General features: G+C 67.0%; 53 protein-coding genes and 1 CRISPR repeat array (1 of these 54 cut by a window edge). Of the genes, 26 read left to right on the plus strand and 27 right to left on the minus strand.

All coding sequences use genetic code 11. The features are described from left to right. Positions 1–142: 142 nt before the first annotated feature. Positions 143–903: a CRISPR direct-repeat array (repeat unit 29 nt; unit sequence CGGTTCATCCCCGCGCCTGCGGGGAACAC). A gap of 68 nt (positions 904–971) precedes the next feature. Both D7325_RS03490 and D7325_RS03495 read right to left on the minus strand, forming a co-directional pair. Beyond that, positions 972–2,621 (minus strand): acyl-CoA dehydrogenase family protein, encoded by a 1,650-nt coding sequence (locus D7325_RS03490; protein ID WP_120994145.1) that lies wholly within the window; start codon positions 2,619–2,621, stop codon positions 972–974. An 89-nt stretch (positions 2,622–2,710) separates the two neighbouring features. Further along, positions 2,711–4,726, minus strand: coding sequence for a sensor histidine kinase (locus D7325_RS03495; protein ID WP_281273486.1), 2,016 nt, complete (start codon positions 4,724–4,726; stop codon positions 2,711–2,713). Between the two features lie 91 nt (positions 4,727–4,817). Between D7325_RS03495 and D7325_RS03500 the strand changes: the two genes are divergently transcribed. The 10 genes from D7325_RS03500 (at position 4,818) to lnt (ending at position 14,409) form a co-directional block, all read left to right on the plus strand. Beyond that, on the plus strand, positions 4,818–5,612 hold the full coding sequence (locus tag D7325_RS03500) for a hydroxymethylpyrimidine/phosphomethylpyrimidine kinase (protein WP_120994621.1): 795 nt from the start codon (positions 4,818–4,820) through the stop codon (positions 5,610–5,612). A 12-nt stretch (positions 5,613–5,624) separates the two neighbouring features. After that, positions 5,625–6,260 carry a thiamine phosphate synthase gene (thiE, locus tag D7325_RS03505; protein WP_120994147.1) on the plus strand — a complete coding sequence of 212 codons (636 nt, stop codon included), beginning with the start codon at positions 5,625–5,627 and terminating at the stop codon, positions 6,258–6,260. A 49-nt stretch (positions 6,261–6,309) separates the two neighbouring features. Next, on the plus strand, positions 6,310–7,593 hold the full coding sequence (hemL, locus tag D7325_RS03510) for a glutamate-1-semialdehyde 2,1-aminomutase (RefSeq protein ID WP_120994149.1): 1,284 nt from the start codon (positions 6,310–6,312) through the stop codon (positions 7,591–7,593). Further along, positions 7,590–8,219, plus strand: coding sequence for a hypothetical protein (locus D7325_RS03515; protein ID WP_120994151.1), 630 nt, complete (start codon positions 7,590–7,592; stop codon positions 8,217–8,219). Before hemL ends, D7325_RS03515 begins: the two co-directional genes overlap by 4 nt. 98 nt (positions 8,220–8,317) lie before the next feature. Beyond that, positions 8,318–8,863, plus strand: coding sequence for a tetratricopeptide repeat protein (locus tag D7325_RS03520; RefSeq protein WP_120994153.1), 546 nt, complete (start codon positions 8,318–8,320; stop codon positions 8,861–8,863). Between the two features lie 106 nt (positions 8,864–8,969). Continuing rightward, positions 8,970–10,298, plus strand: a complete 1,329-nt coding sequence (gene miaB / locus D7325_RS03525; protein ID WP_120994155.1) for a tRNA (N6-isopentenyl adenosine(37)-C2)-methylthiotransferase MiaB — start codon at positions 8,970–8,972, stop codon at positions 10,296–10,298. Between the two features lie 122 nt (positions 10,299–10,420). Further along, positions 10,421–11,425, plus strand: a complete 1,005-nt coding sequence (locus D7325_RS03530; protein WP_120994157.1) for a PhoH family protein — start codon at positions 10,421–10,423, stop codon at positions 11,423–11,425. Continuing rightward, entirely contained in the window at positions 11,418–11,870 is a 453-nt protein-coding gene (gene ybeY, locus D7325_RS03535) for an rRNA maturation RNase YbeY (RefSeq protein ID WP_120994159.1), read from the plus strand. The genes D7325_RS03530 and ybeY overlap by 8 nt, the downstream gene beginning before the upstream one ends. Positions 11,871–11,913: 43 nt before the next feature. After that, positions 11,914–12,768 carry a CorC family transporter gene (locus D7325_RS03540; protein WP_120994161.1) on the plus strand — a complete coding sequence of 285 codons (855 nt, stop codon included), beginning with the start codon at positions 11,914–11,916 and terminating at the stop codon, positions 12,766–12,768. A 126-nt stretch (positions 12,769–12,894) separates the two neighbouring features. Next, positions 12,895–14,409 (plus strand): apolipoprotein N-acyltransferase, encoded by a 1,515-nt coding sequence (lnt, locus tag D7325_RS03545; RefSeq protein WP_120994163.1) that lies wholly within the window; start codon positions 12,895–12,897, stop codon positions 14,407–14,409. Here lnt and D7325_RS03550 read toward each other — a convergent pair. Continuing rightward, the gene (locus D7325_RS03550) at positions 14,338–15,186 is read right to left on the minus strand and encodes a YdcF family protein (RefSeq protein WP_120994164.1); all 849 of its coding nucleotides are present in this window, start codon (positions 15,184–15,186) and stop codon (positions 14,338–14,340) included. The genes lnt and D7325_RS03550 overlap by 72 nt on opposite strands. Positions 15,187–15,240: 54 nt before the next feature. Continuing rightward, the gene (locus D7325_RS03555) at positions 15,241–15,666 is read right to left on the minus strand and encodes a hypothetical protein (protein ID WP_120994165.1); all 426 of its coding nucleotides are present in this window, start codon (positions 15,664–15,666) and stop codon (positions 15,241–15,243) included. A 254-nt stretch (positions 15,667–15,920) separates the two neighbouring features. Between D7325_RS03555 and leuS the strand changes: the two genes are divergently transcribed. The 5 genes from leuS (at position 15,921) to D7325_RS03580 (ending at position 21,857) form a co-directional block, all read left to right on the plus strand. After that, complete coding sequence (gene leuS, locus D7325_RS03560; RefSeq protein WP_120994622.1) at positions 15,921–18,527, plus strand: leucine--tRNA ligase; 2,607 nt, start codon at positions 15,921–15,923, stop codon at positions 18,525–18,527. Positions 18,528–18,560: 33 nt separating this feature from the next. After that, the gene (locus D7325_RS03565) at positions 18,561–19,166 is read left to right on the plus strand and encodes an LPS-assembly lipoprotein LptE (RefSeq protein ID WP_120994166.1); all 606 of its coding nucleotides are present in this window, start codon (positions 18,561–18,563) and stop codon (positions 19,164–19,166) included. A 35-nt stretch (positions 19,167–19,201) separates the two neighbouring features. Further along, positions 19,202–20,230, plus strand: coding sequence for a DNA polymerase III subunit delta (holA, locus tag D7325_RS03570; protein ID WP_120994167.1), 1,029 nt, complete (start codon positions 19,202–19,204; stop codon positions 20,228–20,230). Between the two features lie 102 nt (positions 20,231–20,332). Then, a complete protein-coding gene (gene arfA, locus D7325_RS03575) occupies positions 20,333–20,494 on the plus strand; it encodes an alternative ribosome rescue factor ArfA (RefSeq protein ID WP_120994168.1) in 162 nt (53 codons plus the stop codon). 64 nt (positions 20,495–20,558) lie between these two features. Further along, positions 20,559–21,857, plus strand: a complete 1,299-nt coding sequence (locus D7325_RS03580; protein ID WP_120994169.1) for a lytic murein transglycosylase — start codon at positions 20,559–20,561, stop codon at positions 21,855–21,857. A 59-nt stretch (positions 21,858–21,916) separates the two neighbouring features. Here the strand turns inward: D7325_RS03580 and lipA are convergent, their stop codons facing one another. The 12 genes from lipA to D7325_RS03640 are packed head-to-tail and all read right to left on the minus strand — an operon-like array spanning position 21,917 to position 32,856. Beyond that, the gene (gene lipA / locus D7325_RS03585; RefSeq protein WP_120994170.1) at positions 21,917–22,891 is read right to left on the minus strand and encodes a lipoyl synthase; all 975 of its coding nucleotides are present in this window, start codon (positions 22,889–22,891) and stop codon (positions 21,917–21,919) included. Beyond that, positions 22,888–23,532, minus strand: a complete 645-nt coding sequence (lipB, locus tag D7325_RS03590) for a lipoyl(octanoyl) transferase LipB (protein WP_120994171.1) — start codon at positions 23,530–23,532, stop codon at positions 22,888–22,890. The genes lipA and lipB overlap by 4 nt, the downstream gene beginning before the upstream one ends. Then, a complete protein-coding gene (locus D7325_RS03595; protein WP_120994172.1) occupies positions 23,533–23,814 on the minus strand; it encodes a DUF493 domain-containing protein in 282 nt (93 codons plus the stop codon). It abuts the gene before it with no gap. A 10-nt stretch (positions 23,815–23,824) separates the two neighbouring features. Then, positions 23,825–24,985: a D-alanyl-D-alanine carboxypeptidase family protein gene (locus tag D7325_RS03600; RefSeq protein WP_120994173.1), complete on the minus strand. Its 1,161-nt coding sequence runs from the start codon at positions 24,983–24,985 to the stop codon at positions 23,825–23,827. Between the two features lie 54 nt (positions 24,986–25,039). Beyond that, positions 25,040–26,029 (minus strand): septal ring lytic transglycosylase RlpA family protein, encoded by a 990-nt coding sequence (locus tag D7325_RS03605; protein WP_120994174.1) that lies wholly within the window; start codon positions 26,027–26,029, stop codon positions 25,040–25,042. Beyond that, a complete protein-coding gene (gene mltB, locus D7325_RS03610; RefSeq protein WP_425452261.1) occupies positions 26,026–27,009 on the minus strand; it encodes a lytic murein transglycosylase B in 984 nt (327 codons plus the stop codon). Before mltB ends, D7325_RS03605 begins: the two co-directional genes overlap by 4 nt. Positions 27,010–27,047: 38 nt before the next feature. Then, positions 27,048–28,193 (minus strand): rod shape-determining protein RodA, encoded by a 1,146-nt coding sequence (rodA, locus tag D7325_RS03615; protein WP_120994175.1) that lies wholly within the window; start codon positions 28,191–28,193, stop codon positions 27,048–27,050. Continuing rightward, positions 28,190–30,082 carry a penicillin-binding protein 2 gene (mrdA, locus tag D7325_RS03620; protein ID WP_120994176.1) on the minus strand — a complete coding sequence of 631 codons (1,893 nt, stop codon included), beginning with the start codon at positions 30,080–30,082 and terminating at the stop codon, positions 28,190–28,192. Before mrdA ends, rodA begins: the two co-directional genes overlap by 4 nt. Before the next feature lie 18 nt (positions 30,083–30,100). Next, the gene (gene rlmH, locus D7325_RS03625) at positions 30,101–30,568 is read right to left on the minus strand and encodes a 23S rRNA (pseudouridine(1915)-N(3))-methyltransferase RlmH (protein ID WP_120994177.1); all 468 of its coding nucleotides are present in this window, start codon (positions 30,566–30,568) and stop codon (positions 30,101–30,103) included. Positions 30,569–30,573: 5 nt separating this feature from the next. After that, entirely contained in the window at positions 30,574–30,933 is a 360-nt protein-coding gene (gene rsfS / locus D7325_RS03630; RefSeq protein ID WP_120994178.1) for a ribosome silencing factor, read from the minus strand. Between the two features lie 19 nt (positions 30,934–30,952). Continuing rightward, positions 30,953–31,591 carry a nicotinate-nucleotide adenylyltransferase gene (gene nadD, locus D7325_RS03635; protein ID WP_120994179.1) on the minus strand — a complete coding sequence of 213 codons (639 nt, stop codon included), beginning with the start codon at positions 31,589–31,591 and terminating at the stop codon, positions 30,953–30,955. Further along, positions 31,591–32,856, minus strand: a complete 1,266-nt coding sequence (locus D7325_RS03640; protein WP_120994180.1) for a glutamate-5-semialdehyde dehydrogenase — start codon at positions 32,854–32,856, stop codon at positions 31,591–31,593. The genes nadD and D7325_RS03640 overlap by 1 nt, the downstream gene beginning before the upstream one ends. Before the next feature lie 191 nt (positions 32,857–33,047). Here D7325_RS03640 and D7325_RS03645 point away from each other — a divergent pair, with 191 nt between their 5' ends. Then, positions 33,048–34,364 (plus strand): bifunctional DedA family/phosphatase PAP2 family protein, encoded by a 1,317-nt coding sequence (locus D7325_RS03645; protein WP_120994181.1) that lies wholly within the window; start codon positions 33,048–33,050, stop codon positions 34,362–34,364. Between the two features lie 4 nt (positions 34,365–34,368). Here D7325_RS03645 and D7325_RS03650 read toward each other — a convergent pair whose 3' ends face one another. From D7325_RS03650 to D7325_RS03660, 3 genes are read right to left on the minus strand one after another with little or no spacing between them, the layout of a single operon-like run. Continuing rightward, complete coding sequence (locus D7325_RS03650) at positions 34,369–34,956, minus strand: LON peptidase substrate-binding domain-containing protein (protein WP_120994182.1); 588 nt, start codon at positions 34,954–34,956, stop codon at positions 34,369–34,371. 10 nt (positions 34,957–34,966) lie between these two features. Then, positions 34,967–35,686: an LrgB family protein gene (locus tag D7325_RS03655; protein ID WP_120994183.1), complete on the minus strand. Its 720-nt coding sequence runs from the start codon at positions 35,684–35,686 to the stop codon at positions 34,967–34,969. After that, the gene (locus D7325_RS03660; RefSeq protein WP_120994184.1) at positions 35,683–36,045 is read right to left on the minus strand and encodes a CidA/LrgA family protein; all 363 of its coding nucleotides are present in this window, start codon (positions 36,043–36,045) and stop codon (positions 35,683–35,685) included. The genes D7325_RS03655 and D7325_RS03660 overlap by 4 nt, the downstream gene beginning before the upstream one ends. A 208-nt stretch (positions 36,046–36,253) precedes the next feature. Here D7325_RS03660 and D7325_RS03665 point away from each other — a divergent pair, with 208 nt between their 5' ends. Then, positions 36,254–36,709: a MaoC family dehydratase gene (locus D7325_RS03665; protein WP_120994185.1), complete on the plus strand. Its 456-nt coding sequence runs from the start codon at positions 36,254–36,256 to the stop codon at positions 36,707–36,709. Positions 36,710–36,768: 59 nt separating this feature from the next. Here the strand turns inward: D7325_RS03665 and gudD are convergent, their stop codons facing one another. Both gudD and D7325_RS03675 read right to left on the minus strand, forming a co-directional pair. Next, a complete protein-coding gene (gene gudD / locus D7325_RS03670) occupies positions 36,769–38,118 on the minus strand; it encodes a glucarate dehydratase (RefSeq protein WP_120994186.1) in 1,350 nt (449 codons plus the stop codon). Positions 38,119–38,175: 57 nt separating this feature from the next. Next, on the minus strand, positions 38,176–39,516 hold the full coding sequence (locus D7325_RS03675; protein ID WP_120994187.1) for an MFS transporter: 1,341 nt from the start codon (positions 39,514–39,516) through the stop codon (positions 38,176–38,178). Positions 39,517–40,047: 531 nt separating this feature from the next. On the opposite strand from D7325_RS03675, the gene D7325_RS03680 reads away from it, so the two are divergent. Continuing rightward, positions 40,048–40,764 carry a FadR/GntR family transcriptional regulator gene (locus tag D7325_RS03680; protein ID WP_120994188.1) on the plus strand — a complete coding sequence of 239 codons (717 nt, stop codon included), beginning with the start codon at positions 40,048–40,050 and terminating at the stop codon, positions 40,762–40,764. 192 nt (positions 40,765–40,956) lie between these two features. Then, positions 40,957–41,598: a Rossmann-fold NAD(P)-binding domain-containing protein gene (locus D7325_RS03685; protein WP_120994189.1), complete on the plus strand. Its 642-nt coding sequence runs from the start codon at positions 40,957–40,959 to the stop codon at positions 41,596–41,598. 20 nt (positions 41,599–41,618) lie between these two features. Here D7325_RS03685 and orn read toward each other — a convergent pair whose 3' ends face one another. After that, the gene (gene orn, locus D7325_RS03690) at positions 41,619–42,161 is read right to left on the minus strand and encodes an oligoribonuclease (protein ID WP_120994190.1); all 543 of its coding nucleotides are present in this window, start codon (positions 42,159–42,161) and stop codon (positions 41,619–41,621) included. A gap of 29 nt (positions 42,162–42,190) precedes the next feature. Next, on the minus strand, positions 42,191–43,006 hold the full coding sequence (locus tag D7325_RS03695; RefSeq protein WP_120994191.1) for a class I SAM-dependent methyltransferase: 816 nt from the start codon (positions 43,004–43,006) through the stop codon (positions 42,191–42,193). A gap of 102 nt (positions 43,007–43,108) precedes the next feature. Between D7325_RS03695 and rsgA the strand changes: the two genes are divergently transcribed. Continuing rightward, on the plus strand, positions 43,109–44,137 hold the full coding sequence (rsgA, locus tag D7325_RS03700; RefSeq protein WP_120994192.1) for a small ribosomal subunit biogenesis GTPase RsgA: 1,029 nt from the start codon (positions 43,109–43,111) through the stop codon (positions 44,135–44,137). Here the strand turns inward: rsgA and motB are convergent, their stop codons facing one another. Both motB and motA read right to left on the minus strand, forming a co-directional pair. Further along, positions 44,138–45,166, minus strand: a complete 1,029-nt coding sequence (gene motB / locus D7325_RS03705) for a flagellar motor protein MotB (protein ID WP_120994193.1) — start codon at positions 45,164–45,166, stop codon at positions 44,138–44,140. Between the two features lie 12 nt (positions 45,167–45,178). Further along, positions 45,179–46,030: a flagellar motor stator protein MotA gene (gene motA, locus D7325_RS03710; protein WP_120994194.1), complete on the minus strand. Its 852-nt coding sequence runs from the start codon at positions 46,028–46,030 to the stop codon at positions 45,179–45,181. 168 nt (positions 46,031–46,198) lie between these two features. Here motA and D7325_RS03715 point away from each other — a divergent pair, with 168 nt between their 5' ends. The 5 genes from D7325_RS03715 (at position 46,199) to D7325_RS03735 (ending at position 53,546) form a co-directional block, all read left to right on the plus strand. Further along, entirely contained in the window at positions 46,199–47,719 is a 1,521-nt protein-coding gene (locus D7325_RS03715; protein ID WP_120994195.1) for an HDOD domain-containing protein, read from the plus strand. A 77-nt stretch (positions 47,720–47,796) separates the two neighbouring features. Beyond that, positions 47,797–48,612, plus strand: coding sequence for a rhodanese-like domain-containing protein (locus D7325_RS03720; protein WP_120994196.1), 816 nt, complete (start codon positions 47,797–47,799; stop codon positions 48,610–48,612). An 11-nt stretch (positions 48,613–48,623) separates the two neighbouring features. Further along, complete coding sequence (gene asd / locus D7325_RS03725; protein ID WP_120994197.1) at positions 48,624–49,520, plus strand: archaetidylserine decarboxylase; 897 nt, start codon at positions 48,624–48,626, stop codon at positions 49,518–49,520. A 118-nt stretch (positions 49,521–49,638) separates the two neighbouring features. Further along, the gene (locus D7325_RS03730) at positions 49,639–51,420 is read left to right on the plus strand and encodes a molecular chaperone (protein ID WP_120994198.1); all 1,782 of its coding nucleotides are present in this window, start codon (positions 49,639–49,641) and stop codon (positions 51,418–51,420) included. Positions 51,421–51,479: 59 nt separating this feature from the next. Continuing rightward, positions 51,480–53,546, plus strand: a complete 2,067-nt coding sequence (locus D7325_RS03735) for an EAL domain-containing response regulator (RefSeq protein ID WP_120994199.1) — start codon at positions 51,480–51,482, stop codon at positions 53,544–53,546. 36 nt (positions 53,547–53,582) lie between these two features. Here the strand turns inward: D7325_RS03735 and serB are convergent, their stop codons facing one another. Further along, entirely contained in the window at positions 53,583–54,803 is a 1,221-nt protein-coding gene (gene serB, locus D7325_RS03740; protein ID WP_120994200.1) for a phosphoserine phosphatase SerB, read from the minus strand. 145 nt (positions 54,804–54,948) lie between these two features. Here serB and D7325_RS03745 point away from each other — a divergent pair, with 145 nt between their 5' ends. Next, positions 54,949–56,490, plus strand: a complete 1,542-nt coding sequence (locus D7325_RS03745; protein ID WP_120994201.1) for an AhpA/YtjB family protein — start codon at positions 54,949–54,951, stop codon at positions 56,488–56,490. 2 nt (positions 56,491–56,492) lie between these two features. On the opposite strand, the gene D7325_RS03750 is transcribed toward D7325_RS03745, so the two are convergent. Further along, positions 56,493–56,932, minus strand: partial view of a PqiC family protein gene (locus tag D7325_RS03750; RefSeq protein ID WP_120994202.1) — the 3' portion only. Its footprint extends 277 nt past the window's final position; only the last 440 of its 717 coding nucleotides appear in the window; its start codon lies off the right edge, out of view; its stop codon occupies positions 56,493–56,495.

A 56,932-nucleotide genomic window follows, 5' to 3' on the forward strand; every position in this document is an offset into this window, starting at 1 on the left:
ACCGAGTAACCCTGATCCAGCACCAGGCTGGCTGCTTCGAGTTTGAAATCTGTACTGAATGATCTTCTGGTCATGTAAACACCGTATGGCTGGGCGAAGCTTAGCGCCCTATCGGGGTGTCCAGAATCATTGAGCCACAACAAGGTTCATCCCCGCGCCTGCGGGGAACACGTGAAGAAGGGATAGTCGAAGTCGTCGGCGCGCGGTTCATCCCCGCGCCTGCGGGGAACACTCGGCTAAGCGGCGGAATGACGGGTTCATCACCGGTTCATCCCCGCGCCTGCGGGGAACACGTACTGCGGGTTGCTGTCGTGTACCTCGGCGCCGGTTCATCCCCGCGCCTGCGGGGAACACGGAGCTACTACAGCGGCCCGGTTGAAGGGGGCCGGTTCATCCCCGCGCCTGCGGGGAACACGCCAGGCTCGCTGTCGATCAGCAGTGCGTCGTCGGTTCATCCCCGCGCCTGCGGGGAACACCCGCCAGACCATCGGCTACAACATGCAGGAGTCGGTTCATCCCCGCGCCTGCGGGGAACACGCGTATCGGTGGCCGTAGGTAAACAGCATGGTCGGTTCATCCCCGCGCCTGCGGGGAACACTTCACGAATGACTGCAGGTCCTGCATGGCCAGCGGTTCATCCCCGCGCCTGCGGGGAACACGCAACTGCCAGCAGGAGTGGGCCGTTCCTGCTCGGTTCATCCCCGCGCCTGCGGGGAACACTGAGCCAGCTCGGCAAGCATCTGTTTGAACGCAGGTTCATCCCCGCGCCTGCGGGGAACACGATTTAGCCTCGCACGGTTCTTCTGGTGGTGACGGTTCATCCCCGCGCCTGCGGGGAACACGCAATCCTCACCAGCGACGGAAGATTCGGACTCGGTTCATCCCCGCGCCTGCGGGGAACACACCAATCGTAACGGCTTGATCGACAAGGACTAAAGCCGCTACCCCAAACCCTACCGAGCCCCCGCCCTTCAGGCGGGCAGCGAGCGTTCCAGGATTGCCGTCACCTCGAGCGCTCGCGGCAAGGTTCCGTACGTCCGCGCTTGTCCGTTCAGTCGACTGGCGATGAAGGCGTCGCTCACGGCCGCGTTGCCGGCTTCGAGCAGGAGCTTGGCCTGGAGGGCCAGGGCGATGTCTTCGGTGAGTTGCCGGGCGCGGTACTGGATGTCGGAGGTGTCGGCGAAGGCGGCCTTGAGGCGGGTGATGTGCCCGGCCAGGCGAGCCTCGCCCTGGCCATCGCCCAGTTCGGCAAACAGGACCTCGAGTGCGCCCGCTTCCTTGGACAGGGCGCGCAGGACATCCAGGCACTGAACGTTGCCCGAGCCTTCCCAGATGGAGTTGACCGGCGCCTCCCGGTACAACCGCGGCAGGATGGTCTCTTCGACGTAGCCGGCGCCGCCGAGGCATTCCTGCGCTTCGTTGACCATTGCCGGGGCCCGTTTGCAGATCCAGTACTTGCCGACCGCGGTGACCAGCCGGGCGAAGATCGCTTCGTGCTCGCTGGCCGCTTCGTCCAGCGCATGACCCATGCGCAAGGTCAGCGCCAGGGCGGCTTCGCTTTCCAGCGCCAGGTCGGCCAGGACGTTCCGCATCAGCGGCTGGTCGATCAGTGCGCGCCCGCCCACCTGCCGGTGCTGGCAATGATGCAGCGCCTGGGTCAGCGCCTGTCGCATCAGCGAACTGGAGCCGATCATGCAGTCGAAGCGCGTCATCGAGACCATCGAGAGAATGGTCGGCACGCCGCGCCCTTCTTCGCCGACCATCCAGGCCAGCGCGCCGCGGTATTCGACCTCGCTCGAGGCGTTGGCCCAGTTGCCGAGCTTGTTCTTCAGTCGCTGGATATAAAACGCGTTGCGCTCGCCGTCCGGCCGATGGCGCGGCAGCAGGAAGCACGACAGCCCCTTTTCGGTGTAGGCGAGCGTCAGGAAGGCGTCGCACATCGGGGCCGAGCAAAACCACTTGTGCCCGACCAGTTCATAGGCCTGACCAGGGCCGGGCTGGCCAACCGGATGGGCCTGGGTGGTGTTGGCGCGCACATCGGTACCGCCCTGTTTCTCGGTCATGGCCATGCCGATGGTGACGCCGGTCTTCTGCGCCAGCGGCAGGTTGCGCGGGTCGTAGGCGCCGTGCAGCAGCTTGGGCAGCCAGACGTCGGCGATTTCCGGTTGCTGGCGCAGGGCCGGCACGCTGGCGAAGGTCATGGTCAGCGGACAGCTGGTACCGGCTTCGGCCTGGTTGTGCAGGTACATCAGGCCGGCGCGGGCGACATGGGCCCCGGCGCGCGGTTCGGTCCAGGGGAGCGACGGGATGCCGTGCTCGACGGCCGTGGCCATCAACTGGTGGTACGCCGGATGGAAGTCGACCTGGTCGATGCGATGACCGTAGCGGTCATGGGTACGCAGGACCGGCTTGTGCTCATTGGCGAGGAAGCCGGCCTCCATCAGCGGGCCGCCGGCCAGCGCGCCGTAGGCCTCGAGGCGCAAGGTGGCCCAGTCGCCTCGATAACGGCGGATCCACGCTTGCAGCGGCCGGTCGACGAGGTACAAGTTGGTGCCTTCCAGCGGTGGCGCCTGGTTGAACACCGCGTGGGTTTCGGCGAGCGGGACGTGACGGGTGGCCATGACGGATCTCCTGCAATCGATTGCCGCAGATAACCATGGCGCCGATCCCGAAAAAAGCGGGGGATCGGCCAAACCCGCACCCGATGCCGTCAGCCGTTGGTGGTCTCGAACTCGCCCGGCACCCGTTCCGCGGCCAGCGCGACCGGCACGGTCAGGGTGAAGCAGCTGCCGCGACCGGAGCGGGCACGGTGGCTGATGTCGCCGCCTTGCAGGCGCGCCAGTTGCCGGGCGAGCGATAGACCGATGCCCAGCCCGCCGTGGCGCCGCGACATCGAGGCATCGGCCTGGCGGAAGGGGTCGTACAGGGCCTCGTTCATGGCGAGCCCGGTGCCGCTGTCGATCACGTCGAATTGCAAGCCAAGATCGGTGCCGGGCAGTCGGGCCTGGGCGACCCGTAGCGACACCTCGCCGCTGTCGGTGAAGCGGATGGCGTTGTCCAGCAGGTGGGTGAGCGCCTGGTTCAACTTGTCGGCATCGCCGCACAGGCCGTCGGGGATCGAGCCGTCGATCCGCAACTCCAGCCGCAGCCCCTTTTCACGCGCGGCCTCGCCATGCGCGACACGCAGCCGGTCGAGCAGCGCCCGCAACGAGAAGGGCACCGGCTCGAATGTCATGCGGCCGGCCCGCAGCTCGGTCAGCGCCAGCAGGTTGTCGACCATGCGCAGCATGCGGCGCGCCGAGCCATCGGCGAGCGCCAGGTATTCGGCCCGTTCGGCGGGCGGCGAGTCCGGGCCGAGCAGTTCGAGCCCGCCGAGCACGCCGTTCATGGGCGTGCGCAGCTCGTGGCTCAGCGTCGACAGGAATTCGTCCTTGAGCCGATTGGCCTGCACCAGCTCGGCGTTGAGCGCGGCCAGCTCGTCACTCGAGGCCCGCAAGAGCTGCTCGCGCTCGTGGCGCATGTGCTTGATGCGATCGGCCAGCGCCAGCGACAGCAGGCCGACCTCCAGCGCCGAGCCGATCTGGCTGGCGTACATGGTGAAGAAGGTGTTCGGCAGGAAGCCCAGCACCATCAGCGTATTGATGAAGCCACCCAGCAGGAACGCCGACCACGCGATGATGAAACAGCGGGCAGCCCGCATGCCGCGCGACCAGGCGACCCATCCCACCACCGGCATGACAAGCGTGAACAGCAGCGCCAGACCGGTCGCCAGGCGCAGCGCCAGCCCATAGCTGGTGGTCAGCGCCAGCACCGAGGTCGCCGCACCGAGGACCATCAGCCCTTTCACCAGCCAATCCCAGCGCCGGCCCAACTGGGGGGTTTCCAGGAAAAGCCGGGCGAACTGCCCGCCGAACAGGATTGCCGCACCAATCAGGAAGGGCGTCGCCGCGTTCGCCCACCAGGGGTTGTCGGGCCACAGGTAGCGCACGCCCGCGCCGTTGACCGAAACCTGGTACAGCCCGAACGAGGCGATATAGCCGACGTAATAGAGGTAGCTGCGCAAGCGCAGGGCGAGGTACAGCAGCAGGTTGTAGACCAGCATGACCAGCAGCACGCCGTAGATCATGCCCAGCGCGTAGATGCGTGCCGGCTGGTCCTCGATGTAGGCCTGCGGCGACCAGAGCGTGAGCGGCGCCTGGATCGACCCCTGGCTCTGCAACCGCAGGTACAGGCGAACGGGCCGGCCTGGCGACAATTCCAGCGGAAACAGGTAATTACCCTGACGCACCAGCCGAGACGCCAGCGGCAGGGTGTCGCCGGTCTGGGCGGCCAGGCGGTAGCCGCCGTCGGCAGCGGGCCGGTAGAGCTCGACCTCGTCCAGCGGGGGATAGGCCAGTTCGAGCAGCCAGGTGCGGGGTTGCCCGGCGACGCTCGCCGCGGGCCGGTAATCCAGCTCCAGGCGCAGCCAGAAGGCCGACCGCGTATAGCCTGCGTTGAACACCGCCTCGCCAGCAGGACGGAACTGCTCGTCGCGGCGCAGCACCTCGACGACGTCGGCCGTACCGGCGGCATCTTCCAGCACGCTCAGCTCAGCGCCGAGCGGCAGCCGCTCCAGCCGTCCGTCGAAGGTCAACGCCAGCGCCTGGAGCGGCAGTGCCAGCACCAGACAGATCATCACTTGCCGCCACATGCGCACCTGCCATCGCCAGAGGCGGCGATTCGCCATCAAATTCGGTGCGCGACTGTAGCAGCGGCGACGTGAAAGCGCAGCCGGCCAGGACGGCCTTCGCAGACGAATGGTGATAAGCTCGCGCGCCATGAAAACGCCCAATTCCCGCCCCGTAGTGCTTTGCCTGTCCGGCCACGACCCGAGTGGTGGCGCCGGTCTGCAGGCCGATATCGAGGCCCTGCTCGCGCAGGGCTGCCACGCCGCCCCGACGGTCACCGCGCTGACGGTGCAGGACACCGTCGACGTCGCCGATTTCCGCGTCCTCGACCGCGCCTGGGTCCTGGCCCAGGCCCGTGCGATCATGGCCGACCTGCCGATCGCCGCGGTCAAGCTCGGCATGCTCGGCTCGACCGAGATGGTCGAGACGGTGCTGGAGCTTCTCCAGTCGCTGCCGGGCGTGCCGCTGGTCTGCGACCCGGTGCTGCGCGCCGGCGGCGGTGGCTCGCTCGGCCCGGACGACGTCGGCTATGCCTTGCGCGAGCGGCTGTTCCCGCTGTCCACGATCGCCACGCCGAACCTGCCCGAGGCGCGCATCCTCGCCGACCTGCCCAACGGCACCGCCGATGAGTGCGCCGAGCGGCTTCTGCCACACATCGAGCACCTGCTGATCACGGGCGGCCATGGTGACGAGCAGGAGGTGCACAACCGCCTCTATTCCCGCGATGGCCGTCGCGAAGACTTCCTCTGCCAGCGCCTGCCGGGCAGCTACCACGGCTCCGGTTGCACGCTGGCCAGCGCACTGTCCGGCCGTCTCGCGCTGGGCGAAGGGCTGGCCAGCGCGGTCCGTTCGGCACTCGACTACACCTGGCGCACGCTGCGCGACGCCGAGGCACCGGGCCGCGGCCAGTACATTCCGCGGCGTTTGCCGCTGGATCTGGACTGAGCCGAGGCCCGCATGAGCGCACCCTTACGTGGCCTCTACGCCATCACCGACAGCCACCTGCTCGCCGATGGCCGCCTGTTGCCCTATGCCGAAGCCGCGCTGCGCGGCGGTGCCCGCCTGTTGCAATACCGCGACAAGTCGACGGACACCATGCGCCGCCTGCATGAAGCCCAGGCACTGCGCGACCTCTGCCAGCGCCACGGCGCCGACCTGATCATCAACGATGACCTGGCCCTCGCCGAACGGCTGGGCGTCGGGCTGCACCTTGGCCAGGAGGATGGCTCGCTCGTCGAGGCCCGCGCGCGACTCGGTCGGGAGGCGATCATCGGAGCGACCTGCCATGCCCGCCTGGATCTGGCCGAGCAGGCGATCGAACAGGGCGCGAGCTATATCGCCTTTGGTCGCTTCTTCAACTCGCAGACCAAGCCCGGCGCCCCCGCCGCTACGCCAGCGCTGCTCGACGAAGCGCAGCGCCGCTTCGCTCTGCCGATCGTCGTGATTGGCGGCGTGACGCTGGATAACGCGCCCAACCTGATCGCCCGCGGCGCCAGCCTCGTGGCGGTGATCGCCGGGCTGTTCGCGGTCGACACCGCCGACCAGGTCGAACACCGCGCCCGGGCCTTCAGCGCCCTGTTCCCGACTTCCTGACCCTTCATCCGGCTGCCACGGCAGCCATCGCACGCTTCCGGAGGCCCGCATGTCCCGCTCAGAAGAACTTTTCGCCAAAGCCCAGGCGCACATTCCAGGCGGCGTGAACTCGCCAGTCCGGGCGTTTCGCAGCGTCGGCGGCACCCCGCTGTTCTTCAAGCACGCCGAAGGCGCCTACGTCTACGACGAGGACGACAAGCGCTACGTCGACTACGTCGGCTCCTGGGGCCCGATGATCCTCGGCCACAGCCATCCCGAGGTGCTCGACGCGGTGCGCCAGCGGCTCGACCACGGCCTGTCCTACGGGGCGCCGACCGCGATGGAAACCGAGATGGCGGAACTCGTCTGCTCGCTGGTTCCGTCCATGGACATGGTGCGCATGGTCAGCTCCGGCACCGAGGCGACGATGAGCGCCATCCGCCTGGCCCGCGGCTTCACCCGGCGCGACGCGATCATCAAGTTCGAAGGCTGCTACCACGGCCATTCCGACAGCCTGCTGGTGAAGGCCGGCTCCGGCGCCCTGACCCAGGGCGTGCCGAGCTCGGCGGGCGTTCCGGCGGATTTCGCCAAGCACACCCTGACCCTGACCTACAACGACCTGGCCGAGGTCGAGGCGACGCTCAGGGAAAAGGGCGATCAGGTCGCCTGCATCATCGTCGAACCGGTAGCAGGCAACATGAACTGCGTGCCGCCGGCGCCCGGCTTCCTGGAAGGTCTGCGCCGGCTGTGCGACGAGCATGGCGTGGTGCTGATCTTCGACGAGGTGATGACGGGCTTTCGCGTCGCCCTCGGCGGTGCGCAGGCGCACTATGGCGTCACACCCGACCTGACCACCTTCGGCAAGATCATTGGCGGCGGCATGCCGGTCGGCTGCTTCGGCGGCAAGCGCGCCATCATGGAGCAGATTGCGCCGCTGGGGCCGGTCTATCAGGCCGGCACGCTGTCGGGCAATCCGCTGGCGATGGCCGCCGGTCTCGCCACGCTGCGCCTGATCCAGCGACCCGGTTTCCATGCGCAGCTCACCGATTACACCGGCCGCATGCTCGCCGGGCTCCAGCAGCGTGCCGATGCCGCCGGCATCCCGTTCACCACGACCCAGGTGGGCGGCATGTTCGGTCTGTATTTCACCGACGCCAGGCAAATCGCCCGCTTCGACGACGTCATGGCCAGCGACGTCGAGCGCTTCAAGCGGTTCTTCCACCTGATGCTCGAGGGCGGCGTCTACCTGGCGCCGAGCGCGTTCGAAGCCGGCTTCACCTCGATCGCCCACGGCGACGCGGAGCTGCAACAGACCCTCGACGCGGCCGAGCGCGCCTTCGCCCGTCTGGCATGACCGCGCCGGAGGCGGTACAGGCAGCGGTCCTGCTGATCGGTGCGCTGCTGGCGCTGGGCCGGGTGGCGCGCAACTGGCGTGCGGCGGGCGAGCAGGAGCAGCCCGCGCTGTTCTGTGCGCTGATCGGCTTCGCACTGGCCGCCGCGTTCGCCGCGGTCAGCGGTGTTGCATCGCTCGCCTCCGCAGACCTGGACGCCGCCGAGGGCTGGCTCGCGCGTGCGACCTACCAGCTCGGCATCCCGCTGGCGACCTTGGCGGTCCTGGCGTTCGCCCGCGATTGGCGCTGGAGCCGGCCGACCTGGGGGCGCCTGGTGCTCGGGCTCTGCGTGCTATTCGAAGTCGCTCGCCAACTCGGCCTGGGCCCGGCCTATGCGCTGGCGGTCCCGCTGGTCAGCGCCGCGCTCGTGCTCTATGCCGCCTGGGTGCGACCCGATGCGCGGGCGGCGCGGCTTTCAGGCGTGGTCGCCGGCATTCTGCTGCTGATTAGCGTGCCACTTCCGGGCAATCCGCTGGCGAGTGCGAGCGTCCTGCTGCTCGGGCTGGCCTGCCTGCCACTCGCCTTGCAGCTGACCCGGCTGGAGCCGTCCGGCGGCGCAGACGAAAAAAGCGCCGGCCAAGGCCTGTAAAGCCTTTGTAAGGACGTGACGGCTTATCCATAATGTGACGGCCGGCGCGTTCCAGCGCGCCCCCATCCAACGCCCAGAAGCCCGAGGCGCTCCGATCCATGATCCGCACCGGTCGCAACCTTTCACTGGGTTGCCTGTTGCTGCTATTGCCCCTGCTGGCCACGGCGGGCGGCAACTCCCTGCTGATCCCGGCGACCGCACGCTGTGCGCTCAACACCATTGCCGACGAACTGCCGGCGGCGCTGCGCGCTTGCCAGCAGGCGGCGGTCGAGGGCGACCTGCAAGCGGCCTATGAGCTGGGCGAGTTCTATTACGACGGGCAGCGTGCGCCGCGTGACCTGGCCAAGGCGCTGGAGTGGTTCGAGCAGGCCTCCCTGCACGGCCATGCGCTGGCGCAGCATCGACTGGGCGTCATGTTCTTTCGCGGCGAAGGCGTGCCGGCGAACAACGTGCAGGCCTACATCGTGCTGAAGATGGCCGCCGTCAACGGCGCCGAGGAAGCCCTGGACACCGCCGACCGCGTCTCGGCCCAGATGCGTCGCGACGAGCTGGAGATCGCCACGCAGGTGCTCGGGCAGATCTTTCGCGATTTCATGCTCGACCTGCAGACCGCCGGCGAAGACTCGCCCTTCGGCCCTCGCTGACCCAGCCACGACCGCTTGCGACCTTTGGCCCTGCCAGCCGACTTTTATCGGCGGGTGGCTGCGCCTATAATCGCCGGTCATTTTTTGAACAGACCCGGTCCAGCCCATGACCCGCAAGCTTTTCATCGAAACCCACGGCTGCCAGATGAACGAGTACGACAGCTCGCGCATGGTCGACCTGCTGGGTGAACACCAGGCCCTGGAACTCACCGAGAATCCGGCCGAAGCCGACGTCATCCTGCTCAATACCTGCTCGATTCGCGAAAAAGCGCAGGAAAAGGTGTTCTCCAAGCTGGGCCGTTGGCGCGAGCTGAAGCTGGACAAGCCCGATCTGGTCATCGGGGTCGGCGGTTGCGTGGCGAGCCAGGAAGGCGCCGCCATCCGGGATCGCGCACCTTACGTCGACGTGGTGTTCGGCCCACAGACACTGCACCGCCTCCCGGAAATGATCGACGCCGCGCGCAGCACCGGCGCGCCGCAGGTCGACATTTCCTTTCCCGAGATCGAGAAGTTCGATCGCCTGCCCGAACCGCGGGTCGACGGCCCCACCGCCTTCGTCTCGGTCATGGAAGGTTGCAGCAAGTACTGCACCTTCTGCGTGGTGCCCTATACCCGCGGCGAAGAAGTCAGCCGTCCGTTCGACGACATCATCGCCGAAGTGCTGCACCTGGCCGAGAACGGCGTCCGCGAGGTCACCCTGCTCGGGCAGAACGTCAACGGCTACCGCGGCGCGATGCCCGATGGCAGCGTGGCGGATCTGGCGGACCTGATCCGCGTGGTGGCGGAGATCGACGGCATCGACCGCATCCGCTACACCACCTCGCATCCGCTGGAATTCTCCGACGCGCTGATCCGCGCCCACGCCGAGGTGCCGGAACTGGTCAAATACCTGCATCTCCCCGTCCAGCATGGCTCTGATCGCATCCTGGCCGCCATGAAGCGCAACCACACGGCGCTCGAGTACAAGTCGCGTATCCGCAAGCTCAAGGCCGCCGTGCCGGACATCCTGATCAGCTCCGATTTCATCGTCGGCTTCCCCGGCGAGACGGAGAAGGACTTCGAGCAGACCATGAAGCTGATCGAAGACGTCGACTTCGACTTTTCCTACTCCTTCGTCTACAGCGCGCGCCCCGGCACGCCGGCCGCCGATCTGGCCGACGACACGCCCGAGGCGGTGAAGAAGGAACGCCTGGCCCGCCTGCAGCACCGCATCAGCCAGCAGGGCTTCGAGCACAGCCGGCGGATGGTCGGAACCACTCAGCGCATCCTGGTCACCGATTACTCGAAGAAGGATCCGGGCATGCTGCAAGGGCGCACCGAGCACAACAGAATCGTCAACTTCCGCAGCGATAATCCGCGCCTCATCGGCCAGTTCGTCGACGTGCACATCGACCAGGCGCTGCCCCATTCGCTGCGCGGCTCGCTGCTCAGCTGAGCCGCCGCGCCGACGCAACTCGCGCCGGTCCGCGTGGTCGACCGTTCAGGACGCCGGCTTTCCCCACGGGGTGGCCGGCGCTATCCTCCACTCACTTCAGCCTCATGGGCCCGATAACGACCTTGAACGCCGCCACAGAACCGCATCGCTTCACCCTCGAACCCTTCGAAGCACGTCGCTTCGCCAACCTCAGCGGCCAGTTCGACGAACATCTGCGACTGATCGAACAACGCCTGGCCATCGAAATCCGCAACCGTGGCAACCAGTTCGAACTCATCGGCCCACCGGACGTCACCCAGTCCGCCGAGAACCTGCTGCGTCGCCTCTACCGTGAAACCAAGAGCACCGAGCTATCGCCGGACATGGTCCACCTGTTCCTCCAGGAATCGGGCATGGAAGAGCTGGCCAACCCCACGGCAGAAAAGGGCGTCACGCTGCGCACGCGCAAGGGCAACATCCGTCCGCGCGGGGCCAACCAGCAGCGCTACGTGAAGTCGATCCTGGATAACGACATCAACTTCGGCATCGGCCCGGCCGGCACCGGCAAGACCTACCTGGCCGTGGCCTGCGCCGTCGACGCGCTGGAGCGCGAGCAGGTGCGCCGCATCCTGCTGGTGCGGCCGGCGGTCGAGGCCGGCGAGAAGCTCGGCTTCCTGCCCGGCGACCTCGCGCAGAAGATCGACCCCTACCTGCGCCCGCTCTACGACGCGCTCTACGAGATGCTCGGCTTCGAGCATGTGGCCCGCCTGATCGAGAAGCAGGTGATCGAGATCGCCCCGCTGGCCTACATGCGCGGCCGCACGCTGAACAACAGCTTCATCATCCTCGACGAAAGCCAGAACACCACGCTCGAGCAGATGAAGATGTTCCTCACCCGGATCGGCTTCGGCTCGACTGCCGTGATCACCGGCGACATCACCCAGGTCGACCTGCCACGCGGCACCAAGTCGGGGCTGGCACACGTGATAAAGGTGCTGGAGAACGTCAACGGCATCAGCTTCACGCATTTCCAGGCCAAGGACGTGGTGCGCCACCCGCTGGTCCAGCGAATCGTCGAAGCCTACGACGCCTTCGAAAGCGCCCAGGACGATGACAACCAACGGCGGCAGGACAGCGGCCGTGCTTGAACTCGACCTGCAGCGCGCGACCGACGCCGCTGCGCCCGATGATTCGGCCTTCCGCCGCTGGTGCGAACTGGCGCTGCGCCAGCGCAGTGCCGACTCCGAACTGACCATCCGCCTGGTCGACGAGCCCGAGGGCCGCGAACTCAACCGCACCTGGCGCGGCAAGGATTACGCCACCAACGTGCTGTCCTTCCCGGCCGAGGTGCCCGACGGCATCCTCGATATCCCGCTGCTCGGCGACCTGGTCATCTGCGTGCCGGTCATGCAGCGCGAGGCGGCCGAGCAGGGCAAGTCGATCGAGGCGCACTGGGCGCACCTGGTCATCCACGGCTGCCTGCACCTGCTCGGCTACGACCACCTCGAAGACGCCGAGGCCGAGGAAATGGAAACACTGGAACGCCACTTGCTGGCTGAACTGGGTCACCCCGACCCCTACGCCGACGAATGAGAACGGCCGCACGGCCGATTGCAGGGAACCTGAGTCGAACGACATGAGCGAAGACCGATCGAGCAACGGGCAAAGAACCTGGCTGGAACGCATCACCCAGGCCTTTGCCCATGAGCCGAAGAGCCGCGAGCAACTGCTGGAACTGCTGCGCGAAGCACACGACAACAAGCTGCTGGACAACGAGGCGCTGGCGATCATCGAGGGCGCCATCCAGGTCGCCGATCTGCAGGTGCGCGACATCATGGTGCCGCGCTCGCAGGTCATCAGCATCCGCGCCAACCTCACGCCGCGCGAGTTCCTGCCGGCGATCATCGACGCCGCGCACTCGCGCTACCCGGTCGTCGGCGAGAGCCTGGACGACGTCATCGGCGTGCTGCTGGCCAAGGACCTGCTGCCCCTGGCCCTGAAGGAAAATCACGACGGCTTCAACATCCGCGACCTGCTGCGACCGGCGACCTTCGTGCCGGAGTCCAAGCGGCTGAACGTGCTGCTGCGCGAATTCCGCGCCAACCACAACCACATGGCCGTGGTCATCGACGAATACGGCGGCGTGGCGGGCCTGGTGACCATCGAGGACGTGCTCGAACAGATCGTCGGCGACATCGAGGACGAGCATGACGTCGAGGAAGACAGCTACATCCGGCCCTTGCCCAGCGGCGACTTCCTGATCAAGGCGCTGACGCCGATCGAGTATTTCAACGATCACTTCGAAGCCGAGTTTTCCGATGACGAATACGACACCGTCGCCGGGCTGGTGATGAGCCGCTTCGGCCATCTGCCCAAGCGCAACGAGATCACAGAGATCGACGGCTACCGCTTCCGCGTGCTGAGCGCTGACAGCCGTCGCCTGCACCTGCTGCGCATGACCCGGCTCGAGCGGCGCCATCAGGAAGACTGACCGGCCTCTGGCCGCCAGTCTTCGGCGCGACGGCGCGCCTTGCGGGCGGCAGCGTTCGCAACCGCATTGCCGGACGCGCCGCCCACCCTTAGCCTGCCGCGACTTCTCTGCTAACAAGGATTTTCGATGCGCTGGATCACTCGCCCCGGCTGGCCGGGGCATCTGCTGGCCCTGTTCGTCGGCGCGCTGACCACCCTGTCGCTGGCCCCGTTCGATCTGTGGCCGCTGGCGCCGCTGTCGATCGCCCTGCTCTACCTCGGCCTCGGCGAGCTATCCCCCCGACAGGCGGCCCTGCGCGGCTGGTGGTACGGCTTCGGCCTGTTCGCCTCGGGCGCCAGCTGGGTCTACGTCAGCATTCATGATTTCGGCGCGGCGCCGCCCTGGCTCGCCGGGCTGCTCACCCTCGGGTTCGTCGCCGGACTGGGGCTGTTCTTCGCGCTGCCGGGCGGGCTCTGGGCGCGCTGGCTGCGGCGCGCGGACGCGCCGCTCGGCAACGCCTTCGCATTCGCCGCGCTGTGGGTGGCGCAGGAAATGTTTCGCGGCTGGTTCCTGACCGGCTTCCCCTGGCTCTACGCCGGCTACAGCCAGCTCGACGGTCCGCTGGACGGCTACGCGCCGGTCGGTGGCGTATGGCTGCTGTCCTTCGCCCTCGCGCTGACCGCCACGCTGCTGACGACCCTGCCCCACCTGCGTCACCGACCACGGGCATGGGCACCGGCCGGCGCGCTGCTGCTCGCGATATGGCTCGCCGGCGGCGCGTTGCATGGCAGGCAATGGACCTCGCCCTCCGGCGAGCCGCTGACCGTCGCCGCCATGCAAGGCAACGTCGCGCAGAACCTCAAGTGGGATCCGGCGCAGCTCGAAGCGCAGCTGGCGCTCTACCGGGACCTGACCCTGGCCAGCGCGCCAGCCGACCTGATCGTCTGGCCCGAGACCGCCGTGCCCGTGCTCAAGGAGTTCGCCGAGGGCTACCTATCGGTCATGGATCGCATCGCCAGCGAGCGAAACGCCGCGCTGATCACCGGCATTCCGGTACGCCAGCCGAACGCGGCCGGCGAGCGGCGCTACTACAACGGGATCACCGTGGTCGGCGAAGGCAGCGGTACCTATCTCAAGCAGAAGCTCGTGCCCTTCGGCGAATACGTTCCCCTGCAGGACATGCTCCGCGGACTGATCGCCTTCTTCGATCTGCCGATGTCCGACTTCGCCGCGGGCGAACCGAACCAGTCGCTGTTGCAGGCCCACGGCCTGCAGATCGCGCCCTACATCTGCTACGAAGTGGTCTATCCCGAGTTCGCCGCCGCGCTCGCCGCGCGCAGCGACCTGCTCCTGACGATCAGCAACGACGCCTGGTTCGGGCGTTCGATCGGGCCGCTCCAGCACCTCCAAATGGCGCAGATGCGGGCCCTCGAAGCCGGACGCTGGATGATCCGCGCGACGAACAACGGGATCACCGTGCTCATCGACCCGCAAGGCGCCATCACCGAACGCATCCCTGCGTTCGAGCGCGCCGTGCTGCGCGGCACGGTCGTGCCCATGGAAGGCCTCACGCCTTATCTGCGCTGGGGTTCATGGCCGCTCGGGTTGCTCTGCGCCGGCCTGCTCGGCTGGGCCTTGGTCGGCCGATTCCGGCAACGCTGACAGCGAGGCGTCCGGCGCCTCGTAGACCAGCGGGTACACCAGCAGGCCGACCGCCTCGTTGAGCAGCAGACTGTTCTGCCACACCGCCTTGGCTTCCGGCAGCCAGCCGCCGAGCGGCCGGCTCGACGGTGCGCCCATGAAGCCCACCGGGGCGGCGATCACCTCGATGCCATTCTCCTCGAAGCACCAACGCGACCGCGCCATGTGCCAGGCCGAGGTGACCAGCACGATCCGCTCGATGCCCGCCTCACGCAGCAATTGTGCGCTGTACACGGCGTTCTCCCAGGTGGTCCGGCTTCGTTCCTCGAGCCAGCGCGTTTCGACGCCGTGGTCCCGTTCGAGGACCTGGCCGGCCAGGTGCGCCTCGCTCGGCGGCTGGCCGAAATGCAGGCCGCCGCTCGCGAGGATCGGCAACCCGGAGGCCTTCGCCAGTCGCGCCGCGTACCGCAGCCGCTCCAGCGCGATCGCACTCGGCTGATCGCCGCCCCAGGCCGGGTCGTTCTGCTCGCGCCCGCCGCCGAGCACCACGATCGCGCCGGCCCGACGATCGAGCAGCGGCCAGGCGGAGGCGTCGAGGGCGGGCTCGCGCTCGAGCAGCCGGGCGCCCCATTGCACGACCACTGGCAGACTCATGAGCCACAGCCCACCGAAGCCTGCGATGAAGCACAGCGCGGCCAGCCTTGGCGCGCGACGACGCAGCCACCAGGCGAGCAGGAGCAACAGGAACAGGCCGCCCGGTGGCAGCAGCAGTTGCTTGAAGAAGTAGCGGATCGGCATGAGCACTCCTTTCGCGGAGGCCAGACTGTACCGCAGGAGGCATCAGGATCGCCGTCAGTGTCGTCGAATCTCACGGCGCTGGCGGCCCAGCAGGAGGTGCGAGCCGCACATGCAGCAGACCACCGGCCCTGCCGCGGTCGGCCACTCCACCTCGGCACCGCAGAGCGCGCAGCTCAGGCTACGGTTCCATTGCGCCGTCCGAGCGCGCGGCAGCAGGCGGCGGGCCGGCGTTCGTGCCGTCTGCCGGGCGATCATGGCCTGTTCCTCGGCGGCTGCCTGCCAGCCTGATAGCCAGCGATCATCCTTCGCCAGGTAGGCACGGATCAGCGCCAACTCCGCATCGGACAAGCCGCTGACCACCAGATCATCCGGCAGGGCCGTCCCGCTCGTGTCTCGTTCAGCCTGCGCCAGTGCCGCTCCCAAGCGTTGCAGGACGCGTCCATACAAGCCGCCGTCCTCGGCCTGTCGTTCTCTCCTCATGAGTCACCTCCTGCCTGTTTCCCTCAGCAAAAGCTTAGCGTTCGATCGACCGGGCAGCGGCTCCCGCGACGGATGGACAGCGGCCCGCTCCCGCCGGAAAACCCGTTTCCCGCAGGAGCGGACGCTCATGTATGCTACGGCGCTTCCATGCCTCCGCCCGCAGCGCGCCGCGCCAGCGCATTCGCCAGGTCTCGCCTGCCGCGCCCACCGCTGCCACCGCGCGGAGCGCCAGCCTCCTCTCCAGCGCCAGAGCCATGCACGAACAGTATCAGCCCCGCGAAATCGAAGCCGCCGCGCAATCCCACTGGGATTCGAACAAGTCTTTTGAAGTGAAGGAGCAGCCGGGCAAGGACACCTTCTATTGCCTGTCGATGTTTCCCTACCCCAGCGGCAAGCTGCACATGGGGCACGTGCGCAACTACACCATCGGCGACGTGATCGCGCGCTACCAGCGCATGCAGGGCAAGAACGTGCTGCAGCCGATGGGTTGGGACGCCTTCGGCATGCCGGCGGAAAACGCGGCGATGAAGAACAAGGTCGCCCCGGCCAAGTGGACCTACGAGAACATCGACTACATGAAGACCCAGCTCAAGTCGCTGGGCCTGGCGATCGACTGGTCGCGCGAAGTCACCACCTGCAAGCCGGACTACTACCGCTGGGAACAGTGGCTGTTCACCCGCCTGTTCGAGAAGGGCGTGATCTACCGCAAGAACGGCACCGTGAACTGGGACCCGGTCGACCAGACCGTGCTGGCCAACGAGCAGGTGATCGACGGCCGCGGCTGGCGCTCGGGTGCGCTGATCGAGAAGCGCGAAATCCCGATGTACTACTTCAAGATCACCGCCTACGCCGAAGAGTTGCTCGACAGCCTCGACGAACTGGATGGCTGGCCGGAACAGGTCAAGACCATGCAGCGCAACTGGATCGGCAAGTCACGTGGCATGGAAGTGAGCTTCCCCTATGACGTGGCCAGCATCGGCCACGAGGGCGCGCTGAAAGTCTTCACCACCCGCCCCGACACCCTGATGGGCGCGACCTACGTCGCGGTCGCCGCCGAGCACCCGCTGGCCACCCAGGCGGCCCAGGGCAACCCGCAGCTGCAAGCCTTCATCGACGAGTGCAAGCGCGGCGGCGTGGCCGAGGCCGACATCGCCACCCAGGAAAAGAAGGGCCTGGCCACCTCGCTCAAGGTGCAACACCCGCTGACCGGCGAGCTGCTGCCGGTGTGGGTCGCCAACTACGTGCTGATGAACTACGGCGAAGGCGCGGTCATGGCCGTTCCGGCGCATGACGAGCGCGACTTCGAGTTCGCCAGCAAGTACGCCCTGCCGATCAAGCCGGTGGTGCGCACCAGTGCCGGCGACGAGACCCCCGCGCCCTGGCAGGACGCCTACGGCGAGCACGGTACGCTGATCAACTCCGGCGAGTTCGACGGCCTGGACTTCCAGGGCGCGTTCGACGCCATGGAAGTCACCCTGCAGAAGAAGGGTCTCGGCCAGGCGCGCACCCAGTTCCGCCTGCGCGACTGGGGCATCAGCCGCCAGCGCTACTGGGGCTGCCCGATCCCGATCATCCATTGCGACGCCTGCGGCGACGTGCCGGTGCCGGAAGATCAATTGCCGGTCGTACTGCCCGAAGACGTGGTGCCGGACGGGGCCGGCTCGCCGCTGGCGCGGATGCCCGAGTTCTACGAATGCAGCTGTCCGACGTGCGGGGCGCCGGCCAAGCGTGAAACCGACACCATGGACACCTTCGTCGAGTCGTCCTGGTACTTCGCCCGCTACGCCAGCCCCAACTACGACAAGGGCATGGTCGACCCGGCCGCGGCCAACCACTGGCTGCCGGTCGACCAGTACATCGGCGGCATCGAGCACGCCATCCTGCACCTCTTGTACGCGCGCTTCTTCCACAAGCTGATGCGCGACGAAGGCCTGCTCGCCTCCAACGAGCCGTTCAAGAACCTGCTGACCCAGGGCATGGTGGTCGCCGAAACCTACTACCGCACCGCCGAGAATGGCGGCAAGGACTGGTTCAATCCGGCCGACGTCGAGGTCGAGCGCGACGCCAAGGCCAAGGTCGTCGGCGCCCGCCTGAAGACCGACGGCCTGCCGGTGGAAATCGGCGGCACCGAGAAGATGTCCAAGTCGAAGAACAACGGCGTCGACCCGCAGGCCATGATCGACGCCTACGGCGCCGACACCTGCCGCCTGTTCATGATGTTCGCGTCGCCGCCGGACATGAGCCTGGAGTGGTCCGATTCCGGCGTCGAAGGCGCCAGCCGCTTCCTGCGCCGCGTCTGGCGCCTGGCCCACGCCCATGTCAGCGCCGGCCTGCCGGGCGCACTGGACGTCGCCACGTTGAACGACGAACAGAAGGCCACGCGCCGCGCCATCCACCTGGCGATCAAGCAGGCCAGCGTCGATGTCGGCCAGCACCACAAGTTCAACACCGCCATCGCCCAGGTGATGACGCTGATGAACGTGCTGGAGAAGGCACCGACCGCCAGCGAGCAGGACCGCGCGCTGCTGCAGGAGGGTTTGGAAACCGTCGCCCTGCTGCTCGCACCGATCACCCCGCACATCTGCCACGCGCTGTGGGTAGCGCTGGGCAAGACCGGCGCCGTCATCGATGCCGCCTGGCCGGCGGTGGACGAATCCGCCCTGGTGCAGGACAGCCTGACCCTGGTGGTGCAGGTCAACGGCAAGCTGCGCGGTCAGATCGAGATGCCGGCCGACGCCAGCCGCGAGGCGGTCGAAGCCGCCGCCCGTGCCAACGAGAACGTGCTGCGCTTCACCGAAGGCCTGACCATTCGCAAGGTCATCGTGGTGCCCGGCAAGCTGGTCAACATCGTCGCTAACTGATTCGGGCCGGCTTGCCGGCGTGAGGACAACAAGATGAACAAACGGAATCTGGCGGTATTGGGTCTGGCGGCGCTACTGGCTGGCTGCGGTTTTCAGCTGCGGGGCACCGGCAGCGCCAATTTCGCCCTGGACGAGCTGTCGGTCGAGGCGCGCGACGCCTACGGCCCCACCGTGGACCTGGTGGAAAAGACGCTCGAGCGCAACGGCGTACGGGTCCACCCCGGTGCGCCCTATGACCTGCACCTGGTCCGGGAGAACAACCTCCAGCGCACGGCCAGCTACACCAGCGCCGCACGCAGCGCCGAGCACCTGCTCATCTTCGAACTGGACTACCAGGTGCGCGGCCCCGGCGGCACGCTGCTGATCGAAGAGCAGGTCGAGGTCCAGAAGGTCTCCCTGTATGACCAGAACAACCTCATCGGCGCCACCCAGGAAGCCGAGCAGATTCGTCAGGAGCTGCGCCGCGAAGCAGTTACCCAGCTGATGATGCGCCTGCGCTCGCTCACTCCGGCCGAACTGGACGCGCTCCAGGCGACCGCCGAAGCACGCGCCCAGGCCGAGGCTGAAGCGCGCGAGGCCGAGCGCCGTCGCGAGGCGGCGACACCGGCGTCGTCGCCGTTGCCGGTGCCCTTCCAGTGACGGAACGGGCCGCTTGCCGGCCCGTCGGCTGATCCATGAAGCTCAATCCCGCGCAACTCGACAAGCACCTTCAGGGGCCGCTCGCCAGCGTCTACGCCATCAGCGGCGACGACCCCCTGCTCTGCCAGGAAGCGGCCGATGCCATACGGGCGGCGGCGCGCCAGCAGGGCTACGACGAGCGCCAGGTGTTTCACGTCGACACCCATTTCGACTGGGGCTTGCTCGTCGAGGCGGGCGCCAGCCTGTCACTGTTCGCCCAGCGTCGGTTGATCGAACTGCGTATCCCCAATGGCAAACCGGGCGACAAGGGCAGTACGGCCCTGATGGATTACCTCGCCCGCCCCGCCGACGACACCCTGCTGCTGGTCAGCCTGCCCAAGCTCGACGGCAGCGCGCAGAAGACCAAGTGGGCCAAGGCGCTGATCGACGGCGCGGATGCCCAGTTCATCCAGGTGTGGCCGGTCGACCCGCAACAGCTGCCGCAATGGATTCGCCAGCGACTGGCCAAGGCCGGACTCGCTGCCGACCCCCAGGCGCTGGACCTCATCGCCGATCGCGTCGAAGGCAACCTGCTGGCCGCCGCGCAGGAAATCGAAAAACTCAAGCTGCTGGCCGAAGCGGGCCAGGTGACGGTCGAGACGGTCCAGTCGGCAGTGGCCGACAGCGCGCGCTACGACGTCTTCGGGCTGATCGATGCCGCGCTCGCCGGAGAGCCGGCCCACGCGCTGCGCATGCTCAACGGCCTGCGGGCCGAAGGGGTCGAGGCGCCGGTGATTCTCTGGGCGCTGGCGCGCGAATTGCGACAGCTCGCCAATCTCGCCCAGCTCTACGGCCAGGGCGTGCCGCTCGAACGGGCCTTCGGACAGATGCGACCGCCGATCTGGGACAAGCGCCGCCCCCTGATCGGCAAGGCCCTGCAACGCCAGGACAGTAGCCGCTGGCGCCAGATGCTGACCGACGCACAGGTCATCGACGCGCAGATCAAGGGCCAGGCCGCGGGCGACCCCTGGGCCGGACTGGCCAGCCTCAGCCTTCAGTTGGCCGGCAAGCGTTTGAAGCTGTAGTCCCTGCAGCGGTACCGGCCGGCGCCTCGGCGGCTGACCGGCTGGACATTGCGCCCGCTGCGTCTATGATCGGCAGCCGTCCCACACGCACCCAAGGCCACGATGTCGAAAAAGCAGCCGAAACGGCCGAACAAGGCCAAATCCCTGGTGGCGCAACTACTGTTCCGAAGCCGCCAGGAAAGACCCGCCAAAGGCAAGGGCAGCTACCGCCGCGAAGCCTTCCAGTCGAGAGATTGGGAGGCTTCGCCCGTTATGGCCGCCTGAAAAGCCAAGCGCGAAAAAGCGTGCTAAGGTCACAGGCCGTTGTGACGCAATCGAGCTTTACCGGATGTTCCTCACCCTCCTCCCCGCATTGATGCTTCGGACCTTTACCGCCGGATCGGCGCTGAGCCTGGTCGTCGCCTGCGCGGCCGAGCCGATCGCGCAGACCCTGCCGAGCGTGTCCGATGCCCTCGCCGCTACCCTTCCAGGCCAGCCTGCGCAGGCTGCCAACCTTGTGGAGATGCCGGCAGTGAGCTTCGAGCAATGGCGCGACGGGTTTCGCCAGAAGGCCCTGGCACAGGGCATCAGCGCAGAGGTGTTCGATCGGGCCTTCGCCGGGGTCGAGCCGGACCCCAGCGTGATCGCCGCCGACCGCAGCCAGCCGGAGTTCACCCGCCCGGTCTGGCAGTACCTCGACGGCGCCCTGTCCCGTCAGCGTGTCGCCAGCGGCCGGCGCCTGCTGGACGAGCATCGCGCCCTGTTCGACCAGCTCGAAGCCCGCTATGGCGTGGACCGCGCCGTCCTGGTCGCCATCTGGGGGCTGGAAAGCAGCTTCGGCGACATCATTGGCGACAAGTCGATCATCCGCTCGCTGGCCACGCTCGCCTACGAGGGGCGCCGCCCTGACTTCGCCGAGGACCAGCTGCTTGCCGCCCTGCGCATTCTGCAGAAGGGCGACGTCGATCCGTCACGCATGCGCGGCTCGTGGGCCGGTGCGATGGGGCAGACCCAGTTCATTCCAACCACCTACAACGAGCACGCCGTGGACTTCGACGGTGACGGCCGTCGAGACGTGTGGTCCACCGAGGCCGATGCCCTCGCCTCGGCCGCGCACTATCTACAAACGTCCGGCTGGGATTTCCGCGAGCCCTGGGGCTTCGAGGTAAGCCTGCCGGAAGGCTTCGACTATGCACTGGCCGACGCGGACATCCGCAAGCCGCTTTCGGAATGGCGCGCGCTCGGCGTGAAGGGCATCAGCGAGGCGGACGACACCATGCTTGCCAGCCTGCTGCTGCCGGCCGGGCATCGTGGCCCCGCCTTCCTCGTGCTGGACAACTTCCGCACGATCCTGCGCTACAACAATTCGTCGACCTATGCCCTGGCGATCGGCCTGCTCTCCGAGCGCTTCGACGGTGGCGGCCAGATCGAAGGCGCCTGGCCGCGCGGCGACCAGCCACTCAGCCGCTCGGAGCGCCTGGAGCTGCAAGAGCGGCTGGTCCAGCAGGGTTTCGATCCCGGTACGCCGGACGGCATCATCGGAGCCAACACACGGCGGGCGATCCGCAGCTATCAGCAGTCGCTCGGCTGGCCCGCCGACGGCCATCCGACCCAGCAATTGCTGGGCCGTCTACGCGCCGAACCCTGAGCCGGATGCCAGGCATGAAAAAGCGACCCTTGGGTCGCTTTTTTCATGCCGGTCGATTGTCAGCCGACCTTGCCGCCGTGGGCTTGCTGGTCCGCATGGTAGGACGACCGCACCAAGGGGCCGGACGCCACGTTCTTGAAGCCCATCTTCATGCCTTCCTCGGCGAACCAGGCGAAGGTGTCGGGATGCACGAAGCGCTGGACCGGCAGGTGATTGCGCGATGGCTGCAGATACTGCCCGAGCGTGAGCATGTCGATCTCGTGCTCGCGCATGCGGTGCATGACCTCGATGACTTCCTCGTCGGTCTCGCCAAGGCCGAGCATCAGACCCGACTTGGTAGGGACGTGCGGCACGCGCTCCTTGAATTTCTGCAACAGATCGAGCGACCACTCGAAGTCCGAGCCCGGCCGCGAGGAGCGGTACAGGCGCGGCACCGTCTCCAGGTTGTGGTTGAACACGTCCGGCGGCTCGTTGGCCGTGATCTCCAGCGCGACGTCCATGCGCCCGCGGTAGTCAGGCACCAGCGTCTCCAGCTGGATGCCAGGCGACAGCTTGCGAATCTCGCGCAGGCAGTCGGCGAAGTGCTGGGCCCCGCCGTCGCGCAGGTCGTCGCGGTCGACGGAGGTGATGACCACGTATTTCAGGCGCAGATCGGCAATGGCGATGGCGAGGTTCTTCGGCTCGTCGGGATCGAGCGGGTTGGGCCGGCCGTGCCCGACGTCGCAGAACGGACAGCGCCGGGTGCAGATGTCGCCCATGATCATGAAGGTGGCGGTGCCACCGGAGAAGCACTCGCCCAGGTTCGGGCACGAGGCCTCCTCGCAGACGCTGTGCAGGTTGTGCTTGCGCAGCAGTTGCTTGATGCGATCGACTTCCGGGGACACAGGAATGCGTACCCGAATCCAGTCCGGCTTGGTCGGCAGTTCGTCGGTGGGGATGATCTTCACCGGAATGCGCGCAACCTTTTCCGCCCCGCGCAGCTTGACGCCAGCTTCGATCTTAGCCGGACGCTTTTCCACGGTTTCCACTGTCATAGAAGTTCCAGTCCGCCCGTAAGGGTCTTCTGTTCGGCATAGCCGAGCTCCAGCGCCAACCGCTCCCGCAGTTCTTGCTGCACCTGCTGAACATCCACCGACCCGGCCAGATCGCGCATCTGTGTCATCGCCAGTCCGGCGTAGCCACAGGGATTGATGCGCGCGAAGGGCTCGAGGTCCATGTCCACGTTCAGCGCTAACCCATGAAACGAACGCCCGTTGCGGATTCGCAAACCGAGCGAGGCGATCTTCGCCGCCTCTACATAAACGCCGGGCGCATCGCGCCGCGCCGCAGCAAGGATCTCGTGCGCCGCGAGCACACCGATGACGGCGCGCTCCATGCGTTCGACCAACTCCCGTACACCGATGCCGAGCCGCCGCACATCGAGCAGGAGATAGGCCACCAGCTGACCGGGGCCATGGTAGGTCACCTGACCGCCGCGGTCGACCTGAACGACCGGAATGTCCCCCGGAAACAGGACGTGCTCGGCCTTGCCGGCCTGGCCCTGGGTGAACACCGGCGGATGCTGCAGAAGCCAGAGTTCATCGGGCGTCTGCGGGCCGCGCTCGTTCGTGAAGCGCTGCATCGCCTGCCAGGTCGGCAGGTAGTCGACCAGCCCCAGCTCCCGTACGACCAGCACTCAAAGCACCATGTGCACGCGGCCGGTGGCCCGCAGGTCGACGTGGATCGCCTGCAACTGGTCCACGCCCGTGGCGGTGATGAGCACCTGCGCCGACTGGTAACGCCCGTTGCGGCTGTCGCGCAGCACCAGCGTGGTTTCGTCGAGGTCAGGGGCATGACGGCGAATCACCTCGATGACCATCGCCGAGAAACCCTCGCCGGCATCGCCGACCACCTTGATCGGATAGCGCTCGCAGGGGAACTCGATCTTCGGTGCCTGGATATCGTCCGATTCGCTCATGGCGCACCCGTCAGTTGAACAAGCCGAAGAAGAACAGGCGGATGCTGTCCCACAGGCGCGTGAACAACCCGCCCTCGGGCACCGCTTCGAGTGCGATCAGGTCGGTGCTGTGCACCACTTCCTCGCCGAGCTTGACCTCAACCTTGCCGATGACCTGCCCCTGTTCGATCGGAGCGATCAGCTGACCGTCGAAGTTCATCACGGCCTCGAGCTTGTCCAGGCGACCACGCGGCATGGTCAGCGTCAGGTCATTGGCCAGGCCGGCCTTGACCTGGTCCTGCTCGCCCTTCCAGACCTGCGCCGTCGCCAGCTCCGTACCCTTCTGGTAGAAGGTGCGGGTTTCGTAGAAGCGGAAGCCGTAGTTCAGCAGCTTCTGGGTCTCGGCGGCGCGCGCCTCCTCACTGTCGGTGCCGAATACCACGGAGATCAGGCGCATGCCATCGCGCACGGCGGACGCCACCAGGCAGTAGCCGGCCTCTTCGGTGTGACCGGTTTTCAGGCCATCGACCGTCTTGTCGCGCCACAGCAGCAGGTTACGGTTGGGCTGCTTGATGTCGTTCCACAGGAACTCCTTCTGCGCATAGATCGCATAGTGCTCCGGCTCTTCGTAGATGATCGCGCGGGCCAGCTTGGCCATGTCGGCAGCCGAGGAGTAGTGCTCCGGATGCGGCAGGCCGGTGGCATTCATGAAGTGGGTATTGCTCAGGCCAAGGCGCTGCGCCGTCGTGTTCATCATGTCGGCGAAGGCGTCTTCGCTACCGGCGATGTGTTCGGCGATCGCCACGCTGGCGTCGTTGCCCGACTGGATGATGATGCCGTGCAGCAGGTCGTCGACCGATACCTGGGTGTTGACCTGGATGAACATGCGCGAGCCGCCCGTACGCCAGGCGTTTTCGCTCACGGTCACCATGTCGTTCGCGCCGATCCGACCCTTGAGAATCTCCAGCGTGGCGATGTACGCGGTCATCAGTTTGGTCAGGCTGGCCGGAGGCAGGCGCTCGTCGCCATTGTGCTCGACGAGGATCTCGCCGCTCTTGGCGTCCATCAGGACATAGGCTTTCGCCGACAGCTGCGGTGGCGAAGGAATCGCGGCCGGCGCGGCCGTGGCCAGCGGCGCTGCCACGATCAGCAGTGAACAGACAAGGCGTTTGGCAAGGGAGCTGATGTTCATCCGTCTCTCGAAGTTATCTGTGAACGATCATGCCCGGGGGCATGGGTGAAAAAATCAATCGCCGCGCACCAGCCGCGGACGGCCGAGATCGGCCAGCCGGAGGCTTTCCTCGATACGCGAGGCTTCGTCGTGCGAGGCGATGGGGCCGAGCCGGACCCGATGCAGGATCTGCTGGTCGCGGACCACCGAGCTGACGAACACCGGGGTCGAGACCATTCCGCTCAGTTTGTCCTTGAGCAGCTGCGCCGCATCCGGATTGGCGAACGCGCCGATCTGCAGGAACAGGCCGTCGCCCGCCGGCGGGGCCTTCGCATCGGCAATCTGCACCGGCACCACCGCGCCGGCATGCTGCTGCGGCGGAGGGGTGTACTGCTCGATCACCTGGCCGGACGATGCCGGGGTGGCGGTGGCCACGGCCTTCTTCGGCTGGGCCAGCACCATTGGCGCGGACTGGCCACGGTTGGCCCACCAACGCTCGGGATCGATGCCCTCGACCTTGACCCGCGCGGTACCGCGCTCGGCATAGCCCAGCTTCTTGGCGGCGGCGAAGGACAGGTCGATCACCCGGTCCGAATAGAACGGCCCACGGTCGTTGACGCGCAAGACCACCGCCTTGCCGTTTTCCAGGTTGGTCACCTTCACGTAGCTCGGCAGCGGCAGCGTCTTGTGCGCCGCGCTCATGCCGTACAGGTCGTACTCCTCGCCGTTGGCGGTCGCCTGACCATGGAACTTGGTGCCATACCAGGACGCCGTGCCGATTTCGGAATAACGGGTAGCGTCGTTGATCGGGTAGTACGTCTTGCCCAGCACGGTGTAGGGGTTGGCCTTCACCGGGCCGTAGTGGGGCATCGGCACGGCATCGGGAATCTTCGAGACGTCCACGTCCCACCAGGGCGCGCCGTCCTGGCTGGGGCGCTTGTACACGTCCGGTCCGCTGATGCCACCGCTCGGCTGGCTCACCGCCGGCGGACGACTGGACGAGCAACCGGCCAGCAGCGCCGCCGCGCAGGCCAGTGCCAGGCCCGCGCAGGCCAGCCGGCTCACGAACGCCCCCGGGCCGCGGCAATCTGCTGGGACAGCTGATGGACGGCCATGGCGTACATCACACTGCGGTTGTAGCGCGTGATGGTGTAGAAATTGGGCAGGCCGATCCAGTATTCCTCGCCCTTCTCGCCGTCGAGCTTGAACGCAGTGACCGGCACGTCATCGGCGAGCGCGGCCTCGGTCTTCCAGCCCAGCGCCTTGAGCTGTGCGGCGTTGAGGGTCGACTCGAGCCCCTCGGTCAGCCCTTCCTGAGCACGCTCGCCCTCCGTCGAAGCGCTTGCGACGACCGGCGCGCCCGGCTGCCAACCGTGCGCCTTGAAATAGCTGGCGACACTGCCGATGGCGTCGACCGGGTTGTTCCAGATATCGATCCGGCCATCGCCGTCGAAGTCCACGGCATAGGCGCGGAAGCTGCTGGGCATGAACTGCGGCAGGCCCATCGCACCGGCATAGGAGCCCTTGAGCGCCAGCGGATCGACCTGCTCCTCGCGGGCGAGCAGCAGAAATTCCTTGAGTTGCTGGCGGAAGAACGGCGCACGAGGCGGGTAATCGAAGCCCAGGGTCGACAGCGCGTCGATCACCCGATAGCTGCCGGTGTTGCGGCCGTAGAAGGTCTCCACGCCGATGATCGCGACGATCACTTCCGACGCGACACCGTATTCGGCCTGGGCTCGCGCCAGCGCGTCTTCGTGCTGGCGCCAGAAGTCGACCCCCTGCCCGATGCGCGCGTCGGTGATGAAGATGGGGCGGTATTCGTGCCAGGGCTTGACCCGCTCGGCGGGCCGCGAAATGGCATCGAGGATGGTCTGCTTGCGCTCGGCTTCGGCGAACAGCCGGGTCAGCTGCTCGCCTGCGAACCCGTATTCGCGTGTCATTTCCTGGACGAATTCGTCGACTTTCGGGCCGACGTAATCGCCAGCCTGGGCCGGCTGAACGAGCGCAAGCGCGCCGACCAGCCCGAGCCGGAAGAAGGCTCGGATCGAGTGGCGGCGATCAATTGATTCCAAAACAGTCACTCTCAAACCTGGGCGATCCACTTGCGGTGGGTGTGGATCGACATTAGAACCCCGAACCCCGACAGCAGGGTCACCAAAGACGTGCCGCCATAGCTGATGAACGGCAACGGTACGCCGACCACCGGAAGCAGGCCGCTCACCATACCCATGTTCACGAAGACATAGACGAAGAAGGTCATGGTCAGCGCACCGGCCAGCAGCTTGCCGAACAACGTCTGCGCCTGGACCGTGATCGTCAACCCTCGCGCAATGAGCAGCAGATAGACCACCAGCAGGAGGCAGACACCGACCAGTCCGAACTCCTCGGCGAGGACGGCAATGATAAAGTCCGTGTGGCTTTCGGGCAAAAAATCCAGGTGCGACTGCGTGCCGAGCAGCCAGCCCTTGCCGAAGACGCCGCCCGAGCCGATCGCCGCCTTGGACTGGATGATGTTCCAGCCGGTGCCGAGCGGATCGCTTTCCGGATCGAGAAAGGTCAGCACCCGCTGCTTCTGGTACTGGTGCATGCCGAAGAACCACATGCCGATCGCCAGCGGGACGAAGGCGGCCAGCGCCCCGAGAATCCAGCGCCAGCGCAAGCCACCGATGAACAGCACGAATGCGCCGGAGGCCAGGATCAGCAGCGATGTACCGAGGTCGGGCTGGCGCATGATCAGCACCACCGGCACGGCGATCAGCGCCAGCGCCACCGCGGTGTGCTTCAGACTTGGCGGCAGCGTGCGTCGCGCCAGGTACCAGGCGATCGTCGCCGGCATGATGATCTTCATGAACTCCGACGGCTGGAAGCGGATCACGCCGGGAATGTTGATCCAGCGCGTCGCCCCCATCGCGCTGTGCCCGATCACGTCCACCGCGACCAGCAGCGCAACGCCCACCAGATAGGCCGGCGGCACCCAGCGCGCCATGAAGCGCGGCTCGATCTGGGCGATGACGAACATCGACACCAGGCCGATCCCGAACGAGAAGGCCTGCTTGCCCAGCAGGTCCCAGTTGCGGCCGCTGGCCGAATACAGCACGAAAAGCCCGACCGCCCCCAGCGTCAGCAACAGCAGCAGCAGCGGTGCATCGACATGGATGCGCTGCAGGAAACTCGCCCGCCGGCGCAGGACATCGTCGCTCGAGAGCGTCGGATCGAAGGACGCGGTCATGGGGCGGCCACCTCGGCGCTAAGCGTGGGCGAGAACTCGGTCTTGAGCTGGCCGTTCTCGTCGAGCAACCAGGCATCCATGACCTGCTTGAGCACGGGCGCAGCGACGCCGGAGCCGGATTCGCCGTTCTCGACCATCACGGCCACCACTATCTGCGGGTCGTCGGCCGGCGCGAAGCCGACGAACAGGGCGTGATCGCGGTGCCGCTCGGCCAGCGCCTCGCTGTCGTAGCGCTCGCCCTGCTTGATCGCGACCACCTGCGCGGTGCCGCTCTTGCCGGCGATGCGGTAGGCGGTTGCCGTATCGCCGACACGCTTGGCCGTGCCGCGCGCACCGTAAAGCACCATTTCCATCCCCTCCTGCGCCAGGTCCCAATAACGTGGGTCGCGCAGCTGGATGTCGGGATGCGGATTCTCATCGACCGGCGGCTCGCCAGCGATGGACTTGGCCAGGCGCGGACGAATCCACTTGCCGCGCGTGGCGATCAGCGACGTGGCCTGGGCAAGCTGCAGGGGCGTCGCCTGCATGTAGCCCTGACCGATGCCGAGGATGACGGTTTCGCCCGGATACCAGGGCTGGCGGTAGCGCGAGCGCTTCCACTCCCGCGATGGCATCAGCCCATCGGTTTCCTCGTTCATGTCCAGCGACACGCGCTGGCCGAAGCCGAACTGCGTCATGTAGTCATGCATCCGATCGATGCCGAGCTTATGCGCGAGGTCGTAGAAGTAGGTGTCGTTGGACCGCATGATCGCCGTGACCAGGTCGACCCAGCCATCGCCGCCGCGGTTCCAGTTGCGGTACTTGTGCTTGACGTTCGGCAGCTGGAAGAACCCCGGATCGAACACCTTGCTCGTCGGCGTCACCACCCCGGCGTCAAGGCCCGCGATGGCCATCATCGGCTTGATGGTCGAGCCCGGCGGATAAAGGCCGCGCAGCACGCGGTTGTACAGCGGCTGATCGAGCGAGTCGCGCAGCGCGCCATAGTCCTTGAAGCTGATCCCGGTCACGAACAGGTTCGGGTCGAAGCTCGGCTGACTGACCATGGCCAGCACTTCGCCGGTGTCCGGCTGGAGCGCGACGATCGCGCCGCGACGCCCGGCCAGCGCGGCCTCGGCCGCCTGTTGCAGCTTCAGATCGAGCGTCAGGGTCAGGTCCTTGCCGGGCACCGGATCGGTCCGCTTGAGCACGCGGAGCACGCGCCCGCGGGCATTGGTCTCGACCTCTTCGTAACCGACCTCGCCGTGCAGCACGTCCTCGTAGAATTTCTCGATGCCGGTCTTGCCGATGTGGTGGGTGCCGGCGTAATCGACCGGATCGAGCTTGGCCAGTTCGCGTTCGTTGATGCGTCCGACGTAGCCAACCGAGTGGGCGAAGTGCGCTCCCTCGGGGTAGTAACGCACCAGTTGCGCGGCGACTTCCACGCCCGGCAGGCGGAACTGGTTCACCGCGATCCGCGCGATCTGCTCCTCCGACAGCTCGAACAGGATCGGCACCGGCTCGAAGGGGCGGCGACCCTGCAGGACGCGCTTCTCGAACAGCGCCCGGTCTTCCTCGGTCAGCCCGAGCACATCGACGACGACGTCCAGCACGCTGCGCCAGTCGCCGGCCCGCTCGCGGGTGACCGTCAGGCTGAAGCTCGGACGGTTGTCGGCGATGATGTTGCCGTTACGGTCGAAGATCAGCCCCCGCGTCGGCGGGATCGGCTGGACATGGACGCGGTTGTTTTCCGACAGGGTGGAATGGTGCTCGTACTGGATCACCTGCAGGTAATACATGCGCGACGCCAGCACGCCGAGCAACAGCAAGACCACGGCGAGGCCGAAGATCACCCGTCGACGAACCAGGCGGGCGTCTTTTTCATGGTCTTTCAGTGGAATCGGCTGCGGCATCTGCGGGTACGACGGCTACTACTTGTGATACGGGTGGCCGGACAGCACCGTCCACGCGCGATAGAGCTGCTCGGCGACGAGGATGCGGACCAGGGGATGTGGCAACGTCAGCGGCGACAGGGACCAGCGTTGCTCGCTGCGTGCACAGACCTCCGGCGCCAGCCCTTCCGGGCCTCCGACCATGAGATTGATGGTGCGCGCATCGAGCCGCCAGCGTTCCACTTCGGCGGCCAGCTGCTCGGTGCTCCAGGGGCGTCCGTGAACTTCGAGCGTCACGACCCGCTCGCCAGGCTGAACGCGCGCCAGCATGGCCTCGCCTTCCTGCCGGATCAAGCGCGATACGTCGGCATTCTTGCCCCGGGTGCCGAGCGGAACTTCCACCAGCTCGAGCGGTAGTTCCGGGGGCATTCGACGGGCGTATTCCTGCCAGCCCTGCTCCACCCAACCGGGCATGCGTGATCCGACCGCGACCAGCCTGATCCGCACCGGACCTACTCCTCGTCGTGCGAGTGGTGCGCGCGTGCCTGCTCGGCGCCTTGCCACAGGCGCTCGAGGTCATAGAACTGCCGGGTCGGCTCCTGCATGACATGGACCACGACATCGCCAAGGTCCAGCAAGGCCCACTCGCCACCGTCCAGCCCCTCGCTGCCGAGCGGCCGGCGGCCTTGCTCGCGGACCTTCTCCAGCACGTTGTCGGCGAGCGACTTCACATGGCGCCCGGACGTCCCGCTGGCAATGATCATGTAGTCGGTGACGCTGGTCTTGCCGCGGACATCGATGGTCGTGATGTCCTTGGCCTTCAGATCTTCCAGCGCGGCGATCGCCAGCTGGACCAATGCTTCGTTTTGCATGAATGAATACAACCTCGGGTCAGCGCAGGTACAACCCCTGCGCATGGATATAGGCCAGGACGGCGTCGGGCACCAGGAAACGTACCGACTTGCCGCTGGCCAGGGATTGGCGAATCTGGGTGGCGGACACCTCGAGCGGCGTCTGCCAGACGAAGGTGATCTGCCCCGCCGGTCCGGCGAGGGCCTGCGGGTCGGGCACGCTGCGCGCCGCCACCAGGTCGCGCAGGGCTTCGGAGGCTTCCATATCGGCATCCGGCCGCTGGAGCACCAGGATATGGCAGTGGTCGAGCAGCTCGGTCCAGCGATACCAGCTGGGCAGGCCGCAGAAGGCATCCCAGCCGAGCAGCAGCAGAAGCTGGTCCTGCGGCGCGATTTCCTCGCGCAGCGACACCAGGGTATCGAGCGTGTAGGACGGCTTGTCGCGCCGCAGCTCGCGGTCATCGGCCATCAGGGGCGAAACGTCGCGAACCGCCAGCCGCACCATCTCCAGCCGCTGCTCGGGGCTTGCGCCCGGCGCACCGCGATGTGGCGGGCGGGCGCTGGGAATCAGCCGCAGCTCATCGAGCCCCAGCATCTCCGCGACCTCGACGGCCCCGCGCAGATGCCCGATGTGCACAGGGTCGAAGGTCCCTCCGAGAATCCCGATGCGCCGACTCATCAAGTGCGGACGTGGCCGTCGCCGAAGACGACGTACTTCTCGCTGGTCAGGCCCTCCAGCCCCACCGGCCCTCGCGCATGCAGCTTGTCGGTGGAGATGCCGATCTCCGCGCCGAGGCCGTACTCGAAGCCGTCGGCGAAACGGGTCGAGGCGTTGACCATCACCGAGCTGGAGTCGACCTCGGTGATGAAGCGCCGCGCGTCGGTGAAGTTTTCCGTGACGATCGCGTCGGTGTGCTGCGAGCCGTAACGATTGATGTGCTCGATCGCCCGCTCCAGCGAGTCGACGATGCGAATCGCCAGGATCGGGGCGTTGTATTCGGCGTACCAGTCGTCCTCGGTGGCCTCGTTGACGTCGCCGTCGAGCAGTTCTCGCGTGCGGGAGCAGCCACGCAACTCGACCCCCTTATCGCGGTAGATCGCAGCCAGCGGCGGCAACACGCGGGGCGCAATGTCGGCATGCACCAGCAACGTTTCCATCGCATTGCAGGGCGAGTAGCGCTGGGTCTTGGCGTTGTCGGCGACACGGATCGCCTTGTCGAGATCGGCGGCCGCATCGATGTACACATGGCAGACGCCGTCGAGGTGCTTGATGACCGGCACCTTGGCATCCCGGCTGATCCGCTCGATCAGCCCCTTGCCGCCGCGCGGGACGATGACATCGACGAATTCGGGCATGGTGATCAGCGCGCCCACGGCGGCCCGATCGGTGGTTTCGACCACCTGCACGGCAGCCGCCGGCAAGTCTGCCGCCGCGAGGCCCTGCTGGATGCAGCGGGCGATCGCCTGGTTCGAATGGATGGCCTCCGAGCCGCCGCGCAGGATGGTGGCGTTGCCCGATTTGAGGCAGAGGCTCGCCGCATCGATGGTCACGTTCGGCCGCGACTCGTAGATGATGCCGATCACGCCGAGCGGGACGCGCATCTTGCCGACCTGGATGCCCGAGGGCAGGAAGCGCATGTCGCGGATCTCGCCGATCGGGTCCGGCAGGCCGGCGACCTGGCGCAACCCCTCGATCATTTCGTCGATGCGTGCCGGCGTCAGCGCCAGGCGATCGAGCATCGCGGGTTCGAGGCCGCTGGCCCGGCCATTGGCCAGATCCCGTTCGTTGGCCTCGACCAGCGGCGCGCGCGCTGCGTCCAGGGCGTTGGCCGCCGCCAGCAGGGCGCGATTCTTCTGCGCGGTGCTGGCGCGGGCGAGCACGCGCGAAGCCTCGCGCGCCGCCTGGCCGAGACGGGTCATGTAATCGAGCACGGATTCGGTCATCGACGCATCGCCGGAAAAAATGAAAGGGGCGGATTATAGCCGGGCACACGCCTGGCGGACAGCCACATCCGGCGGGCGGCCCGCGCCGGCCGCGGCTTGGCTATGCTTGGCCCTTCGCCGGGACCGCCTGCGGGAAACCGCTCCTCGCCGGATCGGTCGAATGGCTTTCCCCCAACGCAGGAACCGCTCGCATGGGCCAATGGCTCGACGCCTTCAATACCTGGCTTGCAATGCACCCGCAGTGGCTGGGCCTGGCCCTGTTTCTCGCGGCCTTCACCGAGTGCCTGGCGATCGTCGGGCTGGTCATCCCCGGCACCGTTCTGCTGCTGGCCATCGCGGTTGCCGCCGGCAGCGGCGCGCTACCGCTGGGCCAGACGCTGCTGCTGGCCTACGTCGGCGGCCTGCTCGGCGACCTGGTGTCCTATGCGATCGGGCGGCGCTATCACCAGGGCATCCGCCGCCTGCCCGGCCTGCGCCGGCATCCCGAATGGCTCCAGCGCGCCGAAGTCTTCGCTCGCGACTACGGCGCGGCGAGCCTGCTGGTCGGTCGCTTCATCGGGCCGCTGCGCCCCATGCTGCCGATGACCGCGGGCATGCTCGACATGCCCTTCGGCCGCTTCGCACTGGTCTCGGTGATCGCCTCGGCGGGCTGGGCGGTCGCCTACCTGATGCCCGGCTGGACGGCCGGCGCCGCGCTGCGCCTGTCGCTGCCCGAGGGGTTCTGGCCGGAGGCGGCGATCGTCGCGGCCGGCATTGCATTGCTGGTCGGTACCAGCGTGCATTGCAGCCTGCGGGGCGTGCGCATGACCGCCCCGTTGATGGCCGCGCTCAGCGCCGTGGCGCTGCTCTCAATGTTCATCGGCTGGCCGTACCTGGATGCGTTCGACAAGGGCCTGATGGACGTGGTGCAGGCCGAGCGCAGCCCGCTGGGCGACTACCTCATGGTGGTCATCACGCGCATGGGCGACTTCCGCACGCAGTTGCTCGCCGCCGTGCTGCTCATCGTGCTGCTGCTCATGGCGCGGCAATGGCGCAGCGGCGCCTTCGCGACCCTGGCGCTGCTAGGCACCGCGGTCGGCAACGGGACGCTGAAGGCGCTGTTCGCGCGCGTGCGGCCGGACATCCTCGCCGAACCGCTGACCAGCTTCAGCTTTCCCAGCGGACACAGTTCGGCGGCCTTTGCCTTCTTCCTGGTGCTCGGCATCCTCGCCGGACGCGGCCAGCCACCGCGCCTGCGCCTGACCTGGCTGGTGCTCGCGGCCATCCCGGCGACGGCGATCGCGCTGTCGCGCGTCTACCTCGGCGTGCACTGGCCGACCGACATCATCGGCGGCGCCTTGCTCGCAGCGACCTTCTGCGCGGCAAGCCTGGCCATCGTCCAGCGTCGTCGCCCGCTGGGCGCACTGGCGCCGCGCGCCTGGTGGCTGATCATGCCCTCCACGCTCGCGCTACTCGGCCTGTTCGCCGTGTGGGCGCTGCCGGACGCATTGGCGGTCTATCGCTACTGAGGCCTCAGTTGGTGGCTTCGCCTTGCAGGCGCTCGAGCATCTGCTGAATGGCATCGAGCCGCTCATCGTCGTCGTCCAGCCGCAGCAGGCGCTGCTTCTGCTCCAGCGAAAACGGCAGCAGGTAGGCGAGCCGGTTGCCCAGCGCCTGCCGCCCCTCGGCCGGTTCCTGCATGCCCAGCGACTCGACCAGCGGGTGACGGGCCAACGCCTGATAGAGCACGGCGAGGTCCTCGTAGGCATCGTCGAGCGGCGCCTCGTCGGGCGTCGCCAGCCACTCGACCTCCGCGACCGTCAGTTGATCCGGCCGGACTTCCGCGCGACGAACCTCGAAGCGCCTGCCCCCTTCGATCCGCATACCCAGCAGCCCGTTGGGCAACTGCTGCCAGTCGCGGATCAGCGCCTCGCAGCCGATCGGCGTGAAGGCACTGGGCGCCGCACCGGTTTCGGCGCCGTCGAGAATGGCGACCACGCCGAAGCCATGCCCTTCCTTCAGGCAGCGACTGATCATGTCCAGGTAGCGCGCCTCGAACAGTTGCAGGTCGAGGTAGCACCCCGGAAACAGCAGCGTGTTGAGCGGAAACAACGGCAACATCGTCGAGCCCTCAGAAGAACAGCGAGACTGCCAGCGGCAGGAAGACGGCGGTCATCACGCCCATCAGGCTCATCGCCAGGGCGGCGAAGGCGCCACACTCGTCGCCTTCCTGGAGCGCCTGGGCGGTGCCCACCGCATGCGCGGTCAGCCCGAGCGCCATGCCGCGGGCCGCAGGATGCTGAACACGGCAGCGGCGCAACAGTTCCGGGCCGATGATCGCGCCGAGCACGCCGGTGAGCATGACGAACACCGCCGCCAGCGCCGCCACACCGCCGAGTTGCTCGGCGACGAGCATGGCGATCGGCGAGGTCACCGACTTGGGCGCGAGCGTGGTGACGATCAGCGGCTCGGCGCCCATCAGCCAGGCGAACAGCACGCCCAGCGCGGTCGCCACGCTGCCGGCCAGCACCAGCGTCAGCACCGTCGGCCAGAACAGTTCGCGGATGCGGCGCATGTTGAGAAACAGCGGCACCGCCAGCGCCACCGTCGCCGGGCCGAGCAACACGGTCAGCAGCTCGCTGGCACGCCGGTAGTCGGCGTACTCGATGCCGCACAGCAGCAGCACGGCGATGACGAGCACCATCGACACCAGCACCGGCTGCAGGAACACCCAGCGGGTCCGCTCGTAGGCGAGGCAGGCGAGCTGGTAGCTGGCGAGCGTGATGCCGACCCCGAACAACGGATGCCCGATCACCGCCTGCCAGGCACCCTGCCAGTCGAGCAGGCTCATGTGCGCTCCCGACGGCGGGCCTGGCGCCGGATCAGCGCCTGCATCAGCCATCCGGTGAAGGCCAGCGACAGCACCAGCGAAATCACCAGAGACACGACGATCGCCCAGATGTCGGCCTGAATCGCCGCCACATAGGCCATCACCCCGACCGCGGGCGGCACCAGCAGCAGCGGCAGGTACCGCAGCAGGCTGCTGGCGGCCAGTTGCAGCGGCTCGCCGATCTCCCCGCGAAGCAGGCACACGCCGAACAAGAGCACCAGGCCGATGATCGGCCCGGGCAGCATCGGCAGCAGCAGGACGCTCAGCGCCGTGCCGAGCAACTGGAACAGCACCAGCCAGGTAAGTCCGCGTAGCAGCATGTCGTCCTCCGGGAAAAGCCGCGAAGTATAAAGAGGTGACCACCGGAGACGGCAAAGCGCACCCGGCGCCGGCCGGCATCCGCTTCGAATGACGCGCCATTCGCCGGCGCATGCTTGATTGACCACACCGGCCTCGGCGCCGAGGCTTCAGGACGCCGACCGGCGAGCGCCGTCGGTCACCAAAAACAAGACGTCACGAGGAGGCGACATGCCACAGGTACCGGTTGCACAACTCAGGGATCACATCGGCCGCGAGCTGGGCCAGTCGCAATGGCTGACCGTCGAACAGGACCGCATCGACCGATTCGCCGATTGCACGGGCGATCACCAGTTCATTCATGTCGACCCGGAGAAAGCGCGCCAGACGCCCTTCGGCACCACCATTGCGCATGGCTTCCTGTCGCTGTCGCTGCTGCCCTTGCTGATGAAGGAGCTCGCCCTGTACCCGGAAGGGATGAAGATGGGCATCAACTACGGGCTCGACAGCGTGCGCTTCCTGCAACCCGTGAAAGTCGGCTCGCGGGTGCGGATCAACGCGACGCTGCTGGACGTCTATGAGAAGAATCCCGGCCAGTGGCTGTTCAAGACCCGCGCCGTGATGGAGATCGAAGGCGCCGACAAGCCGGCCTATATCGCCGAAAGCCTGGCGCTCTGCGTGGTCTGACCGGTGGGTTCAGCGAATGCCGCGCTGGCAGCGCGGCATTCGCTGGGTGGGCGATCCGGTCAACGCACCAGACAGGGCTTCTTGTTATCGAAGGTCCAGCCCTGGATCAGGAACTGCATCGCCACCGAGTCGTCGCGAGCGCCAAGGCCCATGCTGCGGTAGAGCGCGTTGGCCTTGCTCAGCTGGTCCATGTCGATCTCGATGCCCAGGCCCGGCTTCTTCGGCACCTGCACCAGACCGCCGACGATCTTCAGCGGGTCCCTGGTCAGCCGCTGGCCGTCCTGCCAGATCCAGTGCGTGTCGATCGCCGTCACCTTGCCCGGCGCGGCTGCCGCCACGTGGGTGAACATCGCCAGCGAAATGTCGAAGTGGTTGTTCGAGTGCGAGCCCCAGGTCAGGCCCCAGTCCGCGCAGGTCTGGGCGACGCGCACCGAGCCCTGCATCGTCCAGAAATGCGGGTCGGCCAGCGGAATGTCGACCGATTGCAGCGACAGCGCATGGACCATCTGCCGCCAGTCGGTGGCGATCATGTTGGTGGCCGTGGGCAGGCCGGTTTCGCGGCGGAACTCGGCCATCACTTCACGCCCGGAGAAACCGTTCTCCGCGCCACAGGGGTCTTCGGCGTAGGCCAGCACGTCGTGCCGGTCCCGGCACAGGCGGATGGCTTCTTTCAGCGACCAGGCCCCGTTCGGGTCGAGTGTGATGCGCGCCTCGGGGAAGCGCTCGGCCAGCGCCGTGACCGCCTCGATCTCGGCATCGCCCGCCAGCACACCACCCTTGAGCTTGAAGTCGTTGAAGCCGTACCGCGCGTGCGCCGCCTCGGCCAGGCGCACCACGGCCTCGGGCGTCAGAGCCTCCTCGTGGCGAACGCGGAACCAGTCGTTGTCCGCCTCGGGCTCGCTGCGGTACGGCAGGTCGGTCTTGGTGCGGTCGCCGACGAAGAACAGGTAACCCAGCATCTCGACCGCCTCGCGCTGCTGCCCCTCGCCCAGTAGCGCCGCGACCGGCACGTCCAGGTGCTGGCCCAGCAGGTCGAGCAGCGCCGACTCCAGCGCGGTGACCGCATGGACGGTGATGCGCAGATCGAAGGTCTGCAGGCCACGGCCACCGACGTCGCGATCGGCGAAGGTCTGGCGAACCTGGTTGAGCAGCTGCTGGTACCGTCCGATCGGCTGGCCGACGAGCAGGCCGCGGGCGTCCTCGAGCGTCTGGCGAATCTTCTCGCCGCCCGGCACTTCGCCAAGGCCGGTATGGCCGGCGCTGTCCTTGAGCAGCACGACGTTACGGGTGAAGTAGGGACCGTGCGCGCCGCTCAGGTTGAGCAGCATGCCGTCATGCCCGGCAACCGGGACGACGGTGAGTTCGGTGATGACGGGGGTCTGGCTTGGGGTGTGTGCGTGAGTGTTCATCGTTCGTTCTCTATGGCTGCGCCGGGCGTCACGCCCGGCCAAGGTCGTGAAGGCGGCTCAGGCAGCGGCCCGGCTCATGATTCGCGGCGGGTGGCCGTCGCCGGCACCCGGCTTGGTGCGGGTCTGGAAGACCACGATCGCAGCGAGCACCGAGGTGCAGGCCAGGCCGTACAGGCCGCCCTCGATGGAGCCGGTCGCCTGCTCCAGGAAGCCGAAGGTCGCGGGCGCCACGAAGCCGCCGAGGTTGCCCACCGAGTTGATCAGCGCCAGCACGGCGGCGGCGATACGGGCGTCGAGATAACCCTGGGGAATCGGCCAGAAGCACGACGATGCGGATTTGAACCCGATCGCCGCGAAACAGATCGCCACATACGCGAAGACCGGGCCTCCGGTCGTCGAGGCGAACATGCCGATCGCCGCGACGACCAGCGCGGCCGCGACCCAGGCCTGCTGGAATTTCCAGCGGGCGGACGCCGAGGCGAACATGTACATGGCGCCGATCGAAATGATCCAGGGCACCGAGTTCAGCAGCCCGACCTGGAAGTCACTGATGTCGCCCATGTTGCGGATGATGCTCGGCAGCCAGAAGGTCGCCGCGTAGATGGTCAGCTGAATCGAGAAGTACACCAGGCAGAACAGCACGATCTGGCGATCCTTGAGCAGGCTGAAGACCGAGGGTTTTTCGGTCTGCGCCGCCTCGCGCTCCCGCTGTTCCTGCTCGATCTCGGCGACCAGCGCATCCTGCTCGGCACGGGTCAGCCACTTGGCATCGTGCGGCAGCGAATCCAGCCAGAACCAGACGAAGGCGCACAGGGCGCAGGAGAACAGCCCCTCGATCAGGAACATCCATTGCCAGCCGTGCAGGCCGAGCCCCTCGATCTGCAACAGCGCACCGGAAATCGGCCCCGACAGGATGGATGCGATCGCCGAGCCGCTGAGGAACAGCGCGATGGCCTTGCCGCGCTCGCTGCCCGGCAGCCAGCGGGTGAAGTAATAGATGACGCCCGGGAAGAAACCGGCCTCGGCCACCCCGAGCAGGAAACGCATGATGTAGAAGTGGGTTTCGTTCTGGATGAACGCCATGCCGGCGGCCACCAGGCCCCAGGTGAACATGATGCGCGTGAGCCAGGCGCGCGCGCCGACGCGTTGCAGCATCAGGTTGGACGGTACCTCGAAGATCGCGTAGCCGATGAAAAACAGCCCGGCCCCCAGCCCATAGGCGGCGGTGCCGATGCCCAGGTCGGTTTCCAGATGGCCCTTGACGAAGCCGATGTTCACCCGGTCGATGTAGTTGACGATGAACATGATGATGAACAGCGGCATGATGTGCCGCTTCACCTTGCGGATGGCCGTGGCGAGATCGCCGTTGCCGGCGGGTGAAGACGTGATGGTGCTCATGGCGGTTACCCAGTTGTTCTTGTCGGCAGGCGAGCGGCGATCCGCTCGCCCCTGGCAGATTCAGCGGTTGCGCGCCTCGGTGTTCGGCGCAGGGCCTCTTCCTGGCAAGGCAGGGAGACGAGCAGGACAAGGGACTGCCGATGGAGCGGTAGGGTGGTGCATGAGGTGGACCTCTTAGCTTGTTCTTATGATTGGTTCGAGCGGGCGACAGCCGATGACAGTCATCATACAAGTTGATTCGAACAAGGCAATATCTTCGTCTGCTGAAAAATCGAAGCGCGGCAATCCGCAGCGACGCCCGTCCCCAATCCCCCTCCATGAGCGAATTTGATGGCCAGTCGCCTGCCTTGCCCTGCCGCCTGCGTCCGCTATCGGCATGAGCAACGCCTCGCCACTTGTATGACCTGTTAGCCAGAACGTCCTGTCCGAGCGACGCTCCGGCTGGCCCGCGGATGCGCACTTCGGGGGCCGATGCCATCGCTCGAGCGCTGCGGTGTATGCTTCCGGCAGCCTTTTTCCTGAGCAGCGAAGATGTCATCGCCACCCACTCGCCTGAAGCGTCGCACCGCCAGCCTGGCCCACGAGATCGTCGACGAGCTGACCCGCCGGATTCTTGCGGGCACCCTCCGGCTGGGCGACAAGCTCCCCTCGGAAAACATGCTGGTGAAGGAATACGGCGTCAGCCGCACGGTGATCCGCGAGGCGTTGTCGCGCTTGCAGACGGCGGGGTACGTCGAGACGCACCACGGCAAGGGCACCTTCGTCGTCGAGCGGGTCGCTCAGACGGGCTTGCGCCTGAGTCACGAGACGGCTGCCGACGTGCGCTGGATTCTCGAGCTGCGCTTGGGCGTCGAAACGCAGGCCGTGGCACTGGCGGCGCTGCGCCGGACCGACGCGCAACTGCTCGGCATGCGCCAGGCGCTCGACGACTACGAAGCCCTCGCCAGCTCCGGCGACAGCTGCGTCGAGGCGGACAAGCGCTTCCACCTGGCGATCGCCGAGGCAACCGGCAACCCCTACTTCACCAACATCCTGCTGCACCTGGGCAACGTGATGATCCCGCGCAACCGCATCGACGTTCGCGAGCGAGGCGGCAGTGACCTTTCCCGTCAGGCGCATCTGGCCAGCGTCGAACATGAGCTCATCTACGCCGCCATACACCGGCGCGACCCGGACGGCGCCCGGGCCGCCATGTGGACCCATCTGACCAACAGTCGCGAGCGATTCACCGCCAGCACGCCGGACTGAGTCTGCGCAGCGGGGCCGATGCCAGCGTCTGCGGCGAGTATCACACTCGCGGCGGCTTCGGTTGTCCAACGTGAAAAGGCCGACCACTATGGGGCCGTCGGCGTCGCCGATCCGGGTGCCGGATTGCGCTGCGGTTCGCCGTGGCGCCGCCGGTGCCCGGATCGGCCATCCAGCGGCCAGACAGGAGCGACCATGTACCTGACCCCTCAACGCATTCTGCTGGCTGGCGCCACCGGCCTGACCGGCGAGCACCTGCTGGATCGCCTGCTCAACGAGCCGACCGTCGAGCGCGTCGTCGCCCCGACGCGGCGACCGCTGGCCGAACACCCGAGCCTGGACAACCCCATCGGCCCGCTCGACCAGCTGCTGCCCAGCCTGCATGGCGACTTTCACACGGCGTTCTGCTGCCTGGGCACCACGCTCAAGCAAGCGGGATCGCAGGCGGCGTTCCGTGCGGTCGACCACGACCTCGCGGTCGCCTTCGCCGAGCGCGCCCGCACCCTGGGCACACGACACCTGATCGTCCTCAGTGCGCTGGGCGCCGATTCGCAGTCACGGTTCTTCTATTCCCGGGTCAAGGGCGACCTAGAGGCTTCGCTGCGGACTCAAGGCTGGCCGCAGCTGACGATCGCGCGCCCGGCTCAGCTGCTCGGACCGCGCCTGCGGCCACGGCTCGGCGAACGCCTGATGACGCCGCTGTCGCGCCTGCTGCCCGGCCGTTACCGCGGGATAGAGGCCTGCACCCTCGCCCGCGCGCTCTGGCGACTGGCGCTCGAAGAAGGCGAAGGCGTGCGAGTGGTGGAGTCGGACGAACTGAGGCGACTGGGCAGATAACCGGCGATCGCCTCGAACCGTCAGATCTTCAGGAACTGCTCGCGGTAATGGCGCAGCTCGGCGATGGACTCGCGGATGTCGTCCAGGGCCAGGTGCGTCGCGCGCTTCTTGAAGCCGTCGCGGACCTGCGGCGCCCAGCGGGCGGCCAGCTCCTTGAGCGTCGAGACGTCCAGGTTGCGGTAATGGAAGTAGGCCTCGAGCCGCGGCATGTAGCGGTACAGGAAGCGGCGATCCTGGCAGATGCTGTTGCCGCAGATCGGCGAACTGCGTTCCGGCACCCACTGTTCCAGAAAGGCCAGGGTCATCGCCTCGGCCTGCTCGACGCCGATACGGCTCTCCCGCACCCGCTGCGTCAGGCCCGAGCCGCCATGCTGGCGCGTGTTCCATTCGTCCATGCCCGCCAGCACCTCGTCGCTCTGGTGCACGGCGATCACCGGCCCTTCGGCCAGAACGTTCAGCTGGCTGTCGGTGACGACGGTCGCCATCTCGATGATCACGTCCCGGTCGGGGTCGAGGCCGGTCATTTCCAGATCGATCCAGATGAGATTCTGCGGGTTCTGCATGGGAGAGCTCCTTGGGCTGGGCGTGCAGTTTAGCCGCTTGCCGGCGTAGCGTCAGGCGCCGCACCGACGCCCCGGGGCCGCCAGGCGTAGAGCCGCGAGCCCCGCCAGTCGCCGACCTCCAGCACGAGGTCGGCCTCCGCCTCCGGGATGGCGAAGCTGTTGCTGATCAGCCAGGCGCCCGGCCGCATCTCCCGCAGCGCCTTGTCCCGCAGGCCGGGCATCGGCGCGGGTGACAGGAAGCAATAGACCAGGTCATAGCCGCCCAGATCGACCCGCCACAGGCTGATCGGGCGAATCCGACAGTTGCGCCTGGGCAGGCAGCGCAACCAGGCCAGCGCGAAGGTCAGCGGCGACGTCTCCACCCCGCTGAACTGCCCCTCCGGAAAGCGCCTGGCCAGGCGCGCGAGCGTACCGCCCAGGCCACAGCCAAGATCGATGAAGCGCAGGCCATCGACCGGCATCCCCTTCAGATGCTCGATCAATCTCGCCTCGGCAGCCGGGCCGGTCAGGTAGAGCGGGACGCGTTCGGTCAGCGCATTCCAGTTCAGCAGGAGCAGCGCCAGGAAGCCGGCCAGCAGCAACCACGGCGGCACGGACTGCGTCTGTACGGCGACCAACCCCGGCACGAAGGCGAGATTGATCGGCACCCACCAGATCGACAGGCCGAGGGCCCGGCCGACGCCCGCGGCGAGCAGGCCCTGGACGACGGCCGTAAGCATCAACGGCGCGTGCCAGCCAGTGGCGCCGGCGACGGCGAGCCACAGCCCCCACACCGCAAGCAGCCCGGCCAACTGGGCCAGCAGGGCGACGGGGGCGGGAAAGCGCTTGCCGATAGATGCTTGCATGAAGGCGAACCACGGAACGGTGGTCGCTCAGTGTAGCCAAGCATGCACGGCCGGACAGGGCGCGGTGCTAGACTGCGCGCCATCTTTCAGGGCAGCGAACTCATGGCCAAACGCCAACTCAGCCGGCGCCAGAACTGGCGTATCGGCAAAATCCAGGAGGAGCGCCAGGCGCGTGCCAGCCGGCGCGAGCAGCGGGCGACACAGGAGCTGGAAGGCGGCGATCTCGGCCCGGAGGAACCGGGGCTGGTGATGGCCCACTTCGGCGTGCAGGTAGAAGTGGAGGCGCTGGAAGGCGACCACGCCGGCCAGGTCTTTCGCTGCCATCTGCGCGCCAACCTGCCGACGCTGGTCACCGGCGACGGCGTGGTCTGGCGCCCCGGTGCGGACGGTTCGGGCGTCATCGTGGCGCAGCTGCCGCGTCGCTCCGAGCTCTGTCGGCCCGACAGCCGCGGCCAACTCAAGCCGGTCGCGGCGAACGTCGACCGCATCGTCATCGTCTTCGCGCCCATTCCCGAGCCGCACGCCAACCTGATCGACCGCTACCTGGTCGCGGCCGAGCACGCCGGCATCGAACCGCTGCTGCTGCTGAACAAGGCGGACCTCATCGCACCGGATGACTCGCAGCTTCCGCAATTGCTGGGCGCCTACCGCCAGCTGGGTTATCGCATTCTGGAGGTGTCGGCCCACGACGGCGCCGGGCTGGATGCGCTGCAGATCGAGCTCGACGACCACACCAGCGTGTTCGTCGGCCAGTCCGGGGTCGGCAAGTCATCGCTGGTCAACCGGTTGCTGCCGGACGCGGACACCCGCGTCGGCGCCCTGTCCGAGCTGACCGGCAAGGGCACCCACACGACGACGACCGCGCGCCTGTTCCACTTCCCCGGTGGCGGTCACTTGATCGACTCGCCCGGCATCCGCGAATTCGCCCTGTCGCATGTCTCGCGAGACGACGTCGAAGCGGGCTTCATCGAATTTCGCGAGCTGTTGGGTCGTTGCCGCTTCCGCGACTGCCGGCATGATCGCGAGCCCGGCTGCGCCCTGCTCGCCGCGCTGGACGAGGGCCGTATCCAGCCTCAGCGCATGGCGAGCTATCGCCACATCATCAGCAGCCTGCCGACGCAGGACTACTGATCAGTCGACCTGCTGCTGGTCGAACTGCAGCACGCCGTCCTCGAACAGGTTCAACCGTTTCTCGACTTCGGCCGCCGGCAATGGCTCGCCCGCGGGCGCGACGGCCGCGCCGGCGGGTTCGGCCACCGTGTCCGTTTCCGGGGCGGGCGCGCCCTGCTCCGCCGTATCGCGCTCGATCTCTCGCTGGGCCTTCTTGTTCAGCACGATGATGTCGATGCGCCGGTTGATCGGGTTGAGCGGGTCCTCGCGATCGAACAGCGCCGACGAGGCGTACCCGACCACCCGCGCCACCTGCTCGTCGGGATAGCCGCCCGCCACCAGGGCCCGACGCGCGGCGTTCGCCCGTTCGGCCGATAGCTCCCAGTTGCCGAAGCCGCCGCTGCCGGCGAACGGCTTGGCATCGGTATGGCCACTGATGCTGATCTTGTTCGGCACCGCGCTGATGGTGTCGGCCATCGCCAGCAGGATGTCTTCGAAATACGGCTGCAAACGGGCACTGCCCAGGGCGAACATCGGCCGGTTCTCGGCATCGACGATCTGGATGCGCAAGCCGTCCTGGGTGATCTCGAACAGGATCTGGTCCTTGAAATGACGCAGCTCCGGGTCTTGCTCGATCTTGTTCTGCAACTCCTGCAGCAACAGCTCGAGCCGCTCGCGCTCGACCTCACTGGCGATTTCCTCGGCCTGCTGCTTGTCGAGCTCGGACAGCGAGGCGTCCTCCCGGCTCTTGCCCAGTTCGAGGGTTTCCTCGGGCAAGGGGTTGAGCGTCTTGTCGGGCGAAGGGGTCGGCGTGCCGCCAAGATCGATCGCGTAGGGACTGGCGCTCTCGGTGAAGCCGATCGGGTCCTGGAAGTAGCCGGAGATGGCACGTTTCTGCTCCGGCGTGGCGCTGCTCATCAGCCACATCACCAGGAAGAAGGCCATCATCGCGGTCGCGAAGTCGGCGAAGGCAATCTTCCAGGCGCCACCGTGGTGGCCGCCGGCGACCTTCTTGACGCGCTTGACGATGATCGGTTGGTTATTGTCCATGGCCGCTCTTCATCAGCTGCCACGCATGGCTTGTTCGAGCTCGGAGAAGCTCGGGCGGTGCGCCGGGTACAAGACCTTGCGGCCGAACTCGACGGCCAGGGTGGGGGGCATGCCGGACGCCGAGGCCACCAGACTGGCCTTGATCGCCTCGTACACATTCAGCTCTTCCTTCGCGTCGTGACCCAGCGAGGCGGCCAGCGGGGCGAAGAAGCCATAGGACGCGAGAATGCCGAGGAAGGTACCCACCAGCGCGGAGCCCACCTTGTAGCCGATCATCGCGTTATCGGCTTCGGCGAGGATCGACATGGTGATGACGATGCCCAGCACCGCGGCGACGATACCCATCGCCGGCATGCCGTCAGCGATCGCCGAGACCGCGTGCGACGGATGCTCCAGCTCCTCCTTGAGGCTGGACAGCTCCATGTCGAACAAGCCCTCGAGCTCGTGCGGGGCCATGTTGCCCGACGACATGATGCGCAGGTAATCGCAGACGAAGGCGGTCATCCGCTCGTCTTTGAGAATGCCCGGGTACTTGCTGAATATCGGGCTGGCGGCCGGATCTTCGATATCGGCCTCGATCGCCATCATCCCCTCGCGCCGGCTTTTGTTGAGGATCTCGTAGATGAGCTTGAGGACGTCCAGGTAGTAGGTGTGCGTGAACTTGCTGCTGAACATCGACAGCGATTTCTTGAAGACCAGCATGAAGGTGCTGCCCGAGTTCGCCTGCAGGAACGCACCCAGCGCGGCGCCGCCGATGATCATCACCTCGAATGGATGGATGAGCGCACCGATCTTGCCGCCCGAAAGCACGAATCCGCCCAGTACCGAGGCGAAGACGACGATGATGCCGATGATTTTTACCATGGGAATTTGTCTTGGAATCTGCTGGAGGGCCAATCGAGCGACCGGCCGAAAAAGGCGCACGCCGGCCTGTGCGACGCCGGTTGGGGAGCCGCTCGAAACAAGTCTTCTCGTTATCGGAACTTTTGCGCCAGACTAAAGGCCAACCCGACCAAAAGCCAACTTGGCACCATGACGACTCCGCACTCGCTTCCCCGCACGCTGCCTGCCTGGGCCGAGGCGCTGGACGCCGTCCGGCTGCCGGTGGTCACCGTTCACCATGAAAAAGTGCGCCGGGCGCTTGGCGACGGCAGCCGCTCGATGCGCGACATCGCCGAGACGATCCAGGCCAGCCCGGTGTTGGCGCTGTACGTGCTGCGCGAGGCCAATCGCAGCGGCAATGCGCTCATGGAGAAGGCCGAAAGCCTCGAGGTCGCCCTGAGTCGCCTGGGTCTGGCGCGCGTCTCGGCCATGCTTTCGCAGATTCCGTCGGTCGAGCCGGAGGCGGTGCCGGCGCCGCTGCGACAGTTGCTCCTGATCAGCCAGCATGCCAGCCAGCAGGCCAACGGCCTGTTCGCCTCGCGGCTGGCACGGCTCTGGCAGGACATCCACTGGGGCAGCCTGCTGTTTCTCGCGCCGGTATGGGCGCTGGTCGCGCTGCGTCCCGACTTTCTGAAGGCGTGGGAGCAGCGCGTGTTCATCGCCGCCGAGCCGGTCAGCCGGGTCGAGCACGACCTGCTTGGCGTGCCATTGCTCGAGCTGTGCCGGACAGTCGCCGAACGCTGGCGGCTGCCCGACTGGATCGTCGAGGGCTACCAGGCGCTGACCGTCAATCGCCGGCTGGTGATCAAGGCGCTGCACATCGCTCGCGACAACGAACACCCTCTGCACCAGCAGCAACTGCTGGATGCCGACCCGCCGCTGCGTCGCTGGGTCACCCAGCCCGGCAACACCATCGTCCTGGCCAATGGCCTGGCAATCGCGGCGCATCACAGCTGGAGCGGCATCCACACCCTGCGCTGGCAACGGCTCGCCGGGCTTTACCTGCAGCTTGCGCTGCCCGAACTGCAACAGCGCGTGCACCAGCAGGCCGTGCAGAGCGCGCGGGAATCGAGCCTTGTCGGGCTCTGGCACCCGGCGCTCGCCCTGCCTATGCCCTGGGACAGTCGCTTCCAGGTGCTCGACGAACCCACCTCCGGCCAGGCGCACGCGCCGTCGGCAACATGGCGGGCCCTGTGCGCCGAGCTGCTGCGCGAGCCGACGCCGTTCGGCAACGCGCTGCAACTCACGGCGACCGCCTGCCGTGCGCTCGCAGCGATCGGCTTCTCCCGCACGCTGATCCTGCAAGCCGATCGCAACCACAGCCGACTGGCCGCCATGCAGACGCTGGGCCTGGACAAGGACGCCGCGGCGATGACGCTCGATCCGTCGCAAAGCCAGCTGATCGGCCGCCTGCTGGAAAAACCGCTGCGACTCAGCCTGACCGCCGCGAACATGGCGCAGTTTTCCGCCCTGCTGCCGGGCGCGATAAAGACCGCATTCCCGAGCGATCACCTGCTCCTGCGCTCGGTGGCGCTCAACGGTCGCGTGCTCCTGCTGGTGGTCGCCGACCAGCAGGGCCAGCCGATCGACGAGCGCACTGCCGCCGGCTTCGACAAGACCCTCCAATGCCTGGAACGCGCGCTGCTGGCCTTCAGCCGGCGGCCCCGCTGACGCGCAGGGGCCGCTTTGGCGGCTCACCAGGCTTTTTCGCTACACTCCAGCTTTCTCAATCGACGAGACCGGACCCCGTGGATGCCTTTTCTGCCCTGCCGCTGGTAATCGAACCCGCCGACCTGGCGAGCCGCCTCGAGTCGCCGGAACTCATCCTGGTCGATCTCACCAGCGCCTCGCGCTATGGCGACGGCCACCTGCCCGGTGCGCACTTCGTCGACCCCAAGCAGACCCAGCTTGGCCGGCCGCCGGCGCCGGGCCTGCTGCCGCCCAAGGCGCATCTGGAGCAACTGTTCGGTTCGCTGGGCCACCGCCCGGACGCGGTATACGTGGTGTATGACGACGAAGGCGGCGGCTGGGCCGGACGCTTCATCTGGTTGCTCGATGTGATCGGTCACCGTCGCTACCACTACCTCAACGGCGGCCTGCGCGCCTGGCTCGCCGAGGGCCGGCCGGTGACCCGAAGCGTGCCGCCGAGCCACACCGGCGTCGTCACGCTGACGTTCGATGCAACGCCCACCGCCACGCGCGAGCACATCGAAAGCCGGCTGGGCGCCGACGATTTCGTGGTCTGGGATGCGCGCTCGCCCGAGGAATACCGCGGCGAGCGCCTGTTTTCGGCACGCGGCGGGCACATTCCCGGCGCCGTCAACTTCGAATGGACCCAGGCGATGGACCCGGCGCGCGGCCTGCGCATCCGGCAGGACATCGCCGAGCGGCTGACCGGCCTCGGCATCACGCCGGACAAGGAAGTGGTCACGCATTGCCAGACGCATCATCGCTCCGGCCTCACCTACCTGATCGCCAAGGCGCTCGGTTACCCGAACGTCAAGGGCTACGCCGGCTCCTGGAGCGAATGGGGCAACCTGCCCGACACGCCCGTCCAATCATGAAAAGGTCACCTATGAAAGATCGCCTGTTCGTCTTCGTCCAGTATCTGCTGCCGCACCACCTGATCTCGCGCGCGGCCGGCTGCCTGGCCGAGTGTCGCCTGCCCTGGCTGAAGAATGCCCTGATCAAGGCCTTCATTCGCCAGTTCCGGGTCGACATGCGCGAGGCACAAGTCGAAGCGCCGACCGAGTACGAACATTTCAACGCGTTCTTCACCCGGGCGTTGAAAGACGGCGCCCGGCCACTCGATACGACGGCCGGCGCCATCCTCAACCCCTGTGACGGCGCGATCAGCCAGCTGGGCCGCATCGAGCAGGGCCGAGTGTTCCAGGCCAAGGGACACAGCTTCAGCGTGCTCGAACTGCTTGGCGGCGATCCCAGGCACGCAGCGGATTTCATGGGCGGCGACTTCGCCACCGTCTATCTATCCCCGCGCGACTACCACCGCGTGCACATGCCGGTCAGCGGCACGCTGCGCGAGATGATCTACGTGCCGGGCCGGATCTTCTCGGTCAACACGGCCACAGCGCAGGGAGTGCCGGAACTGTTCGCGCGCAACGAGCGCGTGGTCTGCCTGTTCGACACGGCGTACGGGCCGATGGCGATGGTGCTGGTCGGCGCGATGATCGTCGCCAGCATCGAAACCGTCTGGGCGGGCCTGGTGACACCACCCAAGCGCACGCTCAGGAGCGTCCGGTACGACGCCGAGGCGCGTCAGCCGATCCACCTCGAGAAGGGCGCCGAGATGGGCCGCTTCAAGCTGGGCTCCACGGTCATCCTGCTGTTCGGCGAAGAGCGCATCCGCTGGGCCGAACAGCTGCAGCCCCTGACCCCGGTCCGCATGGGCGAAGCGCTCGGCCATGCGGTACCGCCGGCGGCCTCGGACACCGAACGGCCGAGCATCGATTGACTTCGCGCCTTCATGCCATTCGGCGTGAAGGCAACCGGCCATCACCCCAGGCTGCGATCCATACGGCTAGCTGCTAGAGTTTCGCTCAGGTTTTTACGCATGAGTGCGGGAGCGTTGCGTGCCGGAGAGTCAGACCCCACACCTGCTGTTGCGGATTCCCACGCCGACCGGCCAGACGCTGTCCTTCTGCGAGCCCTCCCCGCGAGGGATGAAGCGCTGGCTGGATGCGCTCCCCCGCGCCAACCTCGGCGAGAGTTCGCGCCAGCTGTACCAGGCGCTGATCGAACTCAACCAGCTGCGCACGCCCTCGGAAAATCGGCTGCAGATGCTCGAACTGCTCCGGCCCGAAGTTCACCTGGCCTGCCAGTTGCTCGAACGCCATCTCCTCAACCAGCCCGTGGTGCTGGACGAGCGCGCCCGCAAGATCGCCAGTCTCTGCCAGGCGCTACAGAGTCACCTTGCGACGGGCTACAAGCTGATCGTCGCGCGCCTGGCCTCCACGCCCGACAAGCCTCGTCCGCAGCTGATGGCGGTCGCGCTGCAACGTGCGCTGCATAGCCTGCGTGGCCCGCTGGTGCGCGCCTGCCAGCTGTACTGTCCGGTTCCCGAAGGCCTCTGGCTCGAGCTGCATCAGTTGTATCGGATCGCCCTCGAGCGTGAACTCAACCGCCTCGTGGTCAAGGACGATCTCATGCGCCATGCGCCGGGCCTGAGTGTCGAGCACACCTACCTCGCGTCGCTGCTCCTGGGCTGCGCGCGGCTGAACCAGATTCGCCAGGGCCACATCGCCTGTATCGCCGAAGCGCTGGAGAGCTGGGCACCGCTCGCCCGCCTGCGCCCCGCCGTTGAACGGACCTCGACGTTCGTCGTGCCGGTACGCATCGACGCCCCGCCCCGCTACCGCGCCCAATTGAGCGAGAGCGAAGCCATCCGGGGGCTGGGCCTCGACACCTCGGCGTTGGTCGAGGCACTTGACCGTCACCTCGCCATGCCCGACGCAGAGCCCGCCGCGCTGGCCGTGCCGACTGCGCTGGGCGAGGATGCGCTGTGCCATCTTCGGGCCGCCTGGGGCAATACCTCGGAGCGGAGCTTCCAGCGCACGCGCGGCGAGGGCGCGCTCGAAGTGTGCGTCGGCATGAGCGCCATTCACTTCTACCTCGCCGGGAAACGGCCGTTCGATGCGGTGATAGCACACCCGAAGGCGGCCGGTTCGGCGACCTTCACCCTGCAGGGCGGCGAGCCCGATGTCTGGGCATCGGCGTTCGATGCGCGCCGCCCCGGGCTTATCGGCGGTCTGGGACAAGAGCAGATCGAATTTACCGCCCGTAACGCGCCGGCCCCGTCCGCCGAGGAAAGCTATCCGACCCAGACCGCCCAGGTCGTCAACCAGAGCCCCGGCGGCTACTGCCTGCGCTGGAGCGAGGTACCGCCACTGCTGCAAGCCGGCGAACTGCTGGCGTTCAAGCTGGACGATGCGACGCCCTGGAACCTCGCGGTGGTGCGTTGGATCCGGCAGGTCCGCGACGGTACCGACACGGGTATCGAGCTGATCGGCCCTGGCGCCCGGTCCGTCGGGCTACGCCTGGTGCGCAAGCAGGACCAGGGCAGCCAGTACCTGCGGGCGCTGATCCTCCCTGCCATCGCCGCGATTTCCCGCCCGGCGACACTCATCGCACCCCGCGTCCCGTTCCAGGAAGGACACAAGGTCGAACTCGCCATCGACGGTGGCGAGCGGCGCGCGATCCTCAGTCAGCGTATCGCCGGAACGAGCAGTTTCAGTCAGTTCGAATTCCGTGCGCTCGACACCGCCATAGTCACGGCAGAGATGCCCGTCACAGCCCGCGGAACCAAGCCGGACGGGGGGCCCGAAGACTTTGACTCACTTTGGAAGTCTCTGTAGATTGCCGGCTCGCCCCTATTTTCCCCGACGTGCCGGACGGCGCGCCTGAGCTGTCTGTCATGGCCCTGGACAAGAAAACCATCCGCCTTCTGATCCTCGAGGACTCTCAGAACGAAGCTGAGCGCCTGGTCAGCTTGTTCCGTAACGCCGGTCGCGCGACACGCGTACACCGCGTGACCTCCGCCGAAGACCTCGAAGCCTCGCTCGGCCAGATCTGGGACCTGCTCATCACCGCGCCGAGCAGCGCCGCGCTCGATCCGACCCAGGCCGTTTCGGCGATCCGCCGGCATGCCAAGGACATCCCGGTGATACGGCTCATCGAGGGCAACGACTCCGACGCCATCACCGAAGCGCTCGCACTCGGCGCGCAAGACGCCGTTCCGCAGGGCGAAGACGAGCGTCTGGTGCTGATCGCCGATCGTGAACTGGCCAACCTCGAAGAGCGACGCGCACGTCGCGCCGCCGAAGTCGCCTTGCGTGAAGCGGAGAAACGCTGCCAGCTGCTGCTCGACAGCTCGGTCGATGCCATCGCCTACGTTCACGATGGCATGCACATCTATGCCAACCGCACCTACCTCGAACTGTTCGGCTACGACGACGTCGAGGAGCTGGAGGGCATGCCGATGATCGACCTGATCGCCAGCTGCGACCAGGTCAATTTCAAGGAATTCCTCAAGAGCTACCAGCACCAGGAAGGCAGCGCCGAGCTGGTTTGTGGCGGCGTCCGTGCCGATGGCGGCAACTTCAAGGCGCGCATGCATTTCTCTCCGGCGGCCTATGACGGCGAACCCTGCATTCAGGTGGTCATCCGCACCGAGAGCGACAGCGCCGGGCTCGAGGAAAAGCTGCGCGAGATCAGCAGCCAGGATCTCGTCACAGGGCTGTACAACCGCAACCGCTTCCTCGAAATGCTCGAACCCGCCGTCGAACGCGCGGTGAACGCCGGCCAGGAAGCCTCGCTCGCCTATATCCGCATCGATCGCTTCGCCGGGCTGCAGGCCGAGCTCGGACTGGCCGACGCCGACCTGTTGCTGTCCGACCTGGCGCAGCTGCTGCGTGCGCGTTTCGGCGCGCAACAGCCGCTCGCCCGCTTCGCCGACGACGTCTTCACAGCGCTGTTGCCCGGTTCGCCGACGGCGGGGGCAGAAGGCGAACTACGCGCCCTGCTCAAGCAGGCGGAGGCTCACCTGTTCGACATCGGCGGGCGCACCGTCCAGCTGACCCTGAGCATCGGCCTGGCCGGGCTCGACGAAAAGACCGCGCGCGCACAGGACGTCATCGACCGCGCTCACCGCTGCGCCGACGAAGCCGGCGATGGCAACGCGCTCAAGCGCTACGACCCGGCCGATGAACTGGCGGCGGCGGCCAACCGGGGCAGCATCGTCGCGATGGTTCGCCAGGCGCTCGAACGCAATGGGTTCCGCCTGCTGTTCCAACCGATCATCAGCCTGCGCGGCGATACCTACGAGCACTACGAAGTGCTGCTACGGCTACTCAATCCCCAGGGCGAGGAAGTGCCGCCCATCGAGTTCCTCGCCGCGGCGAAGGAAGCGGGGTTGGCCGCGAAGATCGATCGCTGGGTGCTGCTCAATTCCATCAAGCTGCTCGCCGAGCACCGCACCAAGGGCCATAACACGCGGCTGTTCATTCACCTGTCGAGCGCCAGCGTGCAGGACCCCGGCCTGCTGCCGTGGTTGAGCGTGGCCCTGAAGGCGGCACGGCTGCCGTCGGATTCCCTGGTGCTGCAACTCAGCGAACCGGACGCGATCGCCTACCTGAAACAGGCCAAGGTACTGGCGCAGGGGCTGGAAGAGCTGCACTGCAAGTTGGCGATCAGCCAGTTCGGCTGTGCGCTCAATCCGTTCAGCACGCTCAAGCACCTGAACGCCGGTTTCGTGAAGGTCGACGGCTCCTACACCCAGGACCTGGGTCGGCCCGAGAACCAGGAAGCGCTCAAGACGCTGCTCGCCAGCCTTCACTCGCAGGCCATTCTGACCATCGTGCCTTTCGTCGAGAGCGCCAGCGTGCTGGCGACGCTATGGCAGGCCGGGGTCAACTACATCCAGGGCCACTACCTGCAAGGGCCCAGCCAGTCGATGGATTACGACTTCTCGCCAGACGAGTGAGGCCGTGCCGCCACGGGGCACAGCCATCATCGGGGCTCAGCCCTCGCTGCCCCCATCGCGATCGCGATAACCCAGCAGGTACAGGATGCCATCGAGGCCAAGGGTGGAGATGGCCTGCTTGGCCGACTGTTTCACGAGCGGCTTGGCGCGGAAAGCGACGCCCAGCCCGGCCAGCCCGAGCATCGGCAGGTCGTTCGCACCGTCACCTACGGCAATGGTCTGTTCCAGGCGCAAGCCTTCCTGCTCGGCCAACTGACGCAGCAGATCCGCCTTGCGCTGGGCGTCGACGATCGGCTCCACCGCCACGCCGGTCAGTTGACCATCGACGATCTGCAATTCGTTGGCGAATACATAGTCGATCCCCAGCCGCGCCTGGAGCTGACGCGCAAAGTAGGTGAAACCGCCCGACAGGATCGCCGTCTTGTAGCCCAGGCGCTTGAGCTCGGTGAACAGCACTTCCGCACCTTCGGTAAGCCGCAGCTGCGCGCCGATCTCGGCCAGCGCGCTTTCCGGCAAGCCACGCAGCAGGGCCAGACGCTCGGTGAAGCTGGCGCGGAAATCCAGCTCGCCGCGCATCGCCCGTTCCGTGATCGCCGCCACCTGCTCGCCCACGCCGGCCGCCTTGGCCAGCTCATCGATCACCTCGGCCTCGATGAGCGTCGAGTCCATGTCGAACACCGCCAGGCGCCGATTGCGGCGGAACACCGAGTCCCGCTGGAAGGCGATGTCGACGTTCAGCGCCTGAGCCACGCTGAGAAACTCCGCGCGCAGAGCCGCCGGATCGGCCGGCTCGCCCCGCACCGAGAATTCGATGCAGCCCTTGCCGAGCTCATCGGGCATGTCCAGCGGGCGCCGGCCCGAGAGGCGATCGATCTGATCGATGTTCAGGCCGTACTTGGCCGTGATCGAACTGACGCGGTGCAGCTGCTCGGCACTGACCTTGCGCGTCAGCAGGGTGACGATGTGGCGAGGCTTGCCCTGACCGGCGACCCACTGCTCATAGTCCGCCTCGGAAACCGGCGTGAAGCGCACCTGCTGACCAAGCTCGTAGCCCATGAAGAGCACGTCCTTGAGCACCGCGGAAGCGCCTTCTTCGCCGGGAATCTCGATCAGGATGCCGAACGACAGGGTGTCATGGATCACCGCCTGGCCGATGTCGAGGATGTTCACGCCGCGCTGGGCCAGCACGCCGGTAATCGCAGCCGTGAGTCCGGGGCGGTCTTCCCCGGTGATATTGATCAGGACTATTTCGCGCAAGGCCCGGGCTCCAGGAAAACGAGGGCGGTATTCTACATCAGCCGCGAAGGCATCCGCGCCCGCGACGCGACCGCGGACCTTCAGCGCCCACGGCCCTTTCCGTATACTGCGCGGCAATTTCCCTCATAGAGAAGAGCCGATCCCTGTGAACCGGCCCGCATTCGTCAAGCCCGACAATTTTTTCCTCCTGATCTACCGAGCCCTGCGCCAGCGCCGCGTGCCGCTGGTGCTGCGCATTGCCAGCCATACGCTGCTGCTGGTCGTCATGGCCCTGGTGATCTATGCCTGGATCATGGGCATGCAATTTCGTCAGGCGATGGAACAGCAGGCCAACGCGCTCGGCCAGAGCCTGATCACCCAGACCGCTGCGTCCGCGACGGACCTGCTGGTGGCCAACGACATCCTCAGCCTCAACGTGCTGCTCAGCAATCTGGTCAAGAACCCGCTGGTGGCCCACGCCGCGATCTACAGCGTGGACAACCGCGTTCTCGCCGAAGCGGGTACGGCGCCGTCGCGCTCGCTCCTGGGCAACTCGCCCGGGCTGTATTCCACGCCGATCACCTTTCAGGAGGTGATCGCCGGCCATCTGCGCCTGTCACTGGACATGGAACGCTTCCAGCATCCGATGACCATCAGCCTGCAAAGCATGGGCCTGCTCAGCCTGATCCTGCTGGCGCTCACGCTCTCGCTGAGCATGCGGCTCGGTCGGCACATCTCGCTGCCGCTGATGCAGCTGCGCCTGTGGCTTCGCGATCCCGACGACCCCGCCCCCGGCGCCGGGCGGCTGGACGAAATCGGCGACCTGGCCCGGCAGCTCCAGGCGCGGCTGGTGCCCGAAAAACCACCGGTCGAGGATGACGAACTCGACGATGACATCCCCCTGCTCGATGACTCTCTGAACGACCCGTTCGACGACGACAGCCGCGCGTTCGATGACGCCGAGGATGAGTTCGAGGTGCCGGACCTGCGTAGCGATCCTGACGACCCGGCGCCGGCCATGCCTCGATCGCCGGCGGCGCCCCGCCTGGACGATGAAGCGGACTGGTCCGACGAAGACGAAGACGATGCGCCGCTCGCCGCGCCGGCGATCGTTGCGCCGCCGGAGGCACCGTCACGCACCGCGGTGCTGGCCGTCCAGCTCGGTGCGCAGGATCAGCTGCGGCGACTGCCGCGGGCTCGCCTCGTCGACCTGCTCCAGCGCTACCGGGATTGCCTCGAGCGGGCGGCGACGCTCTATCAGGCTGAGCTGCACACCCTCAACGATGGCAGCAGCCTGATGCTGTTCCACAGCCAGGATGACGAAGAGAACTACCTGACCCACGCCTTGTGCTGCGGCGAGCTTCTGCGTGCGCTCGGGCACGCCTTGCAGGTCGAGGTGGCGGACAGCGGCATCACCCTGCAGATCCAGCTCGGGCTGACGCATGGCGAGACCCTGAATGACCTCGGCCAGGCAGAACTGCTGTTGAGCGATCCGGCGCAGGCCGCGCTGGCGATGTCCCAGCACAGCCGCAACCTGCTGCTGGTGGAGCGCGTCATCGGCGACGATCCGCTCGTGCGTCAGCGCGTTCGTATCAGGCCCATCGCCAGCCCCGAGGGAGCCTGCTGCGTGGAGCGGCTGCTCGAGCCTTATCCGGCGCTGGTCGAGCGGCAGCTAGAGCGCATACAGGATGGCAACCGCCACCCGTAGCGTCAGAAGCGATACACCTCGAGGTCCGTACGCAACGGCTTGAGCGCCGGGCGGGCTTCGGTGTTGGATTCCGGCTTGGGCTGGGCCGCCGCGCGACGCCGGGCGATGGCTCGCTTCTGCGCTTCTTCGCGTGCCGCGAGCTTGGGCTGGATGGCGAGGGCCAGTTCTTCGCTGAGTCGCTGCAGCAACAGGCTCTGCGCCTGCACCTGTCCCGCCGTGGTGCCGTCGTGACGCTCTTGCAGGCGAATCATGCGCATGCCCTGCTGCTTGCCGGCCTCGTCGAGCAACCGCCATTGCGCCTCGAGCACGGCCGGATGCTGCGGACCCGAATCGAGGCGGGTGACCGTCACCTCGACCTGAATATCCGCATCGAAGCCCCCGCTGGCCGGGGCGGCCGACAGCCGCTGGCTGTCCAGTCGCCAGGCCAGCTGCCGCAGCAGCA

Source organism: Stutzerimonas urumqiensis (assembly GCF_003640395.1).
In the GTDB taxonomy this organism is placed as follows: domain Bacteria; phylum Pseudomonadota; class Gammaproteobacteria; order Pseudomonadales; family Pseudomonadaceae; genus Stutzerimonas; species Stutzerimonas urumqiensis.

Bases quoted from the DNA above. Each gene is read 5' to 3' on its own strand.
- D7325_RS03665 (WP_120994185.1), top strand. From the start codon at position 36,254: ATGCCACAGGTACCGGTTGCACAACTCAGGGATCACATCGGCCGCGAG.
- D7325_RS03500 (WP_120994621.1), top strand. From the start codon at position 4,818: ATGAAAACGCCCAATTCCCGCCCCGTAGTGCTTTGCCTGTCCGGCCAC.
- D7325_RS03715 (WP_120994195.1), top strand. From the start codon at position 46,199: ATGACGACTCCGCACTCGCTTCCCCGCACGCTGCCTGCCTGGGCCGAG.
- rsgA (WP_120994192.1), top strand. From the start codon at position 43,109: ATGGCCAAACGCCAACTCAGCCGGCGCCAGAACTGGCGTATCGGCAAA.
- motA (WP_120994194.1), bottom strand. From the start codon at position 46,030: ATGGTAAAAATCATCGGCATCATCGTCGTCTTCGCCTCGGTACTGGGC.
- D7325_RS03640 (WP_120994180.1), bottom strand. From the start codon at position 32,856: ATGACCGAATCCGTGCTCGATTACATGACCCGTCTCGGCCAGGCGGCG.
- D7325_RS03520 (WP_120994153.1), top strand. From the start codon at position 8,318: ATGATCCGCACCGGTCGCAACCTTTCACTGGGTTGCCTGTTGCTGCTA.
- D7325_RS03685 (WP_120994189.1), top strand. From the start codon at position 40,957: ATGTACCTGACCCCTCAACGCATTCTGCTGGCTGGCGCCACCGGCCTG.
- D7325_RS03655 (WP_120994183.1), bottom strand. From the start codon at position 35,686: ATGAGCCTGCTCGACTGGCAGGGTGCCTGGCAGGCGGTGATCGGGCAT.
- thiE (WP_120994147.1), top strand. From the start codon at position 5,625: ATGAGCGCACCCTTACGTGGCCTCTACGCCATCACCGACAGCCACCTG.
- D7325_RS03540 (WP_120994161.1), top strand. From the start codon at position 11,914: ATGAGCGAAGACCGATCGAGCAACGGGCAAAGAACCTGGCTGGAACGC.
- miaB (WP_120994155.1), top strand. From the start codon at position 8,970: ATGACCCGCAAGCTTTTCATCGAAACCCACGGCTGCCAGATGAACGAG.
- D7325_RS03675 (WP_120994187.1), bottom strand. From the start codon at position 39,516: ATGAGCACCATCACGTCTTCACCCGCCGGCAACGGCGATCTCGCCACG.
- asd (WP_120994197.1), top strand. From the start codon at position 48,624: ATGAAAGATCGCCTGTTCGTCTTCGTCCAGTATCTGCTGCCGCACCAC.
- rsfS (WP_120994178.1), bottom strand. From the start codon at position 30,933: ATGCAAAACGAAGCATTGGTCCAGCTGGCGATCGCCGCGCTGGAAGAT.
- D7325_RS03580 (WP_120994169.1), top strand. From the start codon at position 20,559: ATGTTCCTCACCCTCCTCCCCGCATTGATGCTTCGGACCTTTACCGCC.
- D7325_RS03495 (WP_281273486.1), bottom strand. From the start codon at position 4,726: ATGGCGAATCGCCGCCTCTGGCGATGGCAGGTGCGCATGTGGCGGCAA.
- orn (WP_120994190.1), bottom strand. From the start codon at position 42,161: ATGCAGAACCCGCAGAATCTCATCTGGATCGATCTGGAAATGACCGGC.
- hemL (WP_120994149.1), top strand. From the start codon at position 6,310: ATGTCCCGCTCAGAAGAACTTTTCGCCAAAGCCCAGGCGCACATTCCA.
- D7325_RS03515 (WP_120994151.1), top strand. From the start codon at position 7,590: ATGACCGCGCCGGAGGCGGTACAGGCAGCGGTCCTGCTGATCGGTGCG.
- motB (WP_120994193.1), bottom strand. From the start codon at position 45,166: ATGGACAATAACCAACCGATCATCGTCAAGCGCGTCAAGAAGGTCGCC.
- D7325_RS03555 (WP_120994165.1), bottom strand. From the start codon at position 15,666: ATGAGGAGAGAACGACAGGCCGAGGACGGCGGCTTGTATGGACGCGTC.
- leuS (WP_120994622.1), top strand. From the start codon at position 15,921: ATGCACGAACAGTATCAGCCCCGCGAAATCGAAGCCGCCGCGCAATCC.
- nadD (WP_120994179.1), bottom strand. From the start codon at position 31,591: ATGAGTCGGCGCATCGGGATTCTCGGAGGGACCTTCGACCCTGTGCAC.
- rodA (WP_120994175.1), bottom strand. From the start codon at position 28,193: ATGACCGCGTCCTTCGATCCGACGCTCTCGAGCGACGATGTCCTGCGC.
- D7325_RS03550 (WP_120994164.1), bottom strand. From the start codon at position 15,186: ATGCCGATCCGCTACTTCTTCAAGCAACTGCTGCTGCCACCGGGCGGC.
- lipA (WP_120994170.1), bottom strand. From the start codon at position 22,891: ATGACAGTGGAAACCGTGGAAAAGCGTCCGGCTAAGATCGAAGCTGGC.
- D7325_RS03695 (WP_120994191.1), bottom strand. From the start codon at position 43,006: ATGCAAGCATCTATCGGCAAGCGCTTTCCCGCCCCCGTCGCCCTGCTG.
- mrdA (WP_120994176.1), bottom strand. From the start codon at position 30,082: ATGCCGCAGCCGATTCCACTGAAAGACCATGAAAAAGACGCCCGCCTG.
- D7325_RS03600 (WP_120994173.1), bottom strand. From the start codon at position 24,985: ATGAACATCAGCTCCCTTGCCAAACGCCTTGTCTGTTCACTGCTGATC.
- D7325_RS03645 (WP_120994181.1), top strand. From the start codon at position 33,048: ATGGGCCAATGGCTCGACGCCTTCAATACCTGGCTTGCAATGCACCCG.
- D7325_RS03595 (WP_120994172.1), bottom strand. From the start codon at position 23,814: ATGAGCGAATCGGACGATATCCAGGCACCGAAGATCGAGTTCCCCTGC.
- arfA (WP_120994168.1), top strand. From the start codon at position 20,333: ATGTCGAAAAAGCAGCCGAAACGGCCGAACAAGGCCAAATCCCTGGTG.
- D7325_RS03650 (WP_120994182.1), bottom strand. From the start codon at position 34,956: ATGTTGCCGTTGTTTCCGCTCAACACGCTGCTGTTTCCGGGGTGCTAC.
- D7325_RS03660 (WP_120994184.1), bottom strand. From the start codon at position 36,045: ATGCTGCTACGCGGACTTACCTGGCTGGTGCTGTTCCAGTTGCTCGGC.
- D7325_RS03680 (WP_120994188.1), top strand. From the start codon at position 40,048: ATGTCATCGCCACCCACTCGCCTGAAGCGTCGCACCGCCAGCCTGGCC.
- holA (WP_120994167.1), top strand. From the start codon at position 19,202: ATGAAGCTCAATCCCGCGCAACTCGACAAGCACCTTCAGGGGCCGCTC.
- gudD (WP_120994186.1), bottom strand. From the start codon at position 38,118: ATGAACACTCACGCACACACCCCAAGCCAGACCCCCGTCATCACCGAA.
- D7325_RS03490 (WP_120994145.1), bottom strand. From the start codon at position 2,621: ATGGCCACCCGTCACGTCCCGCTCGCCGAAACCCACGCGGTGTTCAAC.
- D7325_RS03735 (WP_120994199.1), top strand. From the start codon at position 51,480: ATGGCCCTGGACAAGAAAACCATCCGCCTTCTGATCCTCGAGGACTCT.
- lnt (WP_120994163.1), top strand. From the start codon at position 12,895: ATGCGCTGGATCACTCGCCCCGGCTGGCCGGGGCATCTGCTGGCCCTG.
- D7325_RS03565 (WP_120994166.1), top strand. From the start codon at position 18,561: ATGAACAAACGGAATCTGGCGGTATTGGGTCTGGCGGCGCTACTGGCT.